Here is a 56884-nt window from a genome sequence, read left to right on the forward strand (position 1 = left end):
CAATGGTTTCCCACTCGGGGCCGGCGAAGCGTTGGAGGACGTTGTCGATGACATCGGTGGGGGTAATGGTCCCGTCGAAGTCACACAAGACATACCACTGGCTGAACGTCGGAGGTGCTGTAGCATCTCCCTGATCCGCGCAAGTGTGCTGGCGACAGTTACTTGAGGCGCCTTCCATAAAAATCCCGTTCAGTTCGTTGTCAGAGGCGAGTGTTCAATTGCTGGAGCACTGCCGTGCGACAAAACATTACGGGTTCTTTCTGATGGATGTCGTGGGAGTAATCCCAAGCTAAAAGCGTTAAATCGAAACTACAAAGTAGGAAATGTATAGACGATGTAGGATGGTTTACCTGGCACGCTTGGAGTGCCAGGTAAAGTCGTTATCTGCGTTTGGGCATCATGCGCAGCGCCGTGTTATCGCGCATCACGTAATGATGAAAGATCCCCGCCAACGCATGCAGCCCGATCAGCCAGTAACCGATCTGGCCAAATAGCACGTGCCAGCCTTCAATTTCCTTGGCCAATGCTTTGTTTTCCGCGATCAGCGGCGGCAATTCCATCCCATAGAACATCACTGAATGCCCTTCGGCACTGACGATCAACCAACCGGCAATCGGCATGCCGATCATCAACGCATACAACGCAGCGTGCATCAGCGTCGCCAGCAGGCTTTGCCACTGCGGCGGCGCCGGCACGATCTTCGGCGCCACCCCCAGGCGACGTGCAAACAAGCGCAGCCACACCAGTACAAACACGGTAAGGCCGAGCATGAAGTGCATTTCAACAATCAAGGTGCGCGCACCGCTGCCTTTGGGGAATTGGCCGCGCAGTTCAATGCAGGCGTAGACCACCGCCAGCAGCACCACCATCAACCAGTGCAACGCAATGGACATAGTGCTGTAGCGTGTATCGGAATTTTTCCACGGCATCGCTGTGTTCCTCACTCATCAGGGCGTACCTCCATTCTTTAGCGATGGAGTGCATTAACTGTATGCCTGTTTTGAGCGCTGCGCTTGTTGCCACTGCCCTTGTCTTGACCTCGGTCAGTAGGCCTGCGGCATTTCCCCGCGGGCCAGGCGCTGGTTGATGTCGCTGATGACCCGTGGCAGATCGGTGATGGTGTCAATCAGGTAATGTGGACGTGAAGCTTCGAACATCGCTTCGATGCGCTGGCGCTCGCTGGCCAGTGTGGCGCTGTCCAGGGCGCGGAATTGCTCGTAGGTCAGGCCCAGCGCGTTGCCAGAGCAGGTCAGGGCCACGGTCCACATGCCGGCACGGCGACCTTCGAGAATGCCCGGCACGGTGTCGTCGACCTTCACGCAGGCCGCCACATCATCAATGCCCAGGGCGATCACGTTAGCCAGCGCCTGGGCCGGCCATGGTCGGCCGTTGGGCACTTCGTCAGTGGCCACGACGTGGTCGGCGACGTAGCCGTTGGTGGCAGCCAGGGCCACGACCTTGTCCATCACCTGCTTGGGGTAGCCGGAGCAGGAACCGATCTTGATACCTTGGCCGCGCAGGGCGGCGATGGTGTCGAGGGCGCCGGGGATCAGGGCCGAGTGCTCGGCAATTTTCTCGATCTGCAGCGGCATGAAGCGCTGGTAGATGGCGGTCACGTCGTCGTCGGTGGGCGTGCGGCCGAACGCCTGGCGGTAGCGTTCGGCAACTTGCGGTTGGTCGCAGAGGGTGCGGATATGGTCCCACTTGCCCATGCCCATCGGGCCACGGGCCTCCTCGATAGATACCTGCACGTCGAACTCGGCGAAGGCCTCGACAAAAATCTGCGTGGGGGCGAAGGAGCCGAAATCGACCACGGTGCCCGCCCAGTCGAGGATAACGGCCTGGAGGGTGTTGGGGTTTTGATAGTTCATGATTCAGATCCTGTGGGTAATGACATTCATGTCTGTAGGAGCGAGCTTGCTCGCGAAAAACATCCAGGCACCGCGTTGACTCAGGATGCCCGCGTCATCGTTAACGCGCTTCGAGAGCAAGCTCGCTCCTACACATTTCTTGCAGCACCTCGGCGATGGCCTTGACGGCTGCGCGCATGCCGGCCGCGTCGACATGACCGATGCAGCCCACGCGAAAGGTTTCCACCTGCGTCAGTTTGCCCGGATACAGGATGAAACCCTTGGCCTTGACCCGTTCGTAGAAGTCTTTGAACTGGTAGCGCGGGTCTGTGGGGGCGTGGAAGGTGGCAATGATCGGCGCTTGGATCGCCGACGGCAGAAAACTGCGCAGGCCCAGTTCGGCCATGCCGTCCAGCAATGCCTGGCAGTTATTCACGTAGCGCTGGTGACGGGCGGGCAGGCCGCCTTCCTCGGCGTATTGCAACAGCGCTTCATGCAGAGCAGCAACCACGTGGGTCGGCGGCGTGAAGCGCCATTGTCCCGTCTTGGCCATGTAGGTGTGCTGGTCGAACAGGTCCATCGCCAGGGAATGGCAGTTGCCCTGGGATGCAGCCAGCGCCGCTTTTTCGGCAAAGACAAAGCCCATCCCCGGTACGCCTTCCAGGCATTTGCCAGAGGCGGCGATCAACGCGTCGAAGGGTATTTCGCGGGCATCAATCGGCAGCGCGCCGAAGGAACTCATGGCGTCGATGATCAAGCGCTTGCCGTGGCTTTTGACCACCTCGGCGATCTGCGCCAATGGGTTGAGAATGCCGGTGCTGGTTTCGCAATGGATCAGCGCGACGTGGGTGATGGCGGCATCGGCGTGTAACAGGCGATCCACATCGGCGGCAGTGGTGGGCTCGTCTTCGGCGGTTTCAAAGATGCTGAATTGGCGGCCAAGCACCTCGCAGATTTTCGCCAGGCGCTTGCCGTAGGCGCCGTTGATCAACACCAGCACCTTGCCATTGCGAGGGACCAAGGTGCCGATCGCAGCTTCGACGGCGAAGGTGCCGCTGCCCTGCAACGGCACGCAGTGGTGGCTCTCGGCGCCGTTGAGGATCGCCAACAACTGCCTGCACACACTGGCTGTGAGCTGGTTGAAGCGGTCGTCCCACGAACCCCAATCTACCATCATCGCCTGGCGGGTGCGGTTCGAGGTGGTCAGGGGGCCGGGGGTCAACAGGATCGGCGCGGCAGTGGGCATGTCAAATCCTCGCAAGGTGTCGGGGTTCAAGCTACGGCGCCTAAATTGCAGTTTGGCTTGTCATCAATCAAATTGTTTGTTGTTATGCGAGCTATCAGTGAGGCCGATAGCTATGAACCTGTTCCAACTGCGTGCATTCGATGCCGTGGCCCGCGAGGGCAGTTTTACCCGCGCGGCGGCTCGGCTGTTTATCAGCCAGCCGGCGGTCACCGGGCATATCAAGGCGCTTGAGGAGCATTACCAGATCCCGCTGTTGCGCCGCACCGCACGCCGGGTGGAGTTGACCGAGGAGGGCGCACGCCTGGCGGCCATCACTCGGGCGATCTTCGGTTTGGTCGACGAGGCGCAAACCATGCTGGAAGCCAACCGCCAGTTGCTCACCGGGCGCCTGGAAGTGGCGGCCGATGGCCCTCATCTGGTGATGCCGATGATCGCCAGCCTGCGCGCGCGCTACCCCGGCATTACCGTGAACCTGCGTTTGGGCAATGCCCAGGAAACCCTGGCGGCGCTGCTGTCCGAACATGCGGATGTGGCGGTGCTCACCGAGGTGGAACCGCGCAATGGCCTGCACTTGCAACCCTTGGACCAGTCACGGATTTGCGCCTTGGTGCCGGCCGCGCACCCGTGGGCCAAGCAGCCTGACGGTATCGAGTTGGCGCAGTTGCATGAGGTGATCATGGTGCTGCGCGAGCCCAACTCCATTACCCGTCGCACTTTTGATGACGCGTGCCTTGCGGCGAATGTGCAACCCAAAGTGCTGCTGGAACTGGACAGTCGTGAAGCCGTGACCGAAGCGGTGGCGGCAGAATTGGGCGTGGGCGTGGTGTCGTCGATGGAGGTCAGCCCGGACCCGCGTGTACAGGCGGTACCGATCCTGGGCGATGGCCTGCTGAACCGGCACATGCTCGGCTGCATGGAGCGGCGCCGCTCGCTGCGCTTGATTCAGGCGTTTTTCGAGTTGGCGTGAAGGCTTTCACGCACGATCTCCAGGAAGGTCGCGACCACGCGGCGTGAACTCTGCTCTTTCAGGCACACCAGGGTTTCTTTCATGCGTTGTGTGCAATCGCGGATCGGCATGGCGTATACCCGCGCGTCGGCACCGAACTCTGCCGCCGACACCACGCCTACGCCAATCCCCACCACCACGGCTTCCCGGGCGGCTTCGCGGCCTTCCACCTGGATGGCGGGGCGAATGCGCAGGCCGGCTTGGCGCATTTCCTGCTCCAGGGTCTGACGGGTGACCGAGCCGGTTTCCCGCAGCACCAGCGGGGTGTTATCGAGGTCGGCCAGGCAAATCGATTCGCGCCCGGCCCAGGCATGGTCACGTGCGACAAAAGCCAGAAGTTGGTCGTCGGGCAGCGGCAGTGACAACAGGCGCGCATCATCGACATCGCGCCCCAACAGCGCCAGGTCGGCCTGGTAGTTGTAAAGGCGCGACAGCGACTCATCGGTGTTGCCGGTTTCGATCTTCACGCTGATCCCAGGGTATCGCTGGCAGAAGCGCGCAACCTGCGGCAGTACGTGCACGGGTGCATCCACTGCCAGGGTGAGGGTGCCGGTGAGCAGGGCGCGCGAATCCTGCAGCAATTCTTCGGCTTCGGCTTCGATCACAAACAGGCGTTGGGTGATACCCAGCAGGCGCTCACCCAGATCGGTCAGGCGCACCGAACGTTTGTTGCGGTGAAACAGCAGTACGCCGAAGCGCTCTTCCAGTTTGCGCACCTGGTCGGAAATCGCAGGTTGGGTCAGGAACAGGCGTTCGGCCGCCCCGGTAAAACTGCCGTGAATGGCCACCGCATGGAAGGCTTTGAGCTGGGCATGGGAAACGGACATGGCACGTCCTCTTAAAAGCTGAGCTTATATTTGAAATACGATAAATCGATTTTACCTATGAGTCAGCCATTGCTTTGATGCACCTCAGTCGCCGTAGGTTGAGTCCTACAACCACGGCCGCCATGGGCGCAGGCACACCGCACCCATCTGACCAATACCGCGCTCTTCAAGGCCCGGCATTGCAGTGCTCAACCATAAAAACAACAGGCGTTTTCTTTCGATTCTGCCGGCACACTCACACCTGAGGTCAGAACCACCATGAATATCCCTATGGGTAGCATCAAGCGTTGGCGCGTGCAGATTTTTGCCATCACCTGGCTGGCGTATGCCGCGTTCTATTTCACCCGCAAAGCGTTTTCAGTGGCGAAGCTGGGGATCGGCGACGACCCGAGTTTCCCCCTCGACAAAATGATGATGGCCAACCTGGATGGCCTCTACCTCGCCGCGTATGCCGTAGGCCAGTTCACTTGGGGCATGCTTGCCGACCGCTTCGGGCCACGGGTGGTGGTGCTTGGTGGCTTGCTGATTTCCGCAGGCGCGGCGTTGGTGATGGGCACCTTTGCCACCTTGCCGATCTTTGTCACTTGCATGTTAGTGCAGGGCTTGGCGCAGTCCACCGGCTGGTCGGGGTTATGCAAGAACCTTGGCAGTTTCTTCCCGGCGCAGCAGCGGGGGCGGGTGTTGGGGTTATGGAGTTCGTGTTACGCGTTTGGCGGGTTGGTCGCGTCACCGTTTGCCGGTTGGTGGGCCTATACGCTGATCGGCAGTTGGCACGCGGCGTTTATTTCCAGTGCCGCAGTGGTAGCGGTGGTGGCCGTGTTGTTCTTTATGTTCCAGCGCAATACCCCGCAGGATGTGGGCTTGCCGGCAGTCGAGCCCGAGCCGATGCTGAGCGCCGAGCAGTTGGCCGCCCAGCAGCGCGTCAGCGTACTCGAACCCCTGCGCGCGATCCTGCGCAACCGCACGGTGTTGACCCTGGGGCTGGCGTACTTCCTGCTCAAGCCGGCGCGCTACGCGATTCTGTTGTGGGGGCCGGTGATCGTCTACGAGCAGATGCCGTCGGTGGGCAAGGTCGGTGCCGCCATCGTGCCCACCGCGTTTGAGTTGGCTGGTTTACTGGGGCCGGTGCTGATCGGCCTGGCCTCCGACAAACTGTTCGGCGCCCGGCGCATGCCCGCCTGTGTGCTGAGCCTGTTGGCGCTGACGGTTGCCCTGGCGTTGTTCATGGGCGCGCTGCACACCGGCAGTGTGGTGCTGGTGATGGCCCTGCTGTTTGTCATGGGCCTGACGCTGTACGGGCCGGACTCGATGATCAGCAGCACCGCGGCCATCGACTTCGGCACCGCCAAGGCCGGCGCTACCGCCGCGGGTTTTGTGAACGGCTGCGGTTCGGTGGGGGCGATTCTGGGCGGTTTGCTGCCAGGCTATTTCGATACCGTTACGGTATTTATTGTGTTTGCCGGTGCGGCGCTGTTTTCTTCGCTGGTGCTGATGCCCTACTGGAATGCCAGGCCCGCCGTACTGGCCCAGGCCGGGGATTTTGTGCCGGACCGCAATGCGGTGATCAAACCCTTGCGCACCTGAGGGCCTTGGCCGGTTTTTTGGTGGAACGAAGCGTTCTCGCGCTATAAACTCTGCCCCCAAAGCGCCGGCCAGTAGACGTTTGGGCGCGATGGAAATAAGAGAGTGAGTCATGGGCGCACAGTGGAAAGTCAAACATAAAGAAGCGGCAGCCAATGCCAAGGGTAAGATCTTCGGCAAGCTGGTGAAAGAAATCACCATCGCCGCCCGCAACGGCGCCGATACCGCGACCAACGCGCACCTGCGCCTGGTGGTGGAACAGGCCAAAAAGGCCTCGATGCCCAAGGAAACCCTGGACCGCGCGATCAAGAAGGGCGCCGGTCTGCTCGGTGAAACCGTGCAATACCACCGCGTCACCTACGAAGGTTTCGCGCCGCACCAGGTGCCTTTGATCGTCGAGTGCGTGACTGACAACATCAACCGCACCGTGGCGGAAATCCGCGTGGCCTTCCGCAAGGGCCAACTGGGCGCTTCCGGCTCGGTAGCCTGGGATTTCAACCATGTCGGGCTGATCGAAGCATCGCCGGACACCCCGGACGCCGATCCGGAAATGGCCGCCATCGAAGCAGGCGCCCAGGACTTTGAAGAGGGTGAAGAAGGCGCCACCTTGTTCATCACCGAAACCACCGACCTGGATGCCGTGCAGAAGGCCTTGCCGGAGCAGGGCTTCACCGTGCTGTCGGCCAAGCTGGGTTATATCTCCAAGAACCCGGTCAGCGGTTTGACCGATGAGCAGATGGCAGAAGTCGAGGCGTTCCTGGAAGGCCTGGACAACCATGATGATGTGCAGGACATGTTTGTCGGCCTGGCGGGCTGATGTTTATCTGAGTACACGCGGTCAACCTGTGGGAGCGGGCTTGCTCGCGAATGCGGTGTGACAGTCAACAGATGTATTGGCTGTTCCACCGCATTCGCGAGCAAGCCCGCTCCCACATTGGTTTAGTGGTGTTGCATAGATTCGAGCAAGACCTCAATTTCTTCAAAGCCCGGCCGCGCGAGCACATCCGGCTGGCAGCAGCGTTGTTGCAGTGCCTGCAAGCGTTCGTCACTGGCCTCAGCCCGCTCCAACAACTCCCCCAGCAACACCCCGAACGCGCGCACTTCAATACGCTGCAGCGCACGGGTTTCCAACGTGTCCGCCGTGGCATGGAAGGACGCCGCGCCAAAGTCTCCCAGCAAGCAATCACCCGCTGCATTCCACAGGATATTGTGGCCATACAGGTCACCATGGGTAATGCCGTGCCGATGCAGGTGCGCCGCCACCGAAGCAATACCCCGCGCCATGCGCAGTGCCACATCCAGGCTGAAACGGGTGTCGGGGGCGTAGATGTCGCGCGTGCACGACGCCAGGCTCGGCAGGGCCGCGAGGTTGCGGTAACTCGGATCGATCAGCTCCATCACCAGGGCGGCCTGGTTATCGGGATGGCCGACGACCCGCCCTTCAACCTTGATCAGGTTGGGATGCAGCCCGGCGGCGATGCAGGCTTGCATTTCATGCAGCGGTGAACCGTCGCTGGTGATGGTGCCCTTGTACAGCTTGACCGCGACCGGCACCGCACGGGGTTTCCACAGCGCCTTGCGAATAATCCCCGAGGCGCCTTCGCCCAGGACTTCGCCCATTTCCAGTTCCTGCCAGGCGATGTTCGGCGTCGCCTCATCACTGCTCACCTGCACGGCCATTTCCACCGGGTTGCCTGCGTAGGCCAGCCAGGTCAGGCTCGGCAGGGTCAGCAGCCACTGCGGCAGGTGGGTGAGGCGGTTGGAGGCGATGCGGATCAACTCCAGGTTTTGGCACTGGGCCAGGCTTGGCGGTAGGTGAGTCAGTTGGTTACCGGCCAGCATCAGTTTTTGCAGCAATGGGCGTTGGCCCAGTTCATCGGGCAACTGACTGATGCGGTTATCGGTGAGGATCAGCCAGCGCAACAGCGGCGGCAGGGCGGCGGCGGGCACCTGGCTGATCTGGTTGGCCTTGAAGCCGATCATGCTCAGCTTGGCGCACTGGCCCAGGCATTGTGGCAGTTCGGTAAAGGCGTTGTCCGAACAGAACAGTACGCGCAGGTGCGTCAGGCGGTGCAGGTCGTCGGGCAGGCTGCTCAGCGCGTTGCCGGTGAGGTTGAGGATTTCCAGCGAGTCGGCCAGATCGAAAATTTCCCGGGGGAACTCGGTCAGCCCGCAGGCCAGGTCCAGGCGCATCGCGCCGGCCAATTGGCCAGCCTTGAGTTGGGCGAGGGTATTCATGCAGGCGTGGTGCTCGGAAGAGGGCGTAAAAGGCGCTCATGATAGCCGCTCGGGCGCGGTTTGCGGGCATAGCGTGTGCAATTGCCGCAGGCGACTGGCGGTGCGGGCGAGGTCGATGGCCTGGCCTTCCAGGCATTTATCCAGGGGCTGGTGACCGATAAGTGTCAGTTGTTTGTCCTGGTCGTAGAGCACGTCTACCAGGTTGATAAAGCGCTGTTGCACGGCGATGGGGCATTCGGCCAGATGCGGCAGACCGTCGATGATCCAGTGGTCGAAGTCCTGGCACAACAACAGGTAGTCCATGACCGCCGTGAGCTGTTCGCACAGGTCGTTGAAGGTGAACGCGATGGTTCGTGCCTGATGGCCTCGGCATTGTAACTGCCGAGTGCCGACCTTCAGGGTTTGCGCCGGGCAATCTGTGGCAGGCAGGCCCAGGTTTTCACGCTGGCCAGCCGTACCTGGCCAGACGTACTGGCCGCCCGTGAAGCGTTGTTGCGCGTGGGCCTGAGCCAGGCTGCGAAAGTCCTGAGGCGCACTGACTTCCAGCACCTCCATGCGCGCGGCGATCAGCTCGATCACCGGTTTGAAGCGTTCGTGGTACAGCGGGTTGGGCAGCAATCCTTCCGGCGGATAGTTGGAAGTCACCAGCACCAGCACGCCGCGCTGGAACAGGGCCTTGAACAAGCGGCTGATGAGCATTGCATCGCCGATATCGTGCACATGGAATTCGTCAAAACACAGCACTCGGCAGCCGGCCAGCAGCTCGTCCAGCGTGACGCCCGGGGCATCGTCATGCCCGCGGTGCAGGAACATGCCCTGGTGCAGCCGGGCGAAGAAGCTGTGGAAATGCACGCGCTGCTTCTCGGCGATGGGCAGTGCTTGGAAAAAACCGTCCAGCAGCCAGCTTTTGCCACGCCCCACCGGGCCATGCAGGTACAGGCTGCGCGTGGCCTGGCCGGTGAGCAGGTATTGGGCCTCGCGATTCAGGGCGCTAATCGCCCGGATTTGCCCATCACTGAGGGTATAACCCTGTTGTGCGGCCTTTTGTTGAAAATATGCCGGGATAGGCGAGGCGTCCGAGGCGTCGGTTTTTTTACCCAGCAGGCGCTGGAGCAGGGCAAGCACGGCCAAGAATAAACACTCTGTATTGCGGTGGTCGCTCACTGTAAGACGCTCGATGCCATTTGACCAATAGCGAACGGCCCCAAGCCTTGCAAACTGGCACTTTCGGGTTAACTGGCTAACCTCATACACAGTTGTCACCCCTGTATAAGGAATTGGGGCTGTGAAGGGACCGGCGGTATTGGCAGTCATGGGCACGATGCTCTGCAACGCGGCGATTGCTGCGCAACTCCAGGTGCAGGTGCGTATCGACGTGCAACGGGGTTGCCAGTTGGTGGGCACCACCCGTAGTGCGGGCATCGAGCAACTTGGTGTATTGGATTTCGGCAGCGGCCCGCGTCTGGATGACCCGGCCGGCCCCCTGAGTGCGGCCCTGATCAGCCAGCGCCAGCCGCGCCTGGAATGTAACCCCGACACGCCTTACCAGGTGCGCGTTGACGGCGGCCTGCATGGCGGTGTGGGTGAAGTGCGTTATCTGGCCACTGCGGCGCCTTCCAGCCGGCCCATCCCCTATCGAATCTACGCCGACGCCGCGCGGCTTATCCCCTTGCCGGTGGACGTGCCGATCAGTGGCCGTGTGCCGGACACCGGCTCCGTGGAGCTGCCGCTGTATGGGCGCATCGAACCACTCAAGGACATCCCCGCCGTCGGCCGTTATTCCGACCTGCTCAAGGTCACGGTCACATGGTAAGCCGCTACCTGGCCGTGACGGCCCTGGGCAGCCTGCTGTTGCTGGCGGATGACGCGCAGGCGGCGGTGGTCAACGGCCAAGTCCACGCACGGTTGGTGATCACCGCCAGTTGCGAAGTGAGCAAGGGCGTGGAAACCGCGCCGGTCACGCCCGAAGGCGGCACCGCGCTGTTGGACTTTGGCAGCCAGGGGCCGACGTGGAACGAGACCTTGGGCGCGGCGATTTCCGATGGCGACAAGGCGCCGCTGTCGGTGTCCTGTAACCCCTCGGTGGTCAGCAGTTTCACGGTGACCATCGACGGCGGCGCCAACGGCGACGGCACCACGCGGCGCCTGAGCAATGGCCGCCAGACCATTCCCTATCGACTCTCGGCCGACCCCCAGGGGCGCAGTGCCTACAGCATCGGTCAGCAACGCAATTTCGTCGTGACCCAGGGCACCCAGGTACCAATCCCGGTATTCGGTTCCGTGGTGGCGAATACCAGGGCCCTACCGGCCGGCATCTACACAGACACCCTGACGGTGACTCTGGATTGGTAAACCATGAGGATGGATATCATGCATGTACTTGTATCGCGAATCGGCCTCTGTGCCCTGGGCCTGGGGCTGGCGTCCAGCCTGAACGCGGCGACCACGGTGACCGGGCAGATCAGTTCCAGCCTGACGTTGATCGCCAGTTGCCAGGTCAACGGCTCGGGCGCGGCCACCGGGCTGAATTTCGGTAGCTTGAACTTCGGCACCACCAACAGCCTGTTTACCAATGCCGACGCCCAGTTGCTCGGCGGCACCGGTACCGGCGGGGCGTTGTCGATCCTGTGTTCGGCTGGCACCGCGCCAACGATCAAGGTGCGTGCCGGCGCCCACGATGGCGCTTCCCCCGGTGGCACCCGAGCGTTGGCCGATGGCGTGGGTAACTTCGTGCCCTACGATTTCTACACTGACAGCGGGCGTTCCGCGCTGTTGGCGATTGACGGCGTGGTGACACTCGCCACCAGTACCGGCGTGGCGCAGACCGTCAACCTTTACGGCCGGGCGGTGGGCAAGGCGGGGCTGCCAGCGGGCACCTACACCGACACGGTGGCCGTGGAACTGACGTTCTAACGATGTGGCCCAGAGTGTTGCTTGCCATCGGCCTGGCGATGCCGTTGCCGCTGTCGGCGGTGGTCAACCAGAGCTTCCAGGTGAGCGCGACCATCACGCCGGGCTGCCTGATCGTGGGCGGCGGTTCCAACTACGGCACGTTGGCCTACGGCAGCTATTCGGCCCTGGCCACCAGCACGGTGACGGCGGCCCTCACTGGCGGTGTAACCCTGCAATGCACGCCGGGCGTGGCCCTGAGCATGAGCGTCGATGGCGGCCTGCACAGCAGCACCGGGCGCAACTTGCAGCTCAACAGTGGCAGCGCGCGGGTGGCTTACCAATTGTTTCGCGATGCGGCGTTCAGCCAGAGCCTGGGCATCAGCCAGAGCGTCAGCGTGACCTACAGTGATGCGAGCAACATCAGCCTGCCGATTTACGGGCGGGTGGTTTTACCGGGCAATCAGCCTGGGGGGACGTACAGCGACACGCTGCAGGTGCAGCTGACGTGGTAGGGCTAACGGTTTTAAGGAGGGGTGTTATGGGGTGTGCTTTGCGACGGTTATGCACCGTGGGTTTCGCCTTGGGGGCGTTGTGCTCGGCGGGGTTTGTACAGGCAGCCAGTTCGGTGCTGATCTGGCCCATCGACCCGGTGCTGGAGGCCGACCAACAGGCCAGCGCGCTGTGGCTGGAGAATCGTGGCACCGAGACCGCCAACCTGCAGATCCGCGTGTTTGCCTGGAGCCAGAATGGCTTTGACGAGCAGTACCAGAACCAGCGCGATGTGATCGGCAGCCCGCCCGTGGCCAAAATCGAGCCGGGCCAGAAACAACTGGTGCGCCTGACCCGCACCCGGGAAGTGCCGCCGGGACAGGAGCTGGCCTATCGCATCATCATTGATGAAATCCCCTCGGCGCTTCAGGTGCCCACGCCGCCGGAGGGCAAGAACACGGCGGCGGCGATTCGCTTTCAGATGCGTTATTCGGTGCCGTTGTTTGCCTACGGCGCCGGCTTGTGGAGCAAGGACGACGCTACCCGCCAACGCGATCCCAAGGGTGCGGGCAAGCCGCAGTTGAGCTGGCAGAAGGTCAACGTGGCAGGGCGCAACTACATCGAGGTGCGCAACCAGGGCGCCGTGCATGCGCGGCTTACCGATGCGTCATTCAAACAGGGCGGGCAGACCCGGCCGTTGGTGGACGGTTTGCTCGGCTATGTGCTGCCGGGCGCGAGCATGCGCTGGCCGGTGCCGGATGCCGTATCGGCCGACCAGCCGTTGCAGGTACGCGTCAACGGCGCGCCGCAACTGGAAAGCCTGGCGCCCAAGCGATAGCCGTTATGTAGCGCAACGGGCACGCGCCCGGGTTTTAACAGGATGGAGATGTCCATTGAAGGACACAACGCCATGGTGAGTCGTGGTTGGGCTCGGGTTTTATGGCCGTCGGTGGCAGTGGCAAGCGGGCTGTGGGGCGCAGCGATGGCAGGCGACTTGCCGCCGCCGCCCGGCAGCATGGAGGCAGTCGCCGATGCACAGCTGTTTCTGGAACTGGTGGTCAATCAGATGGACACTGGCCGCGTCATCGCGGTCGATCAGCGCGCCGGCCAGCTGTTTGTGCCAGCCAGCGCGTTGCAGGACGTGGGCATGAAACTGCCGGGTGAACCGGTCGGCAGCGTGGCCCTAGACCAAGTGCCGGGCCTGCACAGCGACTACGACAGCAACGGCCAACGCCTGTTGCTGGATGTACCGCCCTCGTGGTTGCAGGAACAATTCATCGGCAACCGCAATACCTATCCGCGCACCCAGGCCATGAGCAGCTTCGGCGCCTTGCTCAACTATGACGTGTATTTCAATGACACCGATGACGGCGGCAGTTACCTCGCGGCCTGGAACGAAGTGCGGCTGTTCGACACCTGGGGCACCTTGTCTACCACCGGGCAACTGCGCCAGACCCTGTCCGATGGAATCAGCGGCGGCACCCTCAACAATGGTTACCGACGTTACGACACCACCTGGCGCTTTTCCGATGATGAACGCCTGCTGACCTACGAGGCCGGCGACGTGATCAGTGGCGCGCTGCCCTGGAGCAGTTCGGTGCGCCTGGGCGGGGTGCAACTGTCCCGGGATTTTGCCGTGCGCCCCGACCTGGTCACGTACCCCTTGCCGCAGTTTGCCGGTGAGGCGGCGGTGCCGTCGTCGGTGGACCTGTTTATCAACGGCTACAAATCAGACACCGCGCAACTGCAACCCGGCCCCTACACCTTGACCAACATCCCGTTCATCAACGGTGCCGGCGAGGCCGTGGTGGTCACCACCGATGCCCTGGGCCGCCAGGTGTCGACCACGGTACCGTTCTACGTCACCAGCACCTTGCTGCAACAAGGCTTGACGGATTTTTCGCTGGCCGCCGGTACCTTGCGCCGTGACTACACCCTGCGGGATTTCGGCTACGGCCCAGGCGTGGCCAGTGGCACGTTCCGTTATGGCTATTCCGATAACCTCACCCTGGAAAGCCACGCCGAAGCCTCCAGCGACCTGACCCTCGGCGGGCTTGGCGGCAACCTGCGCCTGGGCAACTTCGGTGTGCTCAATACCGCCCTCAGCCAGAGCCAGTTCGACAGCCGCACAGGCCAGCAACTGAGCCTCGGTTACCAGTACAACAGCACGCGCTACAGCTTTATGTACCAACGGGTGGAACGCCGCGACGATTACGCCGACCTGACCCTGGTCGATACCCCTTACGCCAGCCTCAGCAAGCGCAGCGAGCAGGTGACCCTGAGCCTCAACCTTCAACGTTTCGGCAGCCTGGGCCTGGGCTATTTCGACGTGCAGGCGGCGGACGACTCGCGCACACGGCTGCTCAACCTGAGCTGGAGCAAACCGCTGTGGCGCAACACCAGTTTCTATCTGTCAGCCAACCGCGAAATCGGCGACAGCAACTGGGCCATGCAGGCGCAACTGGTCATCCCGTTCGACCTCAACGCCAGCCTGGCCTTGAGCTCCGAGCGCAGCAAGGACGGCGCCAGTCGCCAGCGCATCAACTACAGCCGCGCGGTGCCCAGCGAAGGCGGGGTGGGCTACAACCTCGGCTATGCCCAGGGCGATGCCCCCAGCTATCGGCAGGCCGACCTGACTTGGCGCTTGCAGTCGGTGCAGTTGCAGGCCGGTGTGTACGGCAGCAGCGAGGCCATGACGCGTTGGGCGGACGCCAGCGGCTCGCTGGTATGGATGGGCGGCGAAACCTTTGCCGCCAACCGCATCAATGACGCGTTTGTGGTGGTGAGCACCCAGGGTTTCGCCGGCATTCCGGTGCGCTACGAAAACCAGCTGGTGGGCCAGACCGACCGCAACGGCCATTTGCTGGTGCCGTGGAGCAGTGCCTACTACCGCGGTAAATACGAGATCGACCCGTTGAACCTGCCGGCGAATGTGCAGAGCCCCAATGTGGAACAGCGCGTGTCGGTACGCCGGGGCAGCGGTTATCTGCTGGAATTCCCGCTGCGCCGGGTGCTCGCCGCCAGCATCACCCTGGTGGACCGCCAGCACCAGGAGTTGGCGCTGGGCAGCCTGGTAATGCACGAGCAAAGCAACACTCAGGCGGTGGTCGGCTGGGATGGCCTGGTGTATCTGGAAAACCTCAGCGCCCATAACACCTTGCAGGTCACGCTCGGTGAGGGCCGCATCTGCCAGGCAACCTTCGATATTGATGAGCAGCAACAGGATGTGCCCTTGATCGGGCCGTTAGTGTGCCAATGAGGGATTGAACAGGGAGTGTTCAGGTGAGGGGCAGCGTAGGGCTATATGGCGTAGGTTTGTTGTTTTGCGGGCAGGCCATGGCGGCGTGTTCGGTGGTGTCCACCGTGCCGGCCAGTTTTGGTTCGATCAGTTCGATGACGGTGCGCACCGCCGCGCAAACCAGCTCTACGGCCAACTCAGGGTTGAGTTGCACCTCGGCGCTGATATCGCTGCTGGTGTCCACCGACCACTTTTACGCCACGATCACCTCGCCCCAGACCGGTTTGGTCGGGCCGACCGGTGATGTGATCAGCTACACGATTTATGGCAATAACAGCACCAGCTATCCCATCACCCGTGGCAGCCAATTCGATTTCGGCGGCGCTGGCGGCATCGCCCAGAGCATCGGCCTGATCGCCGGGCCCGGCGCGAAAACTGTGCCGTTGTACCTGAGCAGCATCACTGGCAGCAACGTCGCCGCCGGGGTGTACACCGAGACATTGAGCATCGCCTGGGTGTGGAATTATTGCTCGGGGATCGGCCTTGGCGGCATTTGCCTGGGACGTGACATTGGCAGCGGCACGGCATCGCTGACCGTCAACATGACCGTGACCAACGACTGCCAGATCACTGCCCCGAATATCAGCTTTGGCAGCGCGCCGGTGGTCAGTGGGTTTACTGCGGTGACCGGGCAGACCATCAACATCGCCTGCACCAAGGGCAGCGCCTATACCGTGGGCTTGAGCGATGGCCAGAACCCGGTGAGTGTCGGCGGCCGGCGCCGCATGATTTCCGGCAGCAACTACCTGGCCTATGACATTTTCCAGAGCGCCGGCACCACGCGTTGGGGCAGTGTCGGCGCGGCGCGGCGGGCCAGTTCCACGGCCGAGGTCAACCCTGGCAACGGGTTGGGCGTCGGTAGCCAGGTGTACAACTACAACGCCAAGGTCTACACCGACCAGCCCACGCCGCCGGCTGGCACCTATCTGGATAATGTGGTGTTGGACGTCGGTTTTTAGAATGGCGTCTGCAGCGCGGCGGCCTGGTCTACCGGGCTGACCATTGCATAGTTGTAGCCGCCGCCCGACCAATAGTCGGCCTGCAAACCATCGGCACTGCGGCTGCCGCGAGGCAGGAAACCGTTGTTCGGGCCAGGCGGGCGGATGTAGAAGCTGATGCGCCGGCCTTGGGCGTCCTGATACAGCACCATGGCTGCCGCGCCTTGGTCGGTGGTGAGCAGGCGCCCGCTGACCGGCTTGAAACCGGCTTGGCTGAGGTCGGGCAGGCGATGGGCCTGGTTGAAATAACGGTCGAGCCAGGCCTGCATGGTGCCACGGTCCTGAGCGTTGTAGTCGGCGGGCATGATGCCGTCCTGGGCAAACAGACGGTAGGCCTGCATGGCGTCGGTCATCGGCAGCAGCGGCGGCTGGGTGGCTTCGCGGGCGTGCCAACCGCCAAACCCGCCGAGGCTCACGGCGATCAGCAGCAACGCCGCCGTGGCCAGGTGCCGACGGGACTGTTTATTGATGCGCTGACGAATCAGCGCCGGGTCCAATGCCGGGTTGTACGGCTGCTGCAGGGCGCCGCTCAACGACGCACGCAGCAACTGTGCATCCTGTTGCCAGGCCTGTACCTGGGCCGCCACTTCTGGGTGGCTGGCCAGCCAGGTTTCAAGCACACGACGGTCACCGTCCAGCAGTTGATGATCGACGTAGGCATGTAAATCGCGTTCGCTGGGGGGCAGGCTGATCATTTGAGTCTCCGCAGGGAAGGGCTGGTCATTTCGCCATCGCTGAGTTGACGCAACGCTTGGCGCGCGCGGGACAGGCGTGACATCACGGTACCGATGGGCACCTTGAGGATCTCGGCCACTTCCTTGTAGCTCAAGCCCTCGACAGACACCCACAGCAGCAGGGCGCGCTGTTCGGTGTTGAGTTGGTCGAAGGCTTGCAGGGTGGATTGGGCCAGCACCGTGCGTTCCACCGAAGGTTGCACGTCATCGCGGCCGGTGAAGAATTCGAGCATGCGCGCATAGCGGCGGCTGCGGCGGTGGGCGTCGAGGAATTGCCGGTAGAGGATCGAAAACAGCCAGGCGCGCAAATCGCCCTCGATACGTTTATCGGCCCAGGCGACGATGGCGCGCTCCAGGGTCGATTGCACCAGGTCATCGGCGCTGCTGCTGTTGCGCGTCAGGGACACGGCAAAACGCCGTAACCTGGGGATGAGTTCACGTAACTGTTCGTCGAGTTCATGCATGGGTGTCTGGCTGATCACTACGCTGGGACTAGAGAGACGTCCGGCGTTGAAGGTTATTCCCCGTCCCGCAAAATAAATCCAGGGCCTGGGAATAGAGCCCATCGGCGTTCGTCTTAATGCTCCGACCTTATGTTTCAGCCTGAGGCCTCTGGCCCTGGAGTTCCTGCATGGTAGATCACTCATCACCCCCCCGTCCTCCCTTGAGCACTGCGAGCCTGATCGCACGACTCGCCGGCATCGGTGCCGTGGTTGCGGTTGTTGCCGGCGCATTTGCTTACGTCAATGGCACGCTCGACCCACAGCGCCTGCGGCCAAAAACCTTGGTCAATGCCCTGGAAACCAATAACGGCGTGCATCCGGGCTTTCGCCGTAACCATGCCAAGGGCGTATGCGTGGCGGGTTATTTCCAGAGCAGTAGCGAGGCCCGTGCGTATTCCAGTGCCCAGGTGTTCAGCGAGGCCAAGACCCCGATCATTGGCCGCTTTGCCTTGCCCAGCGGCAACCCCTACGCGCCGGACAGCAGTGTGCCGATTCGCAGCTTTGCCGTGCAATTCAGCCAGGCCAACGGCCAGCAATGGCGTACAGGGATGAACAGCATGCCGGTGTTCCCGGTGGGCACGCCCGAGGCGTTCTACCAATTGCTCAAGGCCGGCGCGCCAGACCCGGCCACGGGCAAGCCGAACCCGTCGAGCATGCCGACGTTTTTTGCCGCACACCCTGAGACCGCGCCGTTCCTGGCCTGGGTCAAAACCGCCAAGCCATCGGCCAGTTACGCGACTGAAACCTATAACGGCATCAACGCGTTTTACCTGGTGGCTGCCGATGGCAAGCGCCAGGCCGTGCGTTGGGAGGTGGTGCCCCAGAGCCAGGACGCGGCGGGTGATACCGCACCTACGGGCAGTGACTTCCTGGAGCAGGATTTGGTGCGACGCCTTGCTGTCGGGCCGTTGCGTTGGCAGTTGAACATGACCCTGGCCAACCCCGGCGACCCGCTGGACGATGCGAGCAAGACCTGGAGCGGCGCACACAAGGTGCTCAACGCTGGCACCCTTGTGCTGCAAAGCAGCCAGCCCCAGGCAGACGGCGATTGCCGCGATATCAACTTTGACCCGCTGATTCTGCCCAGTGGTATCCAAGCCTCCAACGATCCCTTGCTGGCCGCACGTTCGGCCGCGTATGCCAGTTCGTACCTGCGCCGGGCCGGTGAAGTCAGCCCGTTGCACAGCGCCCCTCAGGAGTCGAAGCCATGAATGCTCAACCGCGATTTTTTGCGCCCTTGGCGCGCGTGCTGCACTGGCTGATGGCGCTGATGATCATCGCCATGCTGTTTATCGGCGCGGGTTTGGCGGCGTCGGTATCGGAGCGCCATGAGTGGCTGATCCACCTGCACAAGCCGCTGGGCATTGCGATTCTGGCATTGGTGATCGTGCGCCTGGCGGTGCGTTTCTCTACGCGCCAGCCGCCGTTGCCAGCGGATTTGCCGGTGTGGCAGAGGCTGGCAGCCAAGGCCTCCCATGTGCTGTTGTACGCGTTGATGCTGGTGTTGCCGCTGCTGGGTTGGGCGATGATTTCAGCGGCCGGTGACCCTGTGATGCTCAGTAGTAACCTGCAACTGCCCGCGCTGCTGGGGGCGAATGCGCCGTTGTTTGCGTTGTTGCGCAAGGCTCATGGTTATTTGGCCTATCTGCTGTTTCTCACCGTACTGGTGCATCTGGCGGCCGCGTTGTTCCACGGTTTGATCCGACGCGATGGTGTCTTGCAAAGCATGACCGGTAGCAAGGATTGACCGCTCTTGTGGCAAGCTCGCTCGCCACAAGAGCTCGCCTCAGGGGTTAGCGCAAACGCCCGACGATATCGGCGATGCTGCTCAATACGTCCTTGCCCAACTGTTTCGAACGATCGCCTGACCAGCCAGTTCGCAGGTTGGGCGCGTCGTCGTTGTCCTTGAAGGGCATTTCCAGGGTCAGGGACAGGCAGTCGTACTTTTCCCCCACCGCGTTGCAGGCCAGGGTCATGTTGGCTTGGCCAGGCAGGTCGCGGGTGTAGCCGTGGGTGGTCTGGAAGTCCCGGGTCAGGTGGCTCAAATGGCTGCGGAAGTGTTTTTCCAGGGCTTCGATACGCGGGGTGTAGCCAGGGTTGCCTTCGCAGCCGGCGGTGAACACGTAGGGGATTTCTTCATCGCCGTGTATGTCGAGGAACATATCCACGCCGTATTTTTCCATCTGTTGCTGGACGAACAGGACTTCAGGGCTGAGTTCCTGGCTGGCGCTTTGCCAGGCGCGGTTGAGGTCCTGGCCCATGGCATTGGTGCGCAGGTGGCCATGGAAGGCACCGTCCGGGTTCATGTTCGGCACCAGGTACAGATCGGCGACGGCCAGCAGTTTTTTCAGTTCGTCGTCGCCGTCTTTTTGCAGGCGCTCAATCACGCCCTCCATAAACCATTCGGCCATGTGTTCGCCGGGGTGCTGCTGGGCGATGATCCACACCTTGCGCCGGCCTTCGATCCCTTTGCCACGGCGCAGCAGTTGGATATCGCGGCCTTCAGCGCTCTTGCCGGTGGCCAGCAGGGTGACTCCGGCGTACTTCAGGGCTTGCTCGATCAACCAGTCGTGGCGTTCACGGCTGTAGGGCTCGAAGTAGGCAAACCAGGCGTACTTTTGCCGGGTCTGGAGAGTGATGTGCAGGATCTCGCCATCAAAACGTGTCGGTACCCGGAACCAGTTGATATGGTCATAGGACGCCACGGCGTTGTAACCGCTCCAGGCATGCTTGTAGGACGAGCGCCCTGCGTTGCTCAAGCGAAAGGTGTGGGTGTGCCCCACGTGCATGCCTTCGGCCTTGAAGTGGAACCATTGGTAGTGATCGCTGCGGGTGTCGGGTTTGATTGCCAGCAACAACTGATAAGCGTCGCTGGCATCCAGGACCTGAATGTTGCCGCTGTCGAAGTCGGTGCTGATCTTGATGGAGGTCAAGGCCACGGTCATAGTCTGGTTGCCTGAATATGAGTGATGTGGCGGCTATCTTACACAGGCGTTCGGTAAAACCTGGATGCAAAAATTGTTGCAGGGGAGGGGGCGTCATCCGTGACGCCGCGGCAGCTTAGAGTCTATGAGATTGATTCTCAAGCGCTAATTCGCAGATATACGGGCTAGAGCGTTCGGACTACTTTCTTTGAGCGATAGTCTTTTGCTACCATGCGCGCCATCAAGCAACACACAGTCTTCATTAGCCTGAAGCCACGCCAGGGAAACTGGCAAAAAAAGACCCGGCCAAAGAGCCGGGTCAAAAACCGTGATTAGCCTGATGAGGAGATATTCCAAGAGTCCGACCTAAGGTCTCTTGGTCTATCGACTGATCTCGCGATCAGCTGAGCCCAATAATAATCATTATCATTTGCAAGTCAAATGTTTTTATCCGTGGGATAGAAATATTTTTCTTTCGTGCCTGCTACGCGTTTGCCGCCGCCCCTGGCGCCTGCAACGACCGCTCCACCATCGCTTTCGCCATATCGATCAAATACACCACCGAAAACGCCAGATCACGCTGGTTGCCTTGATTGCTGCACGCCGATTCGTAGGCGGTAGCCGCTGCACTGCGCAACAGGTCCGAGGCGTGTACCAGGGCTTCCTCCTGGCTGATTTGCGGTTTTATCGCGAACAGGGCGCCGTCCGAATCCGGCGTCGACCGATTTTCTTTCAAGTAATAGTCCAGTGCGCGCTGGGCCGCACCACTGTTGCACATGTCGTTTACTTCAGTCAGTTCGGATGTTTCGGGCGTTAAGTGCGTGCGGGTCGTCATAAGCGGCAGTACTCCGGTGGGTGTCGAAATCCTTGGGCTTGATGATAGTACGTATCGTATTCCTGTCGTTTTATGGATTACTACAAACTGTTTATTGCCCGAAAAAATGGGCACCGTATTGTGATGCGTCATGGATAACTGGATAGCGTTGGTCAAAGCCAACATGAAAGACCGCAAGGTCACACAGGATGAACTGGCGCAGCGCCTGGGCATGTCCCAGGGCGGCATCGGCCATTGGCTCAATAAACGCCGTGTGCCGAGCCTGGCGGACATGAACCGCGTACTGGCCGAACTGGGGTTGGGGTATTTGGAGGTGGCGCTGGAAATTCGTGAACGGGCCGCGCAAGTGCCTGAACGGGAATCGCACTACAACCCGTACTTTCGTTACCCGGTCAGCGACTGGAAGCAGGCCTGCGAGCTGCGTGAGGAGCGTGCGCCTTATAGAACCGAGCGCTACGAATTGACCGATTACCACGCCCGAGGCAAGGCATTCTGGCTGCCAGTGAGGGGAGACGCCATGACCGCCCCCACGGGCATGAGCATTGCAGCTGGCATGATGATCCTGGTTGACCCGGCGATCGCGCCCGAGCCCGGTAAATTAGTGCTGGCCCAATGGGCTGGCAACCCCCAGGCCACCTTTCGCCAATTGCAGGAAGAAAGCGGCCAGCACTACCTGGTGCCGCTCAACCCCACTTACCCCAAGGTGCTGCTCACCGACGGCTGTCGCCTCCTGGGTGTAGTGGTGCAGGCCACGGCGAAGTTCTAGCCAGCCGTTTCAAGCTCCACCAACGCGCTGCCTTCGGCCACCATTTCACCTTCCTGGCAGAACAGCGCCTTGACCACCCCGGCGTGGGGCGCTCGGATGCTGTGTTCCATCTTCATGGCTTCGAGCACCACCAGCTGAGCGCCGGCTTCAACGGTTTGACCCAGCTCTACGAGCACTCGCACGATGCTGCCGTTCATCGGTGCGGTGAGGCCGCCCTGATGAGATTGACTGGCCTCGACCGCCGCAATCGGGTCGAACAGGCTGACGGCATGCATCTCGCCGTCCCAGCGCAGGTACAGGCTGCCTTCACTGCGCACCGCCAGATGAGCACGGCGCACGCCCTGATGTTCAGTCAGCAACTGTTCGCCGCATAACTGTGCGGTGTGCCCCGCCAGCGTCACCAGCCGATCCTGCCCATTGCAACTCAGGTGCAGCGACACCTCGGCAGGCAGGCCCGCGCGAAAGCCCTGGTGACTTGCCCAAGGCCCGTCGCCCACCGGCAAGCTCTGCATAAACGCCGCGCCCGCCGCCTGCCAGAACTCATCGCTCAAGGCCCCTGGCGTCGGCAACAACTCATTCTGATAGCGCGGGATAAACCCGGTGTCCAACTCGGCCGCGGCAAACGCAGGATGCCCGATGATGCGCCGCAAAAAGCCCAGGTTGGTCTTGAGCCCACCGACCGCAAACTCATCCAGCATGCTCAATAAGCGCAGGCGCGCTTGTTCGCGGTCTTCACCCCAGGCAATCAACTTGCCGAGCATCGGGTCGTAGAACGGCGACACGCTGTCACCTTGCTCGACGCCGCTATCCACCCGGCGTCCAGGGCCTGGGCTGGACTCGCGGTATAGCGCCAAGTGCCCGGTAGCGGGCAGGAAGTCATTGGCCGGGTCTTCGGCATACAGCCGTACTTCAATCGCATGACCGTTCAACGCGACCTGCTCTTGCGTGATCGGCAGCGCCTCGCCCTGGGCCACCCGAATCTGCCAGGCCACCAGGTCGAGGCCGGTAATCGCTTCGGTCACCGGGTGCTCGACTTGCAGCCGCGTGTTCATCTCCATGAAGAAAAACTCGCCACGGGCATCCAGCAAAAACTCCACCGTGCCCGCGCCGACATATCCGATGGCCTGGGCAGCTCGCACGGCTGCTTCGCCCATGGCCTTGCGCTGCTCCACACTCAAGCCGGGCGCTGGGGCTTCTTCCACGACCTTTTGATGGCGCCGCTGGATCGAGCAGTCGCGCTCATTGAGATACAGGCAATGACCCTGCTGGTCGGCAAACACCTGAATCTCCACATGCCGCGGCTTGAGCAGGTATTTCTCCACCAGCATTTGCCCGTTGCCGAAGGACGACAACGCCTCACGCTGGGCGGAAGCCAGGGCTTCGGCCAGCTGGCTGACATCCTCGACCACCTTCATGCCCTTGCCACCGCCGCCCGCCGTGGCCTTGAGCAGCACCGGGTAGCCGATACGTTCACAGGCGGCGCGGAAGGTCTCCAGGTCCTGGGCCTCGCCGTGATAACCCGGCACCAGCGGTACGCCAGCTGTTTCCATCAGCGCCTTGGCCGCGGATTTGCTGCCCATGGCGTCGATGGCCGAGGCCGGCGGGCCGAGGAAGATCAAGCCTGCCGCCTCGATGGCTCGGGCGAAGCCGGCATTCTCCGAGAGGAAGCCGTAGCCGGGGTGAATCGCCTGGGCGCCGCTGGCGTGGGCGGCGGCAATCAGCTTGTCGATTTGCAGGTAACTGTCGGTGGCTTTGCTGCCGCCCAGGTCGACGCGGATATCGGCTTCACGGCTATGGCGGGCATCGCGGTCGATGGCGCTGTGCACAGCCACAGTGGTCAACCCCATGGCCTTGGCGGTGCGCATGACCCGGCAGGCGATCTCGCCACGGTTGGCCACCAGTACGGTGGTGAGTGTGCTCATGAACGCGGCTCCTGGGTCTGCCAACTCGGCGCACGTTTTTGCAGAAAGGCGCGCAAACCTTCCTGGCCCTCGGCGCTTACCCGGATGCGTGCGATAGCGTTTTCGCAATAGCGGCGCAGTGCGGGGGTGAGGGCACCGTTACCCACTTCACGGAGTAAATCCTTACTGGCGCGCATGGCCGCCGGGCTGTTTTGCAGCAGGTTGGCGACCCACTGGTCCACCTGTTGATCCAGAGTCTCGGCGGGATAACTTTCCGCCAGCAAGCCGATCTCCCGTGCGCGCTGGCCGCCGAACCGCTCGGCCGTCAGGGCATAGCGACGGGCCGCGCGTTCGCCGATGGCCTGCACCACGAACGGGCTGATCACCGCCGGTGCCAGGCCGATACGCACTTCCGACAGGCAGAACTGCGCATCATCGGCGCCGATGGCCATGTCACAGCAACTGATCAGGCCCAGCGCGCCACCGTAGGCCGCGCCTTGCACCACCGCCAGCGTGGGGATTTTCAGCTTGGACAGGTTGTACATCAGCTCCGCCAGTTCCCGGGCGTCGTCCAGGTTGGTGTGGTAGTCCAGCTCGGCCGACTGCTGCATCCAGGCGAGGTCGGCGCCGGCACTGAAGTGCTTGCCACGCCCGCGCAGTACCAGGAAACGCAGGGACGGGTCGCCTTGTACGCGGTCAAGAGCCAGGATCAGCTCGCGGATCATCTGGGCGTTGAACGCGTTGTTCTTGGCTTCACGGCTGAGCCACAGCGTGGCAAAGCCACGGCGGTCAGTGATCAGTTCGAGGGTGTTGAAGTCGCTCATGCAAGGAGCTCCATGATAATGAGAGGCCTCCTGTAGGAGCGAGCTTGCTCGCGAAGATCGTCAACGATAACGCGGGGCTTGAGAATGACCGCGTTGCCCTGAGGTTCTTCGCGAGCAAGCTCGCTCCTACAGGTTACATGCGGAACACGCCAAAGCGGCTCGGCTCGATGGGGGCGTTCAGTGCGGCGGACAAGGCCAGGGCCAGCACGTCGCGGGTCTGCAGCGGGTCGATCACGCCGTCATCCCACAAGCGCGCGCTGGAGTAGTAGGGGTGGCCCTGGGTTTCATACTGGTCGAGAATCGGCTGTTTGATCGCGGCTTCCTCCTCGGCACTGAAACCGTTGCCGGCGCGCTCAGCCTGTTCGCGCTTGACCTGCACCAGGACTCCGGCGGCCTGCTCGGCCCCCATCACGCCGATACGTGCGTTGGGCCACATCCACAAAAAACGCGGGTCGTAGGCGCGGCCACACATCCCGTAGTTCCCCGCACCAAAGCTGCCGCCGATGATTACGGTGAATTTCGGCACCTTGGCGCACGCTACGGCGGTGACCAGCTTGGCGCCATGCTTGGCAATGCCACCGGCCTCGTACTTCTGGCCGACCATGAAACCAGTGATGTTTTGCAGGAACAGCAGGGGAATTCCGCGCTGACAGGCCAGTTCGATAAAGTGCGCGCCTTTTTGCGCGGCCTCGGCGAACAGGATGCCGTTGTTGGCCAGGATCGCAATCGGGTAGCCATGCAAATGCGCAAAGCCGCATACCAGGGTTGTGCCGAACAGGGCCTTGAATTCATCGAACACCGAGCCGTCCACCAACCGTGCGATGACTTCGCGCACATCAAAGGGTTGCTTGGCATCCGCCGGGATCACGCCGTACAGCTCGTCGCTGCTGTACAACGGCGCTACCGGTGGGCGTTGCAGCAGCTCACCTTGCTTGCGCCAATTGAGGTTGGCCACGCTGCGCCGCGCCAGGGCCAGGGCGTGTTCATCGCTGTCGGCATAGTGGTCGGCCACGCCGGAAATCTTGCAATGCACATCGGCACCGCCCAGGTCTTCGGCGCTCACCACTTCACCGGTGGCGGCTTTCACCAGCGGCGGGCCGGCGAGGAAGATGGTGGCTTGCTGGCGCACCATGATCGCTTCGTCGGCCATGGCCGGCACGTAGGCGCCGCCGGCGGTGCACGAGCCCATGACCACGGCAATCTGGGGAATGCCCTGGGCGCTCATGTTGGCCTGGTTGAAGAAGATCCGCCCGAAGTGCTCGCGGTCGGGGAATACCTCGTCCTGGCGCGGCAGGTTGGCACCACCGGAGTCCACCAGGTAGATACACGGCAGGCGGTTCTGCTCGGCGATGGTCTGGGCGCGCAGGTGTTTTTTAACGGTCAGCGGGTAATAGGAGCCGCCTTTGACCGTGGCATCGTTGGCCACGATCATGCATTCGACGCCTTCCACTCGGCCGATGCCGGCAATCACTCCGGCCGCCGGGACGTCTTCGCCATACACCTGGTGAGCGGCCAGTTGGCTCAGCTCCAGAAACGGCGAGCCCGGGTCGAGCAGACGGTTGATGCGCTCGCGGGGCAACAGCTTGCCGCGTGAGGTGTGGCGTTCCTGGGCCTTGGCGCCGCCACCTTGGTGGACGTGGGCAAGCAGGCTGTGCAGGGCGTCGACCTGTTCAAGCATCGCCGCGCGGTTGGCGGCGAATTCCGCCGAGCGCGGGTTGAGCTGGGTATGCAGGGTAGCCATGGGGCGCTCCTTCAGCGGGTTTCGTTGAACAGTTCGCGACCGATCAACATCCGCCGAATCTCACTGGTGCCCGCACCAATTTCGTAGAGCTTGGCGTCACGCAGCAGGCGCCCGGCGGGGAATTCATTGATATAGCCATTGCCGCCCAGAATCTGGATCGCATCCAGGGCCATTTGCGTGGCGCGCTCGGCGCTGTAAAGAATCACGCCCGCGGCGTCCTTGCGCGTGGTCTCGCCGCGCTCGCATGCCTGGGCCACCGCGTAGAGGTAGGCACGGCTGGCGTTGAGTTGGGTGTACATATCGGCGACCTTGCCCTGGATCAGCTGGAACTCGCCGATGCTCTGGCCGAACTGCTTGCGGTCGTGGATGTAGGGCACGATCAGGTCCATGCACGCCTGCATGATCCCGGTAGGCCCACCGGAGAGCACCACGCGTTCGTAGTCCAGGCCGCTCATCAACACTTTCACGCCGCCATTGAGCACGCCGAGGATGTTGTCTTCGGGTACCTCGACATCGTCAAAAAACAGCTCGCAGGTGTTGGAGCCGCGCATGCCCAGCTTGTCGAATTTGTTGCTGCGGCTGAAGCCTTTCCAGTCGCGCTCGACGATGAAGGCGGTGATGCCGTGGGGGCCTTTTTCCAGGTCGGTCTTGGCGTAGATCACATAGGTGTTGGCGTCCGGGCCGTTGGTGATCCAGGTCTTGCTGCCATTGAGTACGTAATGATCGCCGCGCTTGTCGGCGCGCAGTTTCATCGACACCACGTCAGAACCGGCATTCGGCTCGCTCATGGCCAGGGCGCCGATGTGTTCGCCGCTGATCAGCTTGGGCAGGTACTTGAGTTTTTGTGCGTGGTTGCCGTTGCGGTTGATCTGGTTGACGCACAGGTTGGAGTGCGCGCCGTAGGACAACGCCACCGAAGCCGAGCCGCGGCTGATTTCTTCCATGCTCACCACATGGGCCAGGTATCCCAGGCCAGCACCGCCGTACTCCTCGGGCACGGTGATGCCCAGCAGGCCCATGTCCCCGAACTTGCGCCACAGGTCAGCGGGGAACAGGTTGTCGATGTCGATCTGGGCCGCGCGCGGTGCGATCTCCTTGGCCACGAAGGACTGCACCTGGTCGCGCAGCATGTCGATGGTCTCGCCGAGGGCGAAGTTCAGGGACGGGTAACTCATGGACAGGCACCTTAATGTGAGCTTTGTTGTTGTGTGGGCGGGGCGCGGGAGGAGGGCGCTCACCTTTACGTTAACGTAAGCTTGCGTTACGACGCTGTCAATCGTAGTTTACGTATACGTCAACCTACAAAAAAGATAACAGGGGTCGTTATGGATCAACCGCACCCGAGCTACAGTCGTGGCTCCCAGGACAAGACTTTGCTGGCCATGACCATTGGCCAGGCATTCGATCACACTGTCGCGCAATACCCAGATGGCGAAGCCTTGGTGGTGCGCCACCAGCAGCGGCGCTACACCTGGCGGCAACTGGCCGAGACGGTTGAGCTGCACGCCCGCGCATTCCTCGCCCTGGGTATGCAAACCGGCGACCGCCTGGGTATCTGGGCGCCTAACTGTGCCGAGTGGCTGATCTGCCAGGTGGCGAGCGCCAAGCTCGGGGTGATCCTGGTCAATATCAACCCGGCCTATCGCAGCAGCGAGTTGGATTACGTGCTCAAGCAGTCCGGCTGCCAATGGCTGGTGTGCGCCGGTTCGTTCAAGAGCTCCGATTATCACGCCATGCTCCAGGCGCTGAAACCCGAGCTGCGCGGCCTCATCAGCCTCGACCCCAGCCCGCCGCCGGAATTCATGCCCTGGTCGCAGTTGGCGGCCCTTGGCGCAGGCGTGTCGCCCGAGCAACTGCACAGCCGCCAGGCCAGCCTGCATTTCGATCAACCTGTGAATATCCAGTACACCTCCGGCACCACCGGCTTCCCCAAGGGCGCCACCCTCAGTCACCACAACATCCTCAATAACGGTTACATGGTCGGTGAAAGCCTGGGCCTGACGGCAGGGGACCGCCTGGTGATCCCAGTGCCGCTGTACCACTGCTTCGGCATGGTCATGGGCAACCTCGGTTGTATCACTCACGGCACCACCATGATCTACCCCAATGACGGCTTCGACCCGTTGCTGACGCTGAGCGCCGTCGCCGAAGAACAAGCCACCGGCTTATATGGCGTGCCGACCATGTTTATTGCGCTGCTCGATCACCCACGCCGGGCCGAGTTCGAGGTGTCCAGCCTGCGCACCGGGATCATGGCCGGGGCGACATGCCCGATCGAGGTGATGCGTCGGGTCATTCATGAGCTGCACATGGCAGAGGTGCAGATTGCCTATGGCATGACTGAAACCAGCCCGGTGTCGCTGCAGACCGGCGCAGATGACGATATCGAACGGCGTGTCACCACGGTGGGCCGCACCCAACCGCAACTGGAAACCAAGATTGTCGACGAGGCCGGTAACACCGTGGCCCGTGGCGTGATCGGTGAACTGTGCACCCGGGGCTACAGCGTGATGCTGGGTTACTGGAACAACCCTGAAGGCACCCGTGAGGCCATCGACGATGCCGGCTGGATGCATACCGGTGACCTGGCGACCATGGATGAGGAGGGTTACGTGTGCATTGCCGGGCGTAACAAGGACATGATCATTCGTGGGGGGGAGAACGTTTACCCGCGGGAGCTGGAAGAGTTTTTCTTTACTCACCCGGCGGTGGCGGACGTGCAGATCGTGGGCATCCCGGATGAGCGTTATGGCGAAGAGATTGTTGCCTGGATCAAGTTCCATCCCGGTCAGGTGGCCAATGAGTTGGAGTTGTTGAGCTGGTGCAAGGACCGCATCGCCCATTTCAAGACGCCCAGGTATTTCAAGATCGTGGATGAGTTTCCGATGACGGTGACGGGCAAGATTCAGAAATTTCGGATGCGCGAGATTTCCATCCAGGAGCTGCAAGCGCGCTGACAACGTCAAACCCTGGTAGCTGGCTTGCCTGCGATGGCGGCCTGACTGCCGGCCCACATCTACCTGATACCCCGCGAACCTGCTGTGCCACCCAAATAGTGAAACCCAGAAAGCACAAAGGGGACCCGAAGGTCCCCTTTAATTTGTCGTTGCGTGCTCTTTTCTTATTATTGAGGGGCGGCCTGTTGTTGTTTTTGGTAGCCGTGGCCCGTACCGCTTTTTTTGGCGACCCCCATCCGGGGTCAAGAGCAAACGTATTTTTTTGAACGCTGACCTGCTTCTTCGTAAACGATCCAACCAGTGGGTAGCTACCTGAGGTAGTTTTATTTTTCTCTATCCGGTTGCGGGTTGCGGCATGCCGTACCCTGGGAAGCACATCTTCTCCAAAAAAATCTGTTAGCTGCGTCTCTGCCGTGTTGTTTTTGTTATGTCAGAGTCGTTTCGTCTTATTTTTATTAGGTTTGGCGCTTTTTATTCTTGTTATGCCATAGAGATAGCAGAAGGCGTGCCAACTTTTTAAAAGCCTTTAAAATCAACGAGTTGGTTTTTTGTCAGTATTTTCTTTCAGTTTGCACGGCGGATTTTGTTCCCGCGTTACCCGTTATGCCGGGAAGCGGTAACACATTCTCACAGCTGTGCTACTCACCTGCGTTACGCACCTTCGCCACGCGGGAACCCGTAGGCCGTCCCAGCACCTGGCTGATCTGCTGGCCGGCGCCAATCAAGCGTTCCAGGTCGATGCCCGTGTCGATGCCCAGGCCGTTGAGCAGGTACAGCACGTCCTCGGTGGCGACGTTACCGCTGGCGCCTTTGGCGTAAGGGCAGCCGCCCAGGCCTGCGATTGAGCTGTCGAACACCGTGATGCCTTCCAGCAGGCTGGCGTAGATGTTAGCGATGGCCTGCCCGTAGGTGTCATGGAAATGCCCGGCCAGCTTGTCCCGTGGCACTTGGGCGCCGACCACTTCGAACAGGCGCCGGGTAGCGCCCGCCGTGCCGGTACCGATGGTGTCGCCCAGGGACACTTCATAGCAGCCCATGGCATACAGCTCGCGGGCGACGGCCGCCACTTGCTCCGGGGCGATCTCGCCTTCATAGGGGCAACCCAGCACACAGGACACATAACCGCGCACGCTGACGCCGTGCTGCTTGGCGGCGGCCATGATCGGTGCGAAGCGCTCCAGGCTTTCGCTGATGGAACAATTGATATTGCGCTGCGAGAACGCCTCGGACGCCGCCGCAAACACCGCGACTTCCTTGACCCCGGCCGCCAGCGCATCCTCGAACCCACGCAGGTTCGGTGCCAGTGCGCCATAGGTCACGCCGGGCTTGCGCTGGATCTGCGCAAACACTTCGGCTGAACCTGCCATTTGCGGCACCCATTTGGGCGAGACAAAACTACCGACTTCGATATAGCTCAAGCCAGCGGCGCTCAACGCGTCTACCAATCGGACTTTATCCGCCACGCTGATGGGCTGGGCTTCGTTCTGCAAACCGTCGCGCGGGCCGACTTCAACCAGGCGTACGTGGGAGGGGAGGGACATGGCAGTTACCTTCTGTTCAATGGCCGGCTTGGCTGATGGTCTGCGCCAGGGCCTGGGTGCAACGCTCTTCAGCGGTGTCCAGTTCCAGCTTCATCTGTTCGATATCCAGCAGTTGTTGTTCCAGCTGTTCACGGCGTTCGGCGATCTTGGCCAGCATGCTGTTGAGTTGGATCTGGTTGCCGCCGGTGGGGTCGTAGAGTTCGATCAGTTCGCGGCATTCGGCCAGGGAGAAGCCGATGCGCTTGCCACGCAGGATCAGCTTGAGGCTGACCTTGTCCCGCGCCGAGTAAATGCGCTCCTGGCCCCGACGTTCGGGGGCCAGCAGGCCTTGTTCTTCATAGAAACGAATGGCGCGAGTGGTGATGTCGAGCTCGCGGGCGAGGTCGGAGATGCTGTAGGTGGTGCTCATGGCAGTGCTCAAGAAAGTCTTGGCGCTAAGCTAATTGCAGGTTGACGTAAACGTCAAGGCTGCTGGGCTTTCTTTTCCTGGGCCGTCACCTGCTGGCACAACTCGATCATCTGTTCACGCATCCAGCGGTTCGCCGGGTCCTGGTCGGTGCTTTCGTGCCAGTACAAATGGGTTTCCACCGGCGGCACGTTGTTGACCGGCAAATGGAACCAGTGCAGTTCATGACGGCGAGCGAAACGCTCGGGCACGGTCATCACCATGTCGGTCTGTTGCAGCACCTGGGAGGCCATCAGGTAATGCTGGGAACGCAGGGCAATCTTGCGCTGGATGCCCATCTTGCCCAGGGCCAGGTCCACGTAACCCAAACCGTTGCGGCGGCTGGAGATATGGATATGGGTCAGTGACAGGTAATCATCCAGCGTGAATTTGTCCTTGCCCGCCATCGGGTGGCCCTTGCGCATGGCGCACACGTAGCGGTCTTCCATCAGCTTGACGTGACGCACCTGCGGGTCGGTGTTGAGCGGCGCATCCACGGCAAAATCCAGGCGCCCGGCGGCCAGTTCCTTGGTGGTTTCGCGGCGTTTGGACAGGAAACTCTCGATCACCACGGTCGGCGCCAGGCGGCGCAGGCGCTGGAACAGCGGCGGCAGGATCACGGCTTCGGTCAGGTCGGTCATGCTGATGCGGTAGGTCTTGGCCGCCTGCTGTGGGTTGAAAATTCTGCTTTCCTGCACCGACACCCGCAGCAACGACAACGCATTGCGCACCGGGCCGATGATGTTCTGCGCCATGGGCGTGGGTACCATGCCTTGGGCGGTGCGCACGAACAGCGGGTCGTTGAAGGTCTCGCGCAACCGTGCCAGGGCGTTGGACACCGCCGGCTGGGTGATGCCGACGATCTGCCCGGCGCGGGTCAGGTTGGCTTCGGTGTAGATCGCATCAAAGACGATGAAGAGGTTGAGATCGACCTTGCTCAGATTCATTTCGTTGCGCTCTTATTGTGAGGTGCCCATGCGCCGATCATATATCGGTGATGAATGTTAATACACGCCGAGAATAGGCTAGGTAAATTATCAGCGCTGTTCTAGCATCGAATGCATGACCTAAACAACCTCTCAGAGAAGGGAGCCGCTCATGGATTTCGCCTATTCGCCCAAGGTTCAGGAACTGCGTGAACGCGTCACTGCGTTCATGGACACTTATGTCTACCCGGCCGAACCGGTGTTCGAACGCCAAGTCAGCGAAGGTGATCGCTGGCAGCCCACGGCAATCATGGAAGAACTCAAGGCCAAGGCGAAGGCCGAGGGCTTGTGGAACCTGTTCCTGCCGGAATCCGAACTGGGCGCCGGCCTGAGCAACCTGGAATACGCACCCTTGGCGGAAATCATGGGCCGCTCGTTGCTGGGCCCGGAGCCATTCAACTGCTCCGCTCCCGACACCGGCAATATGGAAGTGTTGGTGCGCTACGCCAACGAAGAACAGAAGCAGCGTTGGCTCGAACCCTTGCTGCGCGGCGAGATTCGCTCGGCTTTTGCCATGACCGAACCGGACGTGGCGTCCTCGGACGCCACCAACATGGCCGCCCGCGCCGAACGCCAGGGCGACGAGTGGGTGATCAACGGCAAGAAATGGTGGACTTCTGGCGCCTGCGACCCGCGTTGCAAGATCCTGATCTTCATGGGCCTGAGCAACCCCGATGCACCGCGTCACCAGCAGCACTCGATGATCCTGGTGCCGGTCGATACCCCAGGCGTGAAAATCCTGCGACCGCTGCCGGTATTCGGTTACGACGATGCGCCTCACGGCCATGCCGAAGTGCTGTTCGACAATGTGCGCGTACCCTATGAAAACGTATTGCTGGGCGAAGGCCGTGGCTTCGAGATCGCCCAGGGCCGCCTTGGCCCAGGCCGTATCCACCACTGCATGCGTTCGATCGGCATGGCCGAGCGTGCATTGGAATTGATGTGCAAACGCTCGGTCAGCCGCACCGCCTTCGGCAAGCCCTTGGCGCGGTTGGGGGGCAATATCGACAAGATCGCCGACTCGCGCATGGAAATTGACATGGCCCGCCTGCTGACCTTGAAAGCGGCGTACATGATGGACACCGTGGGTAACAAAGTGGCGAAAAGCGAAATCGCCCAGATCAAGGTGGTGGCGCCGAATGTGGCCTTGAAGGTTATCGACCGCGCAATCCAGATGCACGGCGGCGCCGGGGTCTCCAACGACTTCCCGCTGGCCTATATGTACGCCATGCAACGCACCCTGCGCCTGGCCGACGGCCCGGACGAAGTACACCGCGCGGCGATTGGCAAGTTTGAGATCGGCAAGTATGTGCCGCGGGAATTGATGCGCGGCGGGCAGTAACACCGCGTCGCCTGTGATGATCGTTGATGATCTGCGATCGTTCCCACGCTCTGCGTGGGAACGCCTCCCGTGACGCTCTGCGTCACCCTTTCAAGAGCGGACGCGGAGCGTCCAGAGCGGCATTCCCACGCGGAGCGTGGGAACGATCCTCAGTATACCCACACCTCCACCCGCCGATTCTTGATCCGGCCCTCATCCGCCGTATTGGCCGCCACCGGCATCTGCGCGCCAAACCCGCGAATATCCTTGAGCACCACGCCGCTCTTGACCAGCTCCCGGCGCACTGCCATCGCCCGCAATTTCGACAACAAAGCTGCACGTTGTGGGTCATTCTTGGTGTCGCCAAACCCCACCAGCGTCACCTGTTTATCCAGCTTGCCGTGGCTTCTGATATAGGCCACCACCCGCTGCACATCCTGGCGCGCCTTGTTGTCGAGGCTGGCGCTGCCCTCGTCGAAGCGAAAATTCACCGTCAGGCGCTGAGCGTCGCGGGCGATGGCCTGGTAGTCGTCGGGCATCGACGGGCGCGGCGCCACGCCAATCGCTTGCACCTGCTGGGCGATAAAGCCATTGGCGGCCACAATCGCCTGGCCCTGGCTGCCTTGGGTAAAGTCCACCAACGCCTTGGCCCACGGGTTGGGGGAAGAGGGCGGCAAGTAGAAGAACAGCCGCCGTGACAGCGGGTAATCCTCGGTGGCGATCAGGCTGGTCAGCGGCAGCATCGGTTGCGAGTCGCCGTCGACAATCGCCACCGCCTTGGCCTGGCGCACAGAGGGCAGGCCGATAAAGCCGATGCCCTGGGGGTCTTGGCTCACCGCATCGGACAGCTGTTCGCTGGATTCAAAGCGCTTGGCCGACGGCGCGAGCGGTTGGCCGCGGCGGCTCAGCACCAGTTCCCGGAAGGTGTCGAAGGTGCCGGACTGATCATCCCTGGCATATAAATGGATGGTCCCGCCTGTACCTCCGAGTGCCTCCCAGGTGCTGACCTCGCCGTTGAAGATCTGCGCCAATTGCTCGGTGTTGAGGCTATTGAGCGGGTTGCGCGGGTTAACGATGATTGCCAGGCCATCAATGGCGATCACATGCTCGGCGCCTGGGCTTTTCAAGTCGCCCAGGGGATCGAGGTCCACCAGCTCGCTGTCTTTGATCGGGCGGGACGCTGCGGCGAGGTCGGCGCGGTTGTTCTTCAGCGCCGCAAAGCCGGTGCTGGAACCGTGGGCCGCGACCTCGATGGTGACCGTCTGGCCGTGGCGCGTCGTGCCGACCACGCGCTGTTCATTCGCCCCGGCACCCGCTTCAGCGTGTACGTCCTGCAAGCCCTGATGCTCCATCAAACCCTTGACCAGCGACGGGCCGAGGGCCGCGCCGATGGTGTTGGAGCCCTGGATGCGCAGGGCCGGGCCTTGGTCGGGAATGGGGAGGGAAGCTGCCACCGCGGGGAGAGCGAGTGAAAAACACAGGAACAGAACGCGCAGCATCATGCCGGCACCTTCTCAAGCCAAGGGAGTGCCGGGAGATTAAGTCAGTTGGATTGCAGCCATATGACCAACACGGGCGCTGGCAAACCCTGATGCCCTGTAGGAGCGAGCTTGCTCGCGAAGAGCGTCAACGATAACGCAGCGAATCTGTTTTAACGCGGCGCTTTCAAGTTCTTCGCGAGCAAGCTCGCTCCTACAATCTATTTTTGAGGTCAGCTCAGTTCCAACCAGATCGGCGCATGGTCCGACGGTTTTTCCAGCCCGCGCAGGTCGTAATCCACCCCCGCATCCTTGACCCGTGGCACCAACCCGGTGGATGCCATGATCACATCAATGCGCAGCCCGCGCTTGGGCTCGTCCTCAAACCCACGGCTGCGGTAATCGAACCAGCTGAAGCGGTCGGTCACATCCGGGTTGAGGTGGCGGAAGCTGTCTACCAGGCCCCAGTTCTTCAGGCGCTCCATCCACTCGCGCTCTTCCGGCAGGAAGCTGCACTTGCCGGTTTTCAGCCAGCGCTTGGCGTTGTCGGCGCCGATGCCGATGTCGCAGTCTTGTGGGGATATGTTCACGTCGCCCATCACCACCAGCGCCTGGTCGTTGCTGAACTGGGTTTCCAGCAGGTGCTGCAAGTCTGCATAGAAGCGCTGCTTGGCCGGGAACTTGGTTGGGTGGTCGCGGCTTTCGCCCTGGGGGAAGTAGCCGTTCATGATGGTTACCGGCTGGCCGTTTTCGTCGGCGAAGGTGCCCCAGATAAACCGGCGTTGGGCGTCTTCTTCATCGCTGGCAAAGCCTTTGTGCACGCTCAACGCTTCTTTGCGCGAGAGCAGGGCCACGCCGTAGTGGCCTTTCTGCCCGTGGTAGTACACGTGATAACCCAGGGCCTGCACTTCGGCCAACGGGAACTGATCATCGTGGACCTTGGTTTCCTGCAAACCGATCACGTCCGGTTGATGCTTTTCAATCAGCGCCGCCAACTGATGAGGGCGAGCACGCAGCCCGTTGATATTGAAGGAGACGATTTTCATGGTCGGCAGTCCAGTCTGGCAAAAGGGCGATGCTAGCCGACAAGTCGGACGGGGGCCAGCGTGGCGGTAGGATGAATGCGCTGCTAATGTGGGAACGACTGGAGCTGTGCAGGTTCGTACCCATAAGAACGCCATGTTTGAGTGGCGCCCAGGGAGATTGATTGTTATGCCAGACACTTCGACGGCCACTGCCGAAATCCGCCTGCTCAATAGCGGTTACTCCCGCGAAGCGCGATCCCTGCTGTACCAGGCGTATCGCCATGAGCCGACCTTCGCCTACATCTTCGAAGCCGAGCGGTCGGGCTATGAGCAGCGAGTACGTGCCACGGTGCGCGAACTGGTCAAGCAGCACTTCTTTCAGAAACTCCCGGCCATCGGCCTGTTCGTCAACGACCGGCTGATCGGCATCGCCTTGATTGCACCGCCCCAGCGGCGCCTGGGCATCACCGAAAGCTGGGCGTGGCAAATCCGCATGTGGCTGAGTACCGGCGTGCGGGGTACGCGGCGTTACCTGGAATACCATCATGCCGTCATGGCATGCCTGCCCACCGAGTCGGTGCATGTGCTGCCGCTGCTGGGCATTCACCCGCAGTTCCAGGGCAAGCACCATGGTGAGCAGTTGCTGGAAGCGGTACACAATTGGTGCGCCGACGACCCGCATTCATCCGGCGTGGTGCTCGACACCGGCAACTCGCGCTACCTGGATTTCTACAAGCGCCAGGGTTATGAGGAAATCGGCGAAGTCGCCGTAGGGCCGGTGCGCGAGCATGTGTTTTTCCATCCCAATCCCCAGGCGTTACATCCTGCAACGGCTTAGAACAGAATTATTCAGACTAATCCTGGTTCAAAGTTCCTCTCCCGCTCGTGTAGCATCCGCGCCTATGAAGTTTCCAGGAAGATTTACCAGCGGCTTGATTCTGCTGTTCACAAGCTGCGGCGCCTTGGCGCAAAGCGAACTGGACGTGCGGATCAAACCCTCAAACGACGCGCTGAAAGCCAACATCGAAGGCTATATCGGCGGGGTAGGCGATCGTGATGAAGAAGCTTTGCTGCGGTTCAGCCGTGGCGCCGAGGAGCAGGCGCGTAAAGCCGCGCAGGCCTTGGGCTACTATCAGCCACAGATCGCCAGCGATGTGAAAGGCGGCAAGAACCCGCGCCTGACCCTCACCATCGACCCCGGCGAACCGGTGCATTTGCGCAACGTGACCCTGCGAGTCGATGGCCCGGCTGCGAGCCTCAAGGCCTTTCGCGTGCCCGCCAGCGACGACCTCAAATCCGGCGCCGTGCTCAACCACGGCCATTACGAAGACGCCAAGCGCCTGATCCAGAACCAGGCCTCGCGCTACGGGTTTTTCAGTGGGCGCTTCACCAGCCAGAAACTTGCCGTAGACCCTCAAGCGGGCGTGGCCGACATCGAACTCATTTACGACAGCGGCCCACGCTACAGCATGGGCAAGGTCAGCTTCACCGGCGACACGCCCTTTGATGAAGAGCTGTTGCAGCGCATGGTGCCGTTCAAACCCGGCACGCCCTATGACTCCGAACTGGTCGCCGAACTCAATCAGAACCTGCAAGCCAGCGGCTTCTTTGAAGGCGTGCGCGTCGACGCCAGCCCCACCGCCGCCACCGATGACGTGATCCCGGTGGCGGTGCAACTGGACACCCGCAAGCCGCGCACCATGGGCCTGGGCCTGGGTTACTCCACCGACGTCGGCCCACGGGGCAAAGCCAACTGGACGCGCCATTGGGTCAACCCCCAGGGCCACAGTTATGGCTGGGAAGCCGAACTGTCGGCGCCACGGCAGAACGTCGGGCTGTGGTACGACATCCCGCTCGACCCGCCGCTCACCGACAAACTGCGCTTTGCCGGCGGCTACCAGAATGAAGAAATCGCCAACACCGACACCCTGAGCAAGCTGCTCACCATCGGCCCCGAATGGCACAGCAAATTGCCCAGTGGCTGGACCCGGGTGATCTCCCTCAAGTACCAGCGCGAAGAATATCGTCTGGGCAATGATTCGGGTCTGAGTAACCTGCTGATGCCGGGCGTGAGTTATTCCTACCTGCGCAGCGACAACCGCATCGACCCGCACCACGGCTACCGCCTGATGTTCGACACCAAGGTCGCCAAGGAGGGCGCGGGGTCCGACACCAACCTGCTTTACGGCACGGCGACTATCAAGGGCCTGACCACCTTGTGGGACAACCACCGCTTCCTGGGCCGTGCGCAATTTGGCGGCAGTGCCACCAATGGCTACAAATCCGTGCCGCCTTCCTTGCGCTTCTTTGCCGGTGGCGACCAGAGCGTGCGCGGCTACGAGTACCAGACGCTGTCGCCCGAGAACGATCGCGGCGACCGCATCGGTGGCCGCTACATGGTGGCCTTGAGCGCCGAGTATCAATATTCCATCACCGATAAATGGCGTATCGCGACCTTTGTCGACCAGGGCAACTCCTTCAACAACCTCGACTTGCCCAGCCTGAAAACCGGCGTGGGCGTCGGCGTGCGCTGGGTGTCGCCAGTGGGGCCGATTCGCCTCGACCTGGCCCATGCCCTCGAAGATCCGGGCGGCGTTCGCTTGCACTTTTCCATGGGGCCTGAGCTGTGATGCGTGGTTTGAAAATAGCGGGGCTGGCGCTGGTCGCCATCCTCGCCTTGCTGTTGTTGGCGCTGTGGTCGGTGCTCGGCACCCAGGCGGGCAGTCGCTGGGCCCTGGGCCAGGTGCCAGGTTTGAGCGTGGAAAATTTCCAGGGCCGTTTGGGCGGGCAGTGGAGCGCCGACCATCTGCTGTGGCAGCAGGATGGCAGCCGCGTCGAGTTGAATGCCCCTACGTTTGAATGGTCGCCCGGCTGCCTGCTGCGCATGACCCTGTGCATCAACCGACTGGATGTGGAACAGGTCAGCCTGGAATTCGCCCCCAGTGCCGAAGAGAGCGACAGCGGGCCGATTCAACTGCCCGACCTGAAGCTGCCGGTTGCCCTGCAGTTGGGCGATGTGCGCATCGGCAGCCTGCTGTTCAACGGCAATGAAGAACTCAAGGGCCTGCAACTGGCGGCGCACTGGACTACCGCCGGCCTGCAGATCGACGCGGTGCATCTACAGCGCGATGACCTGGTGCTGGACCTCGCCGGCCTGCTGCAACCCAACGGCGATTGGCCGCTGAATGCCACCGGTAACCTGAGCTTGCCCTATGCGCCGGGCGGAGCACCCTGGACCATCGCCCTCAAGCTCGACGGCGACCTGCTCAAAACCCTCAAGCTCGACGCCGACAGCAGCGGCTACCTGCCGGCCAAGCTCACTGGCGAGCTGCAACCCCTGGCGGAAAACCTGCCGGCGCAGGTGCACATCACCTCCGAGTCGTTCAAACCCAGCGCAGACCTGCCCGATACCCTGCAACTCAACCAATTGGACCTGAGCGCCAAAGGTGACCTGAGCAATGGCTACCAGTTGCTGGGCAAGGCCGTGCTACCGGCCGAAAAAGGCCCGGTGGATTTACTGCTCAAGGGCAAGGTTGACGCCAAGGGCGCGCAGATTGCCGGCCTGGACCTGACGGCGAGTGACAAGCAAAGCCTCAAGCTCAGTGCCAACCTGGACTGGCAGCAAGGCTTCAGTGCTGACGCCAAGATCGACTGGCTGGACTTCCCCTGGCATCGCCTCTATCCGGTCATCGACGAACCGCAAGTGGCCTTGCGCACCTTTAACGGTGAAATCTCCTATAAAGACGGCAACTACCTGGGCAATCTCAAGGCTGACCTCGACGGCCCGGCGGGCAAGTTCAATGTGGTCACCCCCTTCAGTGGCGACCTCAAGCAAGTCTTCCTGCCTGAGCTGAAGCTGAGTGCCGGCCAGGGCAAGGCCGAAGGCCACCTGAACCTGCAATTTGCCGACGGCATTGCCTGGGACACCGCGCTGGATCTGTCGGCGCTGAACCCGGCCTACTGGATCGCGGAGCTGCCCGGCACCCTGGCCGGGCCACTGCGCAGCAAAGGCGAGTTCAAAAATGAGCAGCTCAAGCTCAACGCCGACCTCGACCTCAAGGGCCGCCTGCGTGGCCAAACCGCTGTGCTCGCGGCCAAGGCCGAAGGCGCTGGCGAACAATGGACCCTCGCCAACCTGGACATCCGCCTGGGCGATAACCGCATCAACGGCAGCGGCAGCCTGCAACAGCGCCTGGCCGGGCAGATCGACATCAAGCTGGCACGCCTGGCCCAGCTCTGGCCGCAACTGCGTGGGCAAGTCAACGGGCGTGTCGAGGTGGCCGGCACCTTGAAAGCGCCTCAAGGCAAGCTCGACCTCAAGGGCCAGCAACTGGCCTTTGCCGACAACCGCCTGCAAAGCCTCAACCTGGACGCCAACCTCGATAGCGCCCAGCGCGCCAAGCTCGACCTCAAGGCCAACGGCATTCAAAGCGGCGAGACGCAAGTCGGCAACCTTACCGCCAACGCCCAGGGCGACATCAAGAACCAGAAGGTCCAACTGGCCCTGACCGGCCCGCTGGTCAAACTGGCTCTGGCCCTGGATGGCAACCTCGACAAAGACAACTGGCGCGGGCGCCTGGCCAGTGGCGACGTGCAAGCCGGTGGCCAGGACTGGCGGCTGCAAGCCCCGGCGAAGATCGAACGCCTGGCCGATGGCAAGCTGACCTTCGGCGCGCACTGCTGGGTCTCCGGCGGCGCCAGCCTGTGTGGGGAAGACCAGCGCCTGATGCCCGAGCCGAAGTTGCGTTACCACCTCAAGCAATTTCCCCTCGACAGCCTTGCGGCATTTTTGCCCAAAGACTTCGCCTGGCAGGGCAAGCTCAATGCTGACGTGCAGCTTGACCTGCCTGAAAGCGGCCCAAAGGGTGTGGTAGCGGTAGATGCCAGCGGTGGCACCTTGCGCGTGCGTGACAAGGGCCAATGGCTGGATTTCCCCTACAACACCCTGAAGCTGGAAACCACCCTCAATCCCAAGCGCATCGACACTCAGCTCAACTTTCATGGCGGCAAGCTCGGCGAGTTGCTGTTGCAGGCGCAGATCAACCCGCTGCCGAACAACAAGCCAATCACCGGCAACTTCAGCCTTACTGGCCTGGACCTCGCCGTGGCGCGGCCCTTTGTGCCAATGGTTGAAAAACTCACCGGCAAGCTCAACGGCAGCGGCCGCATCTCCGGCGGGTTGCTCGCGCCGCAGGTCAACGGCAACCTGAACCTGGTGGACGGTGAAGTCTCCGGGCCGGAGTTGCCCATCAGCCTCGAGGGCCTGAACCTGCAGGCGCAGATCGCCGGTGAAAGCGTGCAGCTCAACGGCGGCTGGCACAGCGGCAAGGCCGGGCAGGGCAGCCTCACGGGGCAGATCGACTGGGGCCGTGCCCTGGTGGTCGACCTCAGCCTCAAAGGCTCGCAACTGCCAGTCACCGTGGAACCCTACGCCAAGCTGGAAGTGGCGCCCGACCTGAAGATCAGCCTCAAGGACGACAAACTGGCGATTGCCGGCAAAGTCCACATCCCCCGTGGCGACATCACCGTGCGCGAACTGCCGCCTTCGACGGTCAAGGTGTCCGACGACACCGTGATCATTGGCAGCCAGACCGAAGAGGGCAAAGCGCCGATGGCCATGGCCATGGATATCGACGTGGAGGTAGGCGAAGACCAGCTCAACTTCGCCGGCTTCGGCCTCACCGCCAAGGTCCAGGGCCATGTGCATATCGGCGACAACATGGACACCCGTGGCGAGCTGTGGCTCAACGACGGCCGCTACCGTGCCTACGGCCAGCGCCTCAACGTGCGGCGTGCACGGCTGTTGTTTGCCGGGCCGCTGGACCAACCGTTCCTGGATATCGAAGCTGTGCGCGTGGTGGTCGAATCGTCGCGCACCGTGACCGCCGGTATTCGCCTGAGTGGCAGCGCCGAACAGCCCACCACACAGATCTTCTACGAGCCGACCATGGCCCAGGAAGATGCGCTGTCGTACCTGGTGCTGGGCCGTTCGCGCACCAACACCGGCGAAGACAACAACATGCTCGCCGAAGCCGCCCTGGGCCTGGGCTTGATGGGCAGCGCCGGGGTGACCACGGATATCGCCAATAAGCTGGGGATTCAGGATTTTGATCTGGACACCCAAGGCACCGGCAACAGTACTGCGGTGGTGGCCAGCGGCAAGATCAACGAGAAGCTCAGCCTGCGTTATGGGGTAGGGGTGTTCGAACCGGCCAACACCATTGCCTTGCGCTACCTGCTGAGCAAGAAGGTGTACCTGGAAGTGGCGACGGGTGTGGCCAGCTCCCTGGATATCTTTTACAAGCGCGATTTCTAAGCCTTGCCCGGTCAAAAAATGTAGGAGCGAGCTGGCTCGCGAAAAACGTCAACGATAACGCGTGCATCCTGAATGCACGCGGCGCCCGTGAGTTTTTCGCGAGCAAGCTCGCTCCTACAAAAAGCCTTAACTGGACTCTCCCTGAGTTGATTGCTGCCCAAGGCTCTAAGTTACTCAACTACCAAGCAACCTAATTATTCCATTTGACATTCGCTGCCTAAGCAGTAACATCTCGTCACACATTCACTGCCTAGGCAGTAATAAGGTGACTTTCGATGCCTCACTTCACCCCTGACAACTTCCACAACTGCCACCTCGGCCTGTTGCTGGGCCGCGCTGCGATTCTCAAGGACCGCATCATCGACACCCATATGGAACCCCACGGCATTACCGCCGCGCAGTTCAAGGTGTTGATCATCATGGCCCAGTTCGGCGTCGATACCCCGGCGGAGCTGTGCCGCAACCTGTCCCTGGACAGCGGTTCGATGACGCGCATGCTCGACCGGCTGGAGCAAAAAGACCTGCTCAGCCGCAAGCGCTCCGAGCTGGACCGGCGCCAGGTGCAGTTGGTGCTGACCACCGAGGGCCAGCGCCTGGCGGACATGCTGCCGCACATTGGCGCCAAGGCCCTCAACCAGTTGGCCGGCGTGCTTGAGCCGGGCGAGCTGGAAACCCTGGAGCGGATCCTGAAAAAAATGCTGATCGCTGCGGGTGACCCCATCACGATCCAGCGGGTAGGTCGATCATGAATACACGCGCATTCAGCCTGGTGCTGGCGGCGATGACGTTGGCCGGTTGTGCCAACTACAGCGGCCTCGACACCCAGGGCCAGCGCCTCGACGCCAATACCCTGCACACCGGCAAATCCCTCAGCGGCGTGACGCTGTCGAGCGCGGCCTGGCCGGCCGCTGACTGGTGGAAAAGCCTGGGCGACCCGCAGCTTGACGGCCTGATCCAGGAAGCCCTGCAAAACAGCCCCGACATGCAAGTCGCCGACGCCCGCGCCCATCAGGCCGAAGCGGCGGCCTATGCCGCCAACGCGGCGCGCATGCCGACCCTGGATGCCAGCGCTGGCGTGAGCCGTTCGCGCCTGGCCAAGGACCAGGACCCTCGCGGGCAGGGCGATGCCTATTCGACCGTGCGTAACATCGGCGCCAGCTTCAACTACAACTTCGACCTCTGGGGCGGCCAGCGCGCCGCGTGGGAAGCCGCGTTGGGCGAGGCCCGCGCGGCCGAAGTCGACCAGCAGGCTGCGCGCCTGACCCTGGCCGCCAACGTGGCCAAGGCCTACAGCGACCTGGGCCAGGCCCATATCGTGCGTGACCTGGCCGTCGATGACCTCAAGCGCACCCGCCAGATGCTCGACCTGAGCAAACGCCGCCTGAGTTCCGGTATCGACAGCGAATACCAGTTCCAGCAGACCGAGAGCCTGGAAGCCAGCTCCCAGTCGCAACTGATTGACGCGGAAAAACAACTGCAAAGCGCCAAGATCGCTCTCGCCGTATTGCTCGGCAAAGGCCCGGACCGTGGCGACGAGTTGGCCCGCCCAGCGGTGCTCAAACCCAGCGCCGTGGCCGTGCCCGCGGTGCTGCCTGCCGAGTTGCTCGGCCGTCGCCCGGACCTGGTTGCCGCACGCTGGCGCGTAGAGGCCGCGAGCAAGAACATCGACGCCAGCAAGACCCGCTTCTACCCCAACCTCAACCTGAGCGCGAGCGCAGGTGCCGAGTCGTTGCTGGGCGATGCGATGTTCGGTTCGGCCAGCCGCTTCTTCAACATTGCGCCGACGATTTCGCTGCCGATCTTTGACGGCGGCCGCCTGCGTGCTGATCTCGATGCCCGCGACGCCGACTACGACCTGGCCGTGGCCCAGTACAACAAAACCCTGGTGCAAGCCTTGGGTGATATCGGCAACAGCCTTTCGCAATTGCGTGATACGGGCCGGCAGATCCAGGCCCAGCAACACGCGGCCGACATCGCGCAGCAGTCCTACGACACCGGGGTGCAACGCTACAGCTCAGGCATCGGTAACTACCTGGATGTGCTCAGCATCGAGCAGCAATTGCTGCAGGCCCAGCGTCAGCTGGCCACCCTGAATGCGGCGCAGATCGACCTGTCGATTCAATTGATGCAGGCCCTGGGTGGCGGGTACCACGCCAACAGCGTGGCCGCGACCACCCCCGCAACACGCACGGAATAATTTGAGGTATTTGTCATGGCCACTGCCGACAGCAACAACGCAACCGAACAACCCAACGACACCAACCCCCGCAAACGCAAAGTGATGCTGATCGGCCTGGCGCTGATCGTCATCCTGAGTGTGGTGGGCGTGTGGGCCTGGTATGAGTTCTACGGGCGCTTCAATGAAAGCACCGATGACGCCTATGTGAACGGCAACGTGGTGGAAATCACCCCGCTGGTCACCGGCACCGTGGTCAGCATTGGCGCCGACGATGGCGACCTGGTCCACGAAGGCCAGGTGCTGATCAACTTCGACCCCAACGACGCCGCCGTCGGCCTGCAGAGTGCCCAGGCCAACCTGGCCCGCACCGTGCGCCAGGTACGCGGCCTGTACAGCAACGTCGATGGCATGAAAGCCCAGGTCAATGCGCAGAAAGCCGATGTGCAAACCGCCCAGGACAACTACAACCGCCGTAAAACCCTGGCCCAGGGCGGCGCGATTTCCCAGGAAGAACTGTCCCACGCCCGCGACAGCCTGACCGCCGCCAAGAACGCCTTGACCAACCTTGAGCAACAACTGAAAACCACCAATGCGCTGGTGGATGACACGGTGATTTCGTCCCACCCCGACGTGCAAGCCGCCGCTGCGCAACTGCGTCAGGCGTACCTGACCAATGCGCGCAGCACCTTGATCGCGCCGGTTACCGGCTACGTGGCCAAGCGCACTGTGCAACTGGGCCAACGCGTGCAGCCTGGCACCGCGCTGATGGCGGTAATCCCGCTGGACCAGCTGTGGATCGACGCCAACTTCAAGGAAACCCAACTGCGCGATATGCGCATCGGCCAGCCGGTGGATATTGAGTCGGACATCTACGGCAGCGACGTGAAGTACAGCGGCACCGTCGACAGCCTCGGCGCCGGCACCGGCAGCGCGTTCGCCTTGCTGCCCGCGCAGAACGCTACCGGCAACTGGATCAAGATCGTGCAGCGGGTACCGGTGCGCATCCACATCAACGCCGAAGAGCTGGCCAAGCACCCGCTGCGCGTGGGCTTGAGCACCGTGGTCAACGTCGACCTGCACGACCAGAGCGGCCCGGTGCTGGCGCAACAGGCGCCGCAAAAAGCCTCGTTCACCACCAACGTGTATGACCGCCAATTGGCCGAGGCCGATGCCATGATCAACCAGTTGATCCATGACAACAGCGTCGCCGCTCCCAAGGCTGCGCAACGCTGATGAGCAATAACGCCTCGTTCACGCCACCCAGCCTGTTGATGGCCACTATTGGCCTGTCGCTGGCGACCTTTATGCAGGTGCTCGACACTACCATCGCCAACGTGGCGTTGCCGACGATCTCCGGCAACCTGGGGGTGAGTTCGGAGCAGGGCACCTGGGTGATCACTTCGTTTGCGGTGAGCAACGCCATCGCCTTGCCGCTCACCGGTTGGTTGAGCCGGCGCTTTGGCGAGGTGAAGCTGTTTTTGTGGGCGACCCTGCTGTTTGTGCTGGCGTCGTTCCTGTGCGGTATCTCTACCTCTATGCCTGAGTTGATCGGCTTTCGTGTGCTGCAAGGCTTGGTCGCCGGGCCGTTGTACCCGATGACGCAGACGCTGTTGATTGCGGTCTACCCACCGGCCAAGCGCGGCATGGCCTTGGCGTTATTGGCGATGGTCACGGTGGTAGCGCCGATTGCGGGTCCCATCCTCGGTGGCTGGATCACCGACAGTTACAGCTGGCCGTGGATCTTTTTCATCAACGTACCCATCGGGATTTTTGCGGTGATGGTGGTGCGTGCGCAGCTGAAAAAACGCCCGGTGGTCACCAGCTACCAGCCGATGGACTACGTTGGGCTGCTGAGCCTGATTGTCGGGGTGGGGGCCTTGCAGATCATCCTCGACAAGGGCAATGACCTGGACTGGTTCGAGTCCAACTTCATCATCATCGGTGCGGCCATTTCGGTGATCGCCCTGGCGGTGTTCGTGATCTGGGAGATGACCGACAAGCACCCGGTGGTCAACCTGCGGCTGTTCGCGCACCGTAACTTCCGGATCGGCACCATTGTGTTGATCCTTGGTTATGCGGGCTTTTTCGGCATCAACCTGATCCTGCCGCAGTGGCTGCAAACCCAGATGGGCTACACCGCCACCTGGGCCGGGTTGGCAGTGGCGCCCATCGGCATTTTGCCGGTGCTGATGTCGCCATTCGTGGGCAAGTACGCGCACAAGTTTGACCTGCGCCTGCTGGCGGGCCTGGCATTCCTGGCGATTGGCTTGAGCTGCTTCATGCGCGCCGGTTTCACCAACGAAGTGGACTTTACCCACATCGCCATGGTGCAGCTGTTCATGGGCATCGGCGTGGCGCTGTTCTTCATGCCGACCTTGAGCATCCTGATGTCCGACCTGCCGCCGCACCAGATTGCCGACGGCGCGGGGCTGGCGACCTTCCTGCGTACCTTGGGCGGCAGCTTCGCGGCGTCGCTGACCACCTGGATCTGGATCCGCCGGGCCGACCAGCACCATGCCTACATGAGCGAGAACATGACCGTCTACGACTCGACCACCCGCGATGCGTTGCAGGCGCTGGGCGGGGCAGGGCAGAAGGCCTATACCCAGCTGGACCAGATTCTCACCAGCCAGGCGTACATGATGTCCACCGTGGATTACTTCACGTTGCTGGGGTGGATGTTCATGGGCTTGATGTTGCTGGTGTGGCTGGCCAAACCGCCGTTTACCGCAAAAGCGGGGCCGGCGGCATCGGGGCACTGATCCGCAAAAGTTGGAATGCAATCAAGTGTGGGAGCTGGCTTGCCTGCGATGCAGACACCTCGGTGTATCAGATGCACCGAGGTGATGCTATCGCAGGCAAGCCAGCTCCCACAGGTTGATCGGTGTTGTGCCAGAGGGTTATGCGCCAGGCAGCGCCAACTGCGGATTGACGAAGTCAAACGCCGCCAGTTGAAAGCCTTGCTCATCCACCTGCAATGCCCAGCCTTGCTTGTCCCAGTCCCCCAGCACAATGCGCTTGGCCGCCTGGTCGCCGATCTGCAACTTATGGATGGCGGGGCGGTGGGTATGGCCGTGGACCAGGGTGCGCACGCCAAACTGCTGCATCACCCGTGGCACTTCTTCAGGCGTGACATCGACGATGTCATTGGCCTTCATGCGCACCTGGGCGCTGCTCTCACTGCGCAGCTTGCGCGCCAGTTTATGGCGGGTGCCCAAGGGCAGGTGGCGCAGGATAAACAGCACAATCGGGTTACGCAGGATGCGCCGCAGCTTCATATAGCCGAGGTCGCGGGTGCAGAGGCTGTCGCCGTGCATCAACAGCACAGGCTCGCCATACAACTGCACGACAGTCGGGTCCTTGAGCAAGGTGGCGCCTGCCGCTTTGCAGAACGCCTTGCCGATCAGGAAGTCGCGGTTGCCGTGCATGATGAAAATCGGGGTGCCGCTGTCGCTCAGCTCACGCAAAGCCTCGCAGATGGAACGCTGGAAGGGGGTCATGCCATCGTCGCCAATCCAGGCTTCGAAGAAGTCCCCCAGAATGTACAACGCCTGGGCCCCACGGGCGCGGCCGTGGAGCAGATCCAGAAACGCCCGGGTGATGTCCGGGCGTTCCTCTTCCAGATGCAAATCTGAAATCAGCAATATCACGCTTCGATGATCTCGGCTTTCTCGACGATCACGTCTTCGGCTGGAACGTCCTGGTGACCGGCCTTGGAGGTGGTCGATACGCCTTTGATCTTGTCGACAACGTCGGTGCCTTGGGTGACTTTACCGAACACCGCGTAGCCCCAACCCTGCACGTTTTTGCCGCTGTGGTTCAGGAAGGCGTTGTCGGCGACGTTGATGAAGAACTGCGCGGAGGCCGAATGCGGCTCCATGGTACGGGCCATGGCGACGGTGTACTTGTCGTTGGAAAGGCCGTTGTCCGCTTCGTTCTGGATGCTTGGACGCTTGTCTTTCTTTTCTTTCATGCCAGGCTCGAAACCGCCGCCCTGGATCATGAAGTTACCGATGACACGGTGGAAAACGGTGTTTTCGTAGTGGCCGGCTTTGACGTATTCGATGAAGTTGGCGACGGTGATCGGCGCTTTATCGGCGTTCAGCTCGATGACGATGTCACCGTGGTTGGTGGTCAGTTTGACTTGAGTCATGTTCACTACTCTTTTCAGGGAATTCGTGGGTGTGGGCGCGTGGGCACCTTACCTGTCTGGCTAAACGACGGCCAAGGCGCGCAGTTTAGCCTGCCCGGCAGGAATTTCGAGGTGGTTTTTTACCAGTGGTGCGTTAAATGCACCTGAGCCCTGTCAGCGCCTTGACAGCATCAGCTATGATAAGCCCTTTGTTTTGTCTGGCCCCAACCGGCCATGAACCTGTCTGTTCAAGGATCCTATGAGCAAGCCCACTGTCGACCCTACCTCGAATACCAAGGCCGGACCTGCCGTCCCGGTCAATTTCCTGCGCCCGATCATCCAGGCGGACCTGGATTCGGGCAAGCACACGCAGATCGTCACCCGTTTCCCACCTGAGCCCAACGGCTATCTGCACATCGGCCACGCCAAGTCGATCTGTGTGAACTTCGGCCTGGCCCAGGAGTTCGGTGGCGTCACGCACCTGCGTTTCGACGACACCAACCCTGCCAAGGAAGACCAGGAATACATCGACGCCATCGAAAGCGACATCAAGTGGCTGGGCTTCGAATGGTCCGGTGAAGTGCGCTATGCCTCCAAGTATTTCGACCAGTTGTTCGACTGGGCCGTCGAGCTGATCAAGGCCGGCAAGGCCTATGTGGACGACCTGACCCCGGAGCAGGCCAAGGAGTACCGGGGCACGCTGACCGAGCCAGGCAAGAACAGCCCGTTCCGCGACCGTTCGGTGGAAGAGAACCTGGACTGGTTCAACCGTATGCGCGCCGGCGAATTCCCGGACGGCGCCCGCGTGTTGCGCGCCAAGATCGACATGGCCTCGCCGAACATGAACCTGCGCGATCCGATCATGTACCGTATCCGCCATGCCCACCACCATCAGACCGGTGACAAGTGGTGCATCTACCCCAACTACGACTTCACCCACGGCCAGTCGGACGCCATCGAAGGCATCACCCACTCCATCTGCACCCTGGAGTTCGAGAGCCATCGCCCGCTGTACGAGTGGTTCCTGGACAGCCTGCCGGTACCGGCGCACCCGCGTCAGTACGAGTTCAGCCGCCTGAACCTGAACTACACCATCACCAGCAAGCGCAAGCTCAAGCAACTGGTGGATGAAAAGCACGTACATGGCTGGGATGACCCGCGCATGTCCACACTGTCGGGCTTCCGTCGCCGTGGCTACACCCCGGCGTCGATCCGCAACTTCTGCGACATGGTCGGCACCAACCGCTCCGACGGCGTGGTCGATTTCGGCATGCTCGAATTCAGCATCCGTCAGGACCTGGATGCCAATGCACCGCGCGCCATGTGCGTGCTGCGTCCGTTGAAAGTCGTGATCACCAACTACCCGGAAGGCCAGGTCGAGAACCTCGAACTGCCGCGTCACCCGCAGAAAGAAGAGCTGGGCGTGCGAAAATTGCCGTTCGCCCGCGAGATCTACATCGACCGTGACGACTTCATGGAAGAGCCGCCAAAAGGCTACAAGCGCCTGGAGCCGAACGGCGAAGTGCGCCTGCGCGGCAGCTACGTGATCCGTGCGGACGAAGCGATCAAGGACGCCGACGGCAACATCGTCGAACTGCGCTGCTCGTACGATCCGGACACCCTGGGCAAGAACCCTGAAGGCCGCAAGGTCAAGGGCGTGGTCCACTGGGTACCGGCCGCTGCCAGCATCGAGTGCGAAGTGCGCCTGTACGATCGTCTGTTCCGCTCGCCCAACCCTGAAAAGGCTGAAGACAGCGCCAGTTTCCTCGACAACATCAACCCTGACTCCCTGCAAGTACTCACTGGTTGTCGTGCCGAGCCATCGCTTGGCGACGCACAGCCGGAAGACCGTTTCCAGTTCGAGCGCGAAGGTTACTTCTGCGCGGATATCAAGGACTCGAAACCTGGTGCTCCGGTATTCAACCGTACCGTGACCTTGCGAGATTCGTGGGGCCAGTGATTTAAGGGAAACATCGTGCTAACGATCTACAACACGCTCAGCAAGACCAAAGAAGTCTTCAAACCGCTGGACGGCAACAAGGTGCGCATGTACGTGTGCGGCATGACCGTGTACGACTACTGCCACATCGGCCACGGCCGCAGCATGGTTGCCTTCGACCTGGTGACCCGTTGGTTGCGTTTCAGTGGCTATGACTTGACGTACGTGCGCAACATCACCGACATCGACGACAAGATCATCAACCGTGCCAACGAAAACGGCGAGTCGTTTGATGCGCTGACCGAGCGCATGATCGCCGCCATGCACGAGGACGAGGCGCGCCTCAACATCCTCAAGCCGGACATGGAGCCGCGTGCCACGGACCACATCCCTGGCATGCACGCGATGATCCAGACCTTGATCGACAAGGGCTACGCCTACGCCCCGGGCAACGGCGACGTGTACTACCGCGTCGCCAAGTTCATGGGTTACGGCAAGCTGTCGCGCAAGAAGATCGAAGACCTGCGCATCGGCGCGCGTATCGAAGTCGACGAAGCCAAGCAGGACCCGCTCGACTTCGTGCTGTGGAAGGCCACCAAGCCGGGCGAGCCAAGCTGGGAGTCGCCCTGGGGCGCCGGGCGTCCGGGCTGGCACATCGAATGCTCGGTGATGTCCACCTGCTGCCTGGGCGAGACCTTCGACATTCATGGCGGCGGCAGCGACCTGGAGTTCCCGCACCACGAAAACGAAATCGCCCAGAGCGAAGCCGCCACCGGCAAGACCTACGCCAACGCCTGGATGCACTGCGGCATGATCCGCATCAATGGCGAGAAGATGTCCAAGTCCTTGAACAACTTCTTCACCATCCGCGACGTGCTGGAAAAGTACCACCCGGAAGTGGTGCGCTACCTGCTGGTGTCCAGCCACTACCGCAGCGCCATCAACTACTCCGAAGACAACCTCAAGGACGCCAAGGGTGCCCTGGAGCGTTTCTACCACGCGTTGAAAGGCCTGCCCGCGGTGGCGCCTGCTGGCGGCGAAGCCTTCGTGGCACGCTTCACCGAAGTGATGAACGACGACTTCGGCACCCCGGAAGCCTGCGCCGTACTGTTTGAAATGGTGCGCGAGATCAACCGCTTGCGCGAGACCGATATCGACGCAGCGGCGGGCCTGGCGGCACGCCTGAAAGAACTGGCCAGCGTGCTGGGCGTGTTGCAGATGGAGGCTGATGACTTCCTGCAAGCGGGCGCTGAAGGGCGTGTGGATGCCGCTGAGGTAGATGCACTGATCCAGGCGCGTCTGGCGGCTCGCAGCAATAAAGACTGGGCGGAATCCGACCGTATCCGCGACCAACTGACCGCGATGGGTGTGGTGTTGGAAGACGGCAAGGGCGGGACGACGTGGCGGTTGGCTGACTGACCGTTGATAGCTGCACGCTGAACAAAAAACGCCCCGACTGGTTCGGGGCGTTTTTTTGCACACTGTTTAACGTTTCACTCGATCCACTGTGGGAGCTGGCTTGCCTGCGATGACGGAGTGTCAGTTACCGAAAATGTTGGCTGACCCGCCGCAATCGCAGGCAAGCCAGCTCCCACATTTTTTACCGTGCCCACTTTGCGAACTCTTCGGTTTCAGATTTATATGTGAGTTGGATGGTCTTTGAGGCTTAGTGTTTTATCCACCATTAACTGGATCCCCTCCAGCATCCGACAAATCCCCAGGGCGACGCTGCGAGGATTGCCTTCGATCTCAAAAGCCAAGTGGCTTGCCAGTGCATGAACCGACGCTAGATCCTCAGATGCGTTGACCAGCAGCGTCTCGACGTCTAGTCCTTCGCGCACGGTAAACAAGCCATGGCCCTCAGCAGACGGCTCTGGTTTCTCAGACGGGTTCAGATAGTGGTTGATTGCTCGATGAGCAGCAGTGTGAAGCGTGATTGAATCTGAAGGCGGATTAGGATTGTCTTTAATCATGGCGAAGCTCCTAGAGTATTGGAGTCACCACCCATCGCTGCGAAACGATATTGGGGTGGCAGCTGTACGCAGGTTCGCAGACCGGGACTCTAGGCACCCGGCATACCCGAAGGTATCCCGCGCACAGCCGCCATAACATCAGGCATAAAAAAGCGCCCGCTATCTTGAGGTGGACGCTGTGCGTCTAGAGTTTAACCGGGCTGCGAAACCCGGTCGCTGAATTTGCAGCGACCGCCGAAGATTAGGCAGGGATCTTCCGAGGGGCAACCCTAAAACGCTGTCGGAAATTTCTGGCTGGAGCTCAATGCCTGGATGGATCAGGTGCCAGCTGAGGTAATGGTTATCACCAAGAACCGTTTTACTGATCGACCGGGCGCTCCCCGGTGTGGCGCGTAGCGGGATGATGCTGAGCTGGCGCAATGGGCGGCGCGTATCCGCTCGATTGCCTGGCGCCAAACCAAATGTGGGAGCTGGCTTGCCTGCGATAGCGGAATTTCAGTCAATGATGCTGTGACGGATAAACCGCTATCGCAGGCAAGCCAGCTCCCACATTTTTACTGAATTCGCCTGAAGAATCAGCGGCGGCTGCTGACTTCGGCGGGGACGTCATCACCGGCCATGCGTTTGCGGAACAAGGCCGTTCGCGCCAGCAGCAGTGTGGTGACCGGCACGGTGATCGCGAGCAAAATCGGAATCAGCCAGCCATGCAACACCGGCCCGGACTTGAGCACCGAAAAGTAGATGATCGACGCCAACGCCACGCTCCACGCCCCCAGCGTCGAGGCCAGTGCCGGTGGGTGCATGCGTTGGAAAAATTCTTTCATCCGCAGCAAGCCAATCGCGCCAATCAAGGCAAACAGGCTGCTGAGCAGCAGCAACGCCGCCACGATAATTTCAACCCATAACGGCATCATTCAATCACCTCGCCACGCAGCAGGAATTTGGCCAGGGCGAACGAGCCGACGAAGCCGAACAGCGCGATCAATAGCGCCGCTTCAAAGTAAGTGTCGCTGGCATAGCGAATACCCAGGGTCAGCATCATCAACATCGCCAGGATGTACAGGTAGTCCAGCGCCAGTACCCGGTCCTGGGCCGAGGGGCCTTTGAACAGGCGCACCAGGGTCAGCACCATGGCCAGGGAGAACAGGAACAGGCTGAACAGGATCGCATTGGCGAGCAGGGCGCTCATTCGAAGATCTCCATCAGGGGCCGTTCGTAGGCGTGCTTGAATTGCTGGATAAACGAGGCCTCGTCATCCAGGTCGAAGACGTGCAGCAGCAGGATGCTACGGTCCAGGGCCAGTTCCGACCACACGGTGCCGGGGGTCACGCTGGTGATCATCGCCAGCACGGCTAGGCCGTTGGCGTCGCGCAGGTCCAGGGGGATCTTGATAAAGCGTGAGCGCGGTGGGCGTGAGCCACAGGTGAGTACGCCCCAGGCCACGTGCAGGTTGGAGATGATCACGTCGAGGCCAACCCGGAAGAACAGGCGCACGATCACCCCAGGGCGACGGATGCGGATCGGCAACGGGCGCAATGGCGCCATCATCAGCGGCGCGAGAAAGCCCAGCAGTGCGCCCAGCAGCAGGTTGCCAGGGCTGATTGACAGGTTCAGCACCAGCCACAACACCCACAACGCCAACGACAACCAGGGGGCAGGGAACAGACGTTTCATGGCTGCACCTCCAGGGCGGCGGCCTTGGCTTCAGGGCTGGGCACTGGCCGGGTCGCGAGCACTGCCATCACGTAGTGTTCCGGGTTGTTCAGGCTTTCGGCGGTGGCCTGGGTGTAGCGCATCAGCGCTTCGGCCTTGAAGGTCAGCGCTATGCTCAACCCCAGCAGCAGGAAGATCGGCACACACTCGTAGCGGCGCAGCAGCGGTGATGGGCGTTCTTCCGGGGTCCAGAAGCGTTGGATGCCGAGGCGGGCGAAAGCGATGAGCGAGGCCAGGCCAGAGAGAATCAGCAGCGCCACCAGGCCCCAGGCCGCTGGGCGGATCGATTCGTCCACGGCGTTGCCCAGGCCCAGTGGATTGATCAGCGCGCTCAACAGGCTGAGCTTGCCGATAAACCCGGACAGCGGTGGCATGCCGATAATCAGCAGCGCGCAGGCGATAAAGCTCAGGCCCAGGAAAGCCATGGTCCAGGGGATGACCTGGCCAATCACTGCTTTTTGCTCATCGTCCAGGTTCACGCCAGGACGCGGATGCAGCGATTCCATGGCTTTGGGCAGCGCATCAATCTCCTCATCCAGCGGCAGGTCGTTGGCCGAACGCGAACGCTCGATCAGCTCCGCCAGCAAAAACAGCGCACTCAGTGCCAGGGTGGAGCTGACCAGATAGAACAGCGCCCCAGCGGTCAGGCTCGGCTGGGCAAACCCGACGGCCGACAGCAGGATCCCGGCCGAGACCAGGATGCTCAGGCTGGCCATGCGCTCCAGGCGCTGCGCCGCCACCATCGCCAGTGCCGCGCAAATGATGGTCGCCATGCCGCCGTACACCAGCCAGTCGCCGCCAAACAGCGCCGAGGCGCCGGCCTGGCCGGAGAACAGCAGGGTCCACAGGCGCAGCACGGTGTACACGCCGACCTTGGTCATGATCGCGAACATTGCCGCCACCGGCGCGCTGGCCGAGGAATAGGCGGGCGCCAGCCAGAAGTTCAGCGGCCACATGCCGGCCTTGGCCAGGAACGCCGTCGCCAGGATCGCTGCACCAGCATGCAACAGGCCGCGATCGGCCTCCGGCACCAGCGGTATTTTCAACGCCAGGTCGGCGAAGTTCAGCGTACCGGTGACGCCGTAGATCATCGCCGCGCCGATCAGGAACAGCGACGACGCCAGCAGGTTGATCGCGATGTAATGCAGCCCCGACGACACCCGCGCGCGGCCTGAACCGTGCAGCATCAGGCCGTAGGAGGCGGCCAGCAGCACCTCGAAGAACACGAACAGGTTGAACAGGTCGGCGGTGAGGAAGGCGCCGTACAGCCCCATCAGTTGGATCTGGAACAGGGCATGGAAGCTGGTGCCCGCACGGTCCCAGCGTGCCATGGCGAACAGCAGCGCGCTGACGCCTATCACCCCGGTAAGCACCAGCATCATCGCCGACAATTGGTCCACCACCAGCACGATGCCGAACGGCACCTGCCAGTTGCCCGGCAGGTACACGCCAATGGAGCCGGGGCCGCCTTGTTGCGTCCAGTACAACAGCAGGATGGCCACGCCCAGGCCGACGATGCTGGAGCACAGATTGATCTGGGCTTTGAGCGGGCGGCGTTTCTCGCCCAGCATCAGCATCAGCCCGGCGGTGAGCAGCGGCAGCAGGATCGGCGCGACGATCAGTTGATTCATCCACGTCATTCCTTGGGCTCCCGGCCGTCTACATGGTCAGTGCCGGTCAGGCCCCGGGATGCCAGCAGCACCACCAGGAACAACGCGGTCATGGCGAAGCTGATCACGATGGCCGTGAGCACCAGGGCCTGGGGCAGTGGGTCGGTGTAGTTGAGCAGGTCTTGGGGCACGCCGTCCTTGATGATCGGCTCCTTGCCGATAAACAGGCTGCCCATGCTGAAGATGAACAGGTTGACGCCGTAGGACAGCAGGCACAAACCCATGACCACCTGGAACGTCCGTGGCCGCAGGATCAACCAGACGCCGGAGGCCGCCAGGACCCCAATGGCTATTGCGATGACTTCTTCCATCAGGCGGCTCCTTCGGTTGCAGCAACCACTTTGGGCTGGTTGCTCGGTTTATGCGCGCGTACCGACTGGTGGCCGAGGGCGGTGAGCATCAACAGGGTCGAGCCCACGACCATGGCGTACACGCCGACGTCAAAGAACAGCGCACTGGCGATATGAATATCGCCCAGTAGCGGCAGGCTGAAATGCCAGGTATGCGTAGTGAGGAACGGGTACCCGGCGAACAGCGCACCCAGCCCGGTCAAGGT

The 56884-nt window shown here is 61.7% G+C and carries 52 protein-coding genes and 1 pseudogene (1 of these 53 cut by a window edge); 24 read left to right on the top strand and 29 right to left on the bottom strand.

Annotated elements, in window-relative coordinates:
• The 4 genes and pseudogenes from QK296_RS22905 to QK296_RS22920 all read right to left on the bottom strand — a co-directional run.
• Positions 1-88: pseudogene (locus QK296_RS22905) on the bottom strand (2,3-diketo-5-methylthio-1-phosphopentane phosphatase); the annotation flags it as partial.
• A gap of 292 nt (positions 89-380) precedes the next feature.
• Positions 381-929, bottom strand: coding sequence for a cytochrome b (locus QK296_RS22910; protein ID WP_282391327.1), 549 nt, complete (start codon positions 927-929; stop codon positions 381-383).
• A gap of 114 nt (positions 930-1043) precedes the next feature.
• Positions 1044-1871 carry a phosphonoacetaldehyde hydrolase gene (phnX, locus tag QK296_RS22915; RefSeq protein WP_282391328.1) on the bottom strand — a complete coding sequence of 276 codons (828 nt, stop codon included), beginning with the start codon at positions 1869-1871 and terminating at the stop codon, positions 1044-1046.
• A gap of 100 nt (positions 1872-1971) precedes the next feature.
• Entirely contained in the window at positions 1972-3096 is a 1125-nt protein-coding gene (locus QK296_RS22920; protein ID WP_003192233.1) for a 2-aminoethylphosphonate--pyruvate transaminase, read from the bottom strand.
• Positions 3097-3208: 112 nt separating this feature from the next.
• Here QK296_RS22920 and QK296_RS22925 point away from each other — a divergent pair, with 112 nt between their 5' ends.
• A complete protein-coding gene (locus QK296_RS22925) occupies positions 3209-4063 on the top strand; it encodes a LysR substrate-binding domain-containing protein (RefSeq protein ID WP_057710322.1) in 855 nt (284 codons plus the stop codon).
• Here the strand turns inward: QK296_RS22925 and QK296_RS22930 are convergent.
• Positions 4039-4929: a LysR substrate-binding domain-containing protein gene (locus QK296_RS22930; protein WP_034133785.1), complete on the bottom strand. Its 891-nt coding sequence runs from the start codon at positions 4927-4929 to the stop codon at positions 4039-4041. The genes QK296_RS22925 and QK296_RS22930 overlap by 25 nt on opposite strands.
• A gap of 258 nt (positions 4930-5187) precedes the next feature.
• Here QK296_RS22930 and QK296_RS22935 point away from each other — a divergent pair, with 258 nt between their 5' ends.
• Both QK296_RS22935 and QK296_RS22940 read left to right on the top strand, forming a co-directional pair.
• Positions 5188-6513 (top strand): MFS transporter, encoded by a 1326-nt coding sequence (locus tag QK296_RS22935; protein WP_282391329.1) that lies wholly within the window; start codon positions 5188-5190, stop codon positions 6511-6513.
• Between the two features lie 109 nt (positions 6514-6622).
• Positions 6623-7327, top strand: coding sequence for a YebC/PmpR family DNA-binding transcriptional regulator (locus QK296_RS22940; protein WP_003192227.1), 705 nt, complete (start codon positions 6623-6625; stop codon positions 7325-7327).
• Between the two features lie 122 nt (positions 7328-7449).
• Here QK296_RS22940 and QK296_RS22945 read toward each other — a convergent pair whose 3' ends face one another.
• On the bottom strand, positions 7450-8748 hold the full coding sequence (locus QK296_RS22945; RefSeq protein WP_282391330.1) for a protein kinase: 1299 nt from the start codon (positions 8746-8748) through the stop codon (positions 7450-7452).
• A gap of 36 nt (positions 8749-8784) precedes the next feature.
• A complete protein-coding gene (gene zapE / locus QK296_RS22950; protein WP_282391331.1) occupies positions 8785-9879 on the bottom strand; it encodes a cell division protein ZapE in 1095 nt (364 codons plus the stop codon).
• A 190-nt stretch (positions 9880-10069) separates the two neighbouring features.
• Between zapE and QK296_RS22955 the strand changes: the two genes are divergently transcribed.
• The 7 genes from QK296_RS22955 to QK296_RS22985 all read left to right on the top strand — a co-directional run bounded on the left by QK296_RS22955 (position 10070) and on the right by QK296_RS22985 (position 16386).
• Positions 10070-10561, top strand: coding sequence for a spore coat U domain-containing protein (locus QK296_RS22955; RefSeq protein ID WP_087149722.1), 492 nt, complete (start codon positions 10070-10072; stop codon positions 10559-10561).
• On the top strand, positions 10555-11100 hold the full coding sequence (locus QK296_RS22960; RefSeq protein ID WP_003192221.1) for a spore coat protein U domain-containing protein: 546 nt from the start codon (positions 10555-10557) through the stop codon (positions 11098-11100). The genes QK296_RS22955 and QK296_RS22960 overlap by 7 nt, the downstream gene beginning before the upstream one ends.
• A gap of 18 nt (positions 11101-11118) precedes the next feature.
• Positions 11119-11661, top strand: coding sequence for a spore coat protein U domain-containing protein (locus tag QK296_RS22965; protein ID WP_003192220.1), 543 nt, complete (start codon positions 11119-11121; stop codon positions 11659-11661).
• A 2-nt stretch (positions 11662-11663) separates the two neighbouring features.
• On the top strand, positions 11664-12152 hold the full coding sequence (locus tag QK296_RS22970) for a spore coat U domain-containing protein (protein ID WP_003192218.1): 489 nt from the start codon (positions 11664-11666) through the stop codon (positions 12150-12152).
• A gap of 26 nt (positions 12153-12178) precedes the next feature.
• On the top strand, positions 12179-12967 hold the full coding sequence (locus tag QK296_RS22975) for a molecular chaperone (protein ID WP_003192217.1): 789 nt from the start codon (positions 12179-12181) through the stop codon (positions 12965-12967).
• A 72-nt stretch (positions 12968-13039) separates the two neighbouring features.
• Positions 13040-15388 carry a fimbria/pilus outer membrane usher protein gene (locus QK296_RS22980; RefSeq protein WP_034133882.1) on the top strand — a complete coding sequence of 783 codons (2349 nt, stop codon included), beginning with the start codon at positions 13040-13042 and terminating at the stop codon, positions 15386-15388.
• A gap of 77 nt (positions 15389-15465) precedes the next feature.
• Positions 15466-16386: a spore coat U domain-containing protein gene (locus QK296_RS22985; RefSeq protein WP_003192215.1), complete on the top strand. Its 921-nt coding sequence runs from the start codon at positions 15466-15468 to the stop codon at positions 16384-16386.
• Here QK296_RS22985 and QK296_RS22990 read toward each other — a convergent pair.
• Entirely contained in the window at positions 16383-17120 is a 738-nt protein-coding gene (locus QK296_RS22990; RefSeq protein WP_003192214.1) for an anti-sigma factor, read from the bottom strand. The genes QK296_RS22985 and QK296_RS22990 overlap by 4 nt on opposite strands.
• The gene (locus QK296_RS22995) at positions 17117-17623 is read right to left on the bottom strand and encodes a sigma-70 family RNA polymerase sigma factor (RefSeq protein WP_003192212.1); all 507 of its coding nucleotides are present in this window, start codon (positions 17621-17623) and stop codon (positions 17117-17119) included. Before QK296_RS22995 ends, QK296_RS22990 begins: the two co-directional genes overlap by 4 nt.
• Positions 17624-17790: 167 nt before the next feature.
• On the opposite strand from QK296_RS22995, the gene QK296_RS23000 reads away from it, so the two are divergent.
• Positions 17791-18873 carry a catalase family peroxidase gene (locus QK296_RS23000; RefSeq protein WP_282391332.1) on the top strand — a complete coding sequence of 361 codons (1083 nt, stop codon included), beginning with the start codon at positions 17791-17793 and terminating at the stop codon, positions 18871-18873.
• Positions 18870-19409, top strand: coding sequence for a cytochrome b (locus QK296_RS23005; protein WP_003192209.1), 540 nt, complete (start codon positions 18870-18872; stop codon positions 19407-19409). Before QK296_RS23000 ends, QK296_RS23005 begins: the two co-directional genes overlap by 4 nt.
• A 46-nt stretch (positions 19410-19455) precedes the next feature.
• Here the strand turns inward: QK296_RS23005 and QK296_RS23010 are convergent, their stop codons facing one another.
• Together QK296_RS23010 and QK296_RS23015 are read right to left on the bottom strand one after the other, a co-directional pair.
• A complete protein-coding gene (locus QK296_RS23010) occupies positions 19456-20607 on the bottom strand; it encodes a M14-type cytosolic carboxypeptidase (protein WP_034133788.1) in 1152 nt (383 codons plus the stop codon).
• A gap of 463 nt (positions 20608-21070) precedes the next feature.
• Positions 21071-21421 (bottom strand): DUF3077 domain-containing protein, encoded by a 351-nt coding sequence (locus QK296_RS23015; protein WP_282391333.1) that lies wholly within the window; start codon positions 21419-21421, stop codon positions 21071-21073.
• 130 nt (positions 21422-21551) lie between these two features.
• Between QK296_RS23015 and QK296_RS23020 the strand changes: the two genes are divergently transcribed.
• Complete coding sequence (locus QK296_RS23020) at positions 21552-22187, top strand: S24 family peptidase (RefSeq protein ID WP_057710328.1); 636 nt, start codon at positions 21552-21554, stop codon at positions 22185-22187.
• Here the strand turns inward: QK296_RS23020 and QK296_RS23025 are convergent.
• From QK296_RS23025 to QK296_RS23040, 4 genes are all read right to left on the bottom strand, one after another.
• On the bottom strand, positions 22184-24109 hold the full coding sequence (locus QK296_RS23025; RefSeq protein WP_003192204.1) for an acetyl/propionyl/methylcrotonyl-CoA carboxylase subunit alpha: 1926 nt from the start codon (positions 24107-24109) through the stop codon (positions 22184-22186). The genes QK296_RS23020 and QK296_RS23025 overlap by 4 nt on opposite strands.
• The gene (locus QK296_RS23030; RefSeq protein ID WP_034133789.1) at positions 24106-24912 is read right to left on the bottom strand and encodes a gamma-carboxygeranoyl-CoA hydratase; all 807 of its coding nucleotides are present in this window, start codon (positions 24910-24912) and stop codon (positions 24106-24108) included. The genes QK296_RS23025 and QK296_RS23030 overlap by 4 nt, the downstream gene beginning before the upstream one ends.
• Positions 24913-25045: 133 nt before the next feature.
• Complete coding sequence (locus QK296_RS23035) at positions 25046-26653, bottom strand: carboxyl transferase domain-containing protein (RefSeq protein ID WP_137204357.1); 1608 nt, start codon at positions 26651-26653, stop codon at positions 25046-25048.
• An 11-nt stretch (positions 26654-26664) separates the two neighbouring features.
• Entirely contained in the window at positions 26665-27828 is a 1164-nt protein-coding gene (locus QK296_RS23040) for an isovaleryl-CoA dehydrogenase (RefSeq protein ID WP_003192199.1), read from the bottom strand.
• A gap of 150 nt (positions 27829-27978) precedes the next feature.
• Here QK296_RS23040 and QK296_RS23045 point away from each other — a divergent pair, with 150 nt between their 5' ends.
• Positions 27979-29610 carry an AMP-binding protein gene (locus QK296_RS23045; protein WP_169911746.1) on the top strand — a complete coding sequence of 544 codons (1632 nt, stop codon included), beginning with the start codon at positions 27979-27981 and terminating at the stop codon, positions 29608-29610.
• Positions 29611-30248: 638 nt separating this feature from the next.
• On the opposite strand, the gene QK296_RS23050 is transcribed toward QK296_RS23045, so the two are convergent.
• The 3 genes from QK296_RS23050 to QK296_RS23060 are packed head-to-tail and all read right to left on the bottom strand — an operon-like array spanning position 30249 to position 32543.
• Complete coding sequence (locus QK296_RS23050; RefSeq protein WP_014718953.1) at positions 30249-31151, bottom strand: hydroxymethylglutaryl-CoA lyase; 903 nt, start codon at positions 31149-31151, stop codon at positions 30249-30251.
• A gap of 16 nt (positions 31152-31167) precedes the next feature.
• On the bottom strand, positions 31168-31560 hold the full coding sequence (locus QK296_RS23055; protein ID WP_003192195.1) for a MerR family DNA-binding transcriptional regulator: 393 nt from the start codon (positions 31558-31560) through the stop codon (positions 31168-31170).
• A gap of 53 nt (positions 31561-31613) precedes the next feature.
• The gene (locus tag QK296_RS23060; RefSeq protein ID WP_003192193.1) at positions 31614-32543 is read right to left on the bottom strand and encodes a LysR family transcriptional regulator; all 930 of its coding nucleotides are present in this window, start codon (positions 32541-32543) and stop codon (positions 31614-31616) included.
• A gap of 151 nt (positions 32544-32694) precedes the next feature.
• Here QK296_RS23060 and QK296_RS23065 point away from each other — a divergent pair, with 151 nt between their 5' ends.
• A complete protein-coding gene (locus QK296_RS23065) occupies positions 32695-33924 on the top strand; it encodes an acyl-CoA dehydrogenase (protein ID WP_034133794.1) in 1230 nt (409 codons plus the stop codon).
• 149 nt (positions 33925-34073) lie between these two features.
• Here the strand turns inward: QK296_RS23065 and QK296_RS23070 are convergent, their stop codons facing one another.
• Together QK296_RS23070 and xthA are read right to left on the bottom strand one after the other, a co-directional pair.
• A complete protein-coding gene (locus QK296_RS23070) occupies positions 34074-35405 on the bottom strand; it encodes a phosphate ABC transporter substrate-binding/OmpA family protein (RefSeq protein ID WP_282391334.1) in 1332 nt (443 codons plus the stop codon).
• Between the two features lie 209 nt (positions 35406-35614).
• Positions 35615-36427, bottom strand: a complete 813-nt coding sequence (gene xthA, locus QK296_RS23075) for an exodeoxyribonuclease III (protein ID WP_047711179.1) — start codon at positions 36425-36427, stop codon at positions 35615-35617.
• 166 nt (positions 36428-36593) lie between these two features.
• Between xthA and QK296_RS23080 the strand changes: the two genes are divergently transcribed.
• The 7 genes from QK296_RS23080 to QK296_RS23110 all read left to right on the top strand — a co-directional run bounded on the left by QK296_RS23080 (position 36594) and on the right by QK296_RS23110 (position 47663).
• Complete coding sequence (locus QK296_RS23080; RefSeq protein WP_044274026.1) at positions 36594-37244, top strand: GNAT family N-acetyltransferase; 651 nt, start codon at positions 36594-36596, stop codon at positions 37242-37244.
• A gap of 64 nt (positions 37245-37308) precedes the next feature.
• Entirely contained in the window at positions 37309-39036 is a 1728-nt protein-coding gene (locus tag QK296_RS23085; protein ID WP_003192185.1) for an autotransporter assembly complex family protein, read from the top strand.
• Positions 39036-42722 (top strand): translocation/assembly module TamB domain-containing protein, encoded by a 3687-nt coding sequence (locus QK296_RS23090; RefSeq protein ID WP_282391335.1) that lies wholly within the window; start codon positions 39036-39038, stop codon positions 42720-42722. Before QK296_RS23085 ends, QK296_RS23090 begins: the two co-directional genes overlap by 1 nt.
• A 275-nt stretch (positions 42723-42997) precedes the next feature.
• The gene (locus QK296_RS23095) at positions 42998-43471 is read left to right on the top strand and encodes a MarR family transcriptional regulator (protein WP_003192182.1); all 474 of its coding nucleotides are present in this window, start codon (positions 42998-43000) and stop codon (positions 43469-43471) included.
• Entirely contained in the window at positions 43468-44919 is a 1452-nt protein-coding gene (locus QK296_RS23100) for an efflux transporter outer membrane subunit (RefSeq protein ID WP_072446066.1), read from the top strand. The genes QK296_RS23095 and QK296_RS23100 overlap by 4 nt, the downstream gene beginning before the upstream one ends.
• 15 nt (positions 44920-44934) lie before the next feature.
• On the top strand, positions 44935-46134 hold the full coding sequence (locus tag QK296_RS23105) for an HlyD family efflux transporter periplasmic adaptor subunit (RefSeq protein WP_003192180.1): 1200 nt from the start codon (positions 44935-44937) through the stop codon (positions 46132-46134).
• Positions 46134-47663, top strand: coding sequence for a DHA2 family efflux MFS transporter permease subunit (locus QK296_RS23110; RefSeq protein ID WP_003192178.1), 1530 nt, complete (start codon positions 46134-46136; stop codon positions 47661-47663). The genes QK296_RS23105 and QK296_RS23110 overlap by 1 nt, the downstream gene beginning before the upstream one ends.
• 138 nt (positions 47664-47801) lie before the next feature.
• On the opposite strand, the gene lpxH is transcribed toward QK296_RS23110, so the two are convergent.
• Positions 47802-48551: a UDP-2,3-diacylglucosamine diphosphatase gene (lpxH, locus tag QK296_RS23115; RefSeq protein ID WP_003192177.1), complete on the bottom strand. Its 750-nt coding sequence runs from the start codon at positions 48549-48551 to the stop codon at positions 47802-47804.
• Positions 48548-49054 (bottom strand): peptidylprolyl isomerase, encoded by a 507-nt coding sequence (locus QK296_RS23120; RefSeq protein WP_003192175.1) that lies wholly within the window; start codon positions 49052-49054, stop codon positions 48548-48550. The genes lpxH and QK296_RS23120 overlap by 4 nt, the downstream gene beginning before the upstream one ends.
• Before the next feature lie 238 nt (positions 49055-49292).
• Between QK296_RS23120 and QK296_RS23125 the strand changes: the two genes are divergently transcribed.
• The gene (locus QK296_RS23125) at positions 49293-50993 is read left to right on the top strand and encodes a glutamine--tRNA ligase/YqeY domain fusion protein (protein WP_003192174.1); all 1701 of its coding nucleotides are present in this window, start codon (positions 49293-49295) and stop codon (positions 50991-50993) included.
• 15 nt (positions 50994-51008) lie between these two features.
• Positions 51009-52391, top strand: coding sequence for a cysteine--tRNA ligase (cysS, locus tag QK296_RS23130; RefSeq protein ID WP_003192173.1), 1383 nt, complete (start codon positions 51009-51011; stop codon positions 52389-52391).
• A gap of 218 nt (positions 52392-52609) precedes the next feature.
• Here the strand turns inward: cysS and QK296_RS23135 are convergent, their stop codons facing one another.
• From QK296_RS23135 to QK296_RS23165, 7 genes are all read right to left on the bottom strand, one after another.
• Entirely contained in the window at positions 52610-52945 is a 336-nt protein-coding gene (locus tag QK296_RS23135; protein ID WP_192002764.1) for a DUF6124 family protein, read from the bottom strand.
• Positions 52946-53520: 575 nt separating this feature from the next.
• Entirely contained in the window at positions 53521-53859 is a 339-nt protein-coding gene (locus QK296_RS23140; RefSeq protein WP_020302326.1) for a Na+/H+ antiporter subunit G, read from the bottom strand.
• Complete coding sequence (locus QK296_RS23145) at positions 53856-54134, bottom strand: K+/H+ antiporter subunit F (RefSeq protein WP_003192168.1); 279 nt, start codon at positions 54132-54134, stop codon at positions 53856-53858. The genes QK296_RS23140 and QK296_RS23145 overlap by 4 nt, the downstream gene beginning before the upstream one ends.
• Positions 54131-54619 carry a Na+/H+ antiporter subunit E gene (locus QK296_RS23150; RefSeq protein WP_034133804.1) on the bottom strand — a complete coding sequence of 163 codons (489 nt, stop codon included), beginning with the start codon at positions 54617-54619 and terminating at the stop codon, positions 54131-54133. The genes QK296_RS23145 and QK296_RS23150 overlap by 4 nt, the downstream gene beginning before the upstream one ends.
• A complete protein-coding gene (locus tag QK296_RS23155; protein ID WP_003192165.1) occupies positions 54616-56298 on the bottom strand; it encodes a monovalent cation/H+ antiporter subunit D in 1683 nt (560 codons plus the stop codon). The genes QK296_RS23150 and QK296_RS23155 overlap by 4 nt, the downstream gene beginning before the upstream one ends.
• Positions 56295-56639 carry a Na+/H+ antiporter subunit C gene (locus tag QK296_RS23160; protein ID WP_003192163.1) on the bottom strand — a complete coding sequence of 115 codons (345 nt, stop codon included), beginning with the start codon at positions 56637-56639 and terminating at the stop codon, positions 56295-56297. Before QK296_RS23160 ends, QK296_RS23155 begins: the two co-directional genes overlap by 4 nt.
• Positions 56639-56884, bottom strand: the 3' end of a protein-coding gene (locus tag QK296_RS23165) for a monovalent cation/H+ antiporter subunit A (RefSeq protein ID WP_003192157.1). 2676 nt of this gene lie beyond the right edge of the window; the window shows 246 of its 2922 coding nt (coding positions 2677-2922); its start codon lies off the right edge, out of view — the gene reads right to left on this strand; its stop codon occupies positions 56639-56641. The genes QK296_RS23160 and QK296_RS23165 overlap by 1 nt, the downstream gene beginning before the upstream one ends.

Origin of the sequence: Pseudomonas sp. AL10 (assembly GCF_029960685.1) — a bacterium.
Taxonomy (GTDB): Bacteria; Pseudomonadota; Gammaproteobacteria; order Pseudomonadales; family Pseudomonadaceae; genus Aquipseudomonas; species Aquipseudomonas lactis.

What these genes read in the sequence shown, in the direction of transcription:
- QK296_RS22960 (WP_003192221.1), top strand. Translation starts at nt 10,555, where the DNA reads ATGGTAAGCCGCTACCTGGCCGTGACGGCCCTGGGCAGCCTGCTGTTG.
- QK296_RS22970 (WP_003192218.1), top strand. Translation starts at nt 11,664, where the DNA reads ATGTGGCCCAGAGTGTTGCTTGCCATCGGCCTGGCGATGCCGTTGCCG.
- QK296_RS23100 (WP_072446066.1), top strand. Translation starts at nt 43,468, where the DNA reads ATGAATACACGCGCATTCAGCCTGGTGCTGGCGGCGATGACGTTGGCC.
- QK296_RS23080 (WP_044274026.1), top strand. Translation starts at nt 36,594, where the DNA reads ATGCCAGACACTTCGACGGCCACTGCCGAAATCCGCCTGCTCAATAGC.
- QK296_RS22920 (WP_003192233.1), bottom strand. Translation starts at nt 3,096, where the DNA reads ATGCCCACTGCCGCGCCGATCCTGTTGACCCCCGGCCCCCTGACCACC.
- QK296_RS22955 (WP_087149722.1), top strand. Translation starts at nt 10,070, where the DNA reads ATGCTCTGCAACGCGGCGATTGCTGCGCAACTCCAGGTGCAGGTGCGT.
- QK296_RS23050 (WP_014718953.1), bottom strand. Translation starts at nt 31,151, where the DNA reads ATGTCCCTCCCCTCCCACGTACGCCTGGTTGAAGTCGGCCCGCGCGAC.
- QK296_RS23025 (WP_003192204.1), bottom strand. Translation starts at nt 24,109, where the DNA reads ATGAGCACACTCACCACCGTACTGGTGGCCAACCGTGGCGAGATCGCC.
- QK296_RS23040 (WP_003192199.1), bottom strand. Translation starts at nt 27,828, where the DNA reads ATGAGTTACCCGTCCCTGAACTTCGCCCTCGGCGAGACCATCGACATG.
- QK296_RS22910 (WP_282391327.1), bottom strand. Translation starts at nt 929, where the DNA reads ATGCCGTGGAAAAATTCCGATACACGCTACAGCACTATGTCCATTGCG.
- QK296_RS22925 (WP_057710322.1), top strand. Translation starts at nt 3,209, where the DNA reads ATGAACCTGTTCCAACTGCGTGCATTCGATGCCGTGGCCCGCGAGGGC.
- QK296_RS23135 (WP_192002764.1), bottom strand. Translation starts at nt 52,945, where the DNA reads ATGATTAAAGACAATCCTAATCCGCCTTCAGATTCAATCACGCTTCAC.
- QK296_RS23155 (WP_003192165.1), bottom strand. Translation starts at nt 56,298, where the DNA reads ATGACGTGGATGAATCAACTGATCGTCGCGCCGATCCTGCTGCCGCTG.
- QK296_RS23120 (WP_003192175.1), bottom strand. Translation starts at nt 49,054, where the DNA reads ATGACTCAAGTCAAACTGACCACCAACCACGGTGACATCGTCATCGAG.
- QK296_RS23065 (WP_034133794.1), top strand. Translation starts at nt 32,695, where the DNA reads ATGGATTTCGCCTATTCGCCCAAGGTTCAGGAACTGCGTGAACGCGTC.
- QK296_RS23055 (WP_003192195.1), bottom strand. Translation starts at nt 31,560, where the DNA reads ATGAGCACCACCTACAGCATCTCCGACCTCGCCCGCGAGCTCGACATC.
- QK296_RS23005 (WP_003192209.1), top strand. Translation starts at nt 18,870, where the DNA reads ATGAATGCTCAACCGCGATTTTTTGCGCCCTTGGCGCGCGTGCTGCAC.
- xthA (WP_047711179.1), bottom strand. Translation starts at nt 36,427, where the DNA reads ATGAAAATCGTCTCCTTCAATATCAACGGGCTGCGTGCTCGCCCTCAT.
- QK296_RS22975 (WP_003192217.1), top strand. Translation starts at nt 12,179, where the DNA reads ATGGGGTGTGCTTTGCGACGGTTATGCACCGTGGGTTTCGCCTTGGGG.
- QK296_RS23090 (WP_282391335.1), top strand. Translation starts at nt 39,036, where the DNA reads ATGCGTGGTTTGAAAATAGCGGGGCTGGCGCTGGTCGCCATCCTCGCC.
- QK296_RS23015 (WP_282391333.1), bottom strand. Translation starts at nt 21,421, where the DNA reads ATGACGACCCGCACGCACTTAACGCCCGAAACATCCGAACTGACTGAA.
- QK296_RS23085 (WP_003192185.1), top strand. Translation starts at nt 37,309, where the DNA reads ATGAAGTTTCCAGGAAGATTTACCAGCGGCTTGATTCTGCTGTTCACA.
- QK296_RS23070 (WP_282391334.1), bottom strand. Translation starts at nt 35,405, where the DNA reads ATGATGCTGCGCGTTCTGTTCCTGTGTTTTTCACTCGCTCTCCCCGCG.
- QK296_RS23150 (WP_034133804.1), bottom strand. Translation starts at nt 54,619, where the DNA reads ATGAAACGTCTGTTCCCTGCCCCCTGGTTGTCGTTGGCGTTGTGGGTG.
- QK296_RS23110 (WP_003192178.1), top strand. Translation starts at nt 46,134, where the DNA reads ATGAGCAATAACGCCTCGTTCACGCCACCCAGCCTGTTGATGGCCACT.
- QK296_RS23045 (WP_169911746.1), top strand. Translation starts at nt 27,979, where the DNA reads ATGGATCAACCGCACCCGAGCTACAGTCGTGGCTCCCAGGACAAGACT.
- QK296_RS22930 (WP_034133785.1), bottom strand. Translation starts at nt 4,929, where the DNA reads ATGTCCGTTTCCCATGCCCAGCTCAAAGCCTTCCATGCGGTGGCCATT.
- phnX (WP_282391328.1), bottom strand. Translation starts at nt 1,871, where the DNA reads ATGAACTATCAAAACCCCAACACCCTCCAGGCCGTTATCCTCGACTGG.
- QK296_RS22965 (WP_003192220.1), top strand. Translation starts at nt 11,119, where the DNA reads ATGCATGTACTTGTATCGCGAATCGGCCTCTGTGCCCTGGGCCTGGGG.
- QK296_RS23010 (WP_034133788.1), bottom strand. Translation starts at nt 20,607, where the DNA reads ATGACCGTGGCCTTGACCTCCATCAAGATCAGCACCGACTTCGACAGC.
- QK296_RS23105 (WP_003192180.1), top strand. Translation starts at nt 44,935, where the DNA reads ATGGCCACTGCCGACAGCAACAACGCAACCGAACAACCCAACGACACC.
- QK296_RS23160 (WP_003192163.1), bottom strand. Translation starts at nt 56,639, where the DNA reads ATGGAAGAAGTCATCGCAATAGCCATTGGGGTCCTGGCGGCCTCCGGC.
- QK296_RS22940 (WP_003192227.1), top strand. Translation starts at nt 6,623, where the DNA reads ATGGGCGCACAGTGGAAAGTCAAACATAAAGAAGCGGCAGCCAATGCC.
- QK296_RS22945 (WP_282391330.1), bottom strand. Translation starts at nt 8,748, where the DNA reads ATGAATACCCTCGCCCAACTCAAGGCTGGCCAATTGGCCGGCGCGATG.
- QK296_RS23035 (WP_137204357.1), bottom strand. Translation starts at nt 26,653, where the DNA reads ATGGCTACCCTGCATACCCAGCTCAACCCGCGCTCGGCGGAATTCGCC.
- QK296_RS23000 (WP_282391332.1), top strand. Translation starts at nt 17,791, where the DNA reads ATGGTAGATCACTCATCACCCCCCCGTCCTCCCTTGAGCACTGCGAGC.
- QK296_RS23095 (WP_003192182.1), top strand. Translation starts at nt 42,998, where the DNA reads ATGCCTCACTTCACCCCTGACAACTTCCACAACTGCCACCTCGGCCTG.
- QK296_RS23030 (WP_034133789.1), bottom strand. Translation starts at nt 24,912, where the DNA reads ATGAGCGACTTCAACACCCTCGAACTGATCACTGACCGCCGTGGCTTT.
- QK296_RS22980 (WP_034133882.1), top strand. Translation starts at nt 13,040, where the DNA reads ATGGTGAGTCGTGGTTGGGCTCGGGTTTTATGGCCGTCGGTGGCAGTG.
- QK296_RS22995 (WP_003192212.1), bottom strand. Translation starts at nt 17,623, where the DNA reads ATGCATGAACTCGACGAACAGTTACGTGAACTCATCCCCAGGTTACGG.
- QK296_RS23145 (WP_003192168.1), bottom strand. Translation starts at nt 54,134, where the DNA reads ATGAGCGCCCTGCTCGCCAATGCGATCCTGTTCAGCCTGTTCCTGTTC.
- QK296_RS23060 (WP_003192193.1), bottom strand. Translation starts at nt 32,543, where the DNA reads ATGAATCTGAGCAAGGTCGATCTCAACCTCTTCATCGTCTTTGATGCG.
- QK296_RS22935 (WP_282391329.1), top strand. Translation starts at nt 5,188, where the DNA reads ATGAATATCCCTATGGGTAGCATCAAGCGTTGGCGCGTGCAGATTTTT.
- QK296_RS22990 (WP_003192214.1), bottom strand. Translation starts at nt 17,120, where the DNA reads ATGATCAGCCTGCCCCCCAGCGAACGCGATTTACATGCCTACGTCGAT.
- QK296_RS23140 (WP_020302326.1), bottom strand. Translation starts at nt 53,859, where the DNA reads ATGATGCCGTTATGGGTTGAAATTATCGTGGCGGCGTTGCTGCTGCTC.
- QK296_RS22985 (WP_003192215.1), top strand. Translation starts at nt 15,466, where the DNA reads ATGGCGGCGTGTTCGGTGGTGTCCACCGTGCCGGCCAGTTTTGGTTCG.
- QK296_RS23125 (WP_003192174.1), top strand. Translation starts at nt 49,293, where the DNA reads ATGAGCAAGCCCACTGTCGACCCTACCTCGAATACCAAGGCCGGACCT.
- QK296_RS23020 (WP_057710328.1), top strand. Translation starts at nt 21,552, where the DNA reads ATGGATAACTGGATAGCGTTGGTCAAAGCCAACATGAAAGACCGCAAG.